A 54,556-nucleotide genomic window follows, 5' to 3' on the forward strand; every position below is an offset into this window, starting at 1 on the left:
TTGGCGCATTATGGGTTAAGTAACCTAGAGCGACCGAAGAAATTCTTGATCATCCGAGATAAAGTCACCCAACGAGTTAGGGAATTAAGTTTAAGACTTGAGCATCTTAATCGGGTACAAAATCCGATTATTAATCGAATGCGCCAAGATTTATCATGGCAATTCCCAGAAATTAGTAGTCAAGTAGTGGGTAGACGTGGTTATACTGTGCCTATCTTTTATCGATGGTTAGCGGGTTTAAGACCTTGGAAACGGTACGATAATCTATACTCCAAGACGATAGGGTTAGGGTTAACTGATACGGTCAGAAAGCACGCTAAACGGTTAATTGACCTTCAATCAGAAGAAATAGAAATAGAGCAAGAGTTAACCGAATTGATGCAAGATGAACGGTTTAAACCTTACTTAAAAGTGTTAATTAAGTTTGGATTTGGAAAAAGACAGCAAGCAATTTTAATTGGTCAAATTTATCCGTTTGAGAATTTCTTAGATGAAGATAACAAGCCGATTGTAGTCTTTAAACCAGCGACCAAACGCAGCAAGAATAAATACACTAAAAGGTATTTATCAAGACGTAGATTTGAGAAAATGTTAGGGGTTGCGCCTACTGAGTCATCAAGCGGCAAGAAGCAAGAAAAAAAGGTTAGGTTTGGTTCTGACTTGTGCCGTAAGACACTCTGGCAATGGGTATTTACAAGAGTCGAAACCACAAAAGGAAGAATGAATAATGATGTCTTAAAAGAGCTTTATTTGTGGATGCACGACCCGGAAAGGAAGGGAACACCGATCCGATTATTAAGACTAAAAACAGCATCGAAAGGAGTTCGGATGCTGTTCGATCATTTAGTCTTGGAGTTATGCACTTAATGTCTTAAATAATAAACCCCTAGACTTAGTGTGTCCAGGGGTTTATTGTTAAGAGGTAAAAGCTTCTACAGGGAAGTTTTAGCACCACTTGATTCTTCGGGATCGACTAACGGTAATGTAATTTTGAGAGTCGATCTTTTAAGCGGTGGTTACGCAGCACTAGATAACTTTCGCATTGTTGCATCTGATATCCCAGGTGATATTGGCGATACTTCCGTTCCAGAACCCACCTCAATCCTCAGTTTTCTCGCCCTCGGAACCCTTGGCGCAGGTGCAAGCCTAAAACGCAAACTAAAACCATCTAAATCTACTGAAAAAGTAGGTTAACTTGCTTTTTAATATAATATATTTATCCCTTAATTTAAGTTATTTGAGGGATTTTTTTTAGAAGAAAATTAATGCTATGATAAAAGTCTATTTTTTATAACTTGCTTTATCGTGGATTTTGAAATTATTGGTGACATCACAAATATTGAAATTATTGCCACGGGAACCGGAATTCGTAACCGCTCAAGATTACATAAAAAATATGGTAAAGGTAAATGGCGAAAACTAAAGGGGGTAGCTCAAGTTCAACTGCCAAATGGTATAATAAGATTAGCTGAAATCCATTTTTACGAAGCTCATGGCATTGGGAAAAAAGAATTTAAGCTCAAATTACCGTTCCTAGATTGATGATGAAAATAAACCCATCTCAAGTCAATCAGTTCGCAGTATGCCTCAATAATGAAGGCTACGAAGCGTCATTAGAAGTCGGCAAAATATACCGCACTATACCTGATGAGACAGCACAAATAAACAGTTTAATTAGGGTAATTGATGAAAGTGGTGAAGACTATGCTTTTACCGCAAATCGTTTTTATCCTATTGAATTACCAAAACCGATAGAAGATGCCTTATTATCAGTAGCAAACTAGACCTATCCAATTCTGCCGAAAAAGAAACTATTTTGCGTCAAATCATTGCATGATAACCGTTAAACCATTAAAATAAAAGAAGTTAACATCCAAATAGTAAATTGATTATTTCTTTTGGAAATCAAGGTACTTCCGACTTATTTAATGGAGTTGAAAGTCGAGAAGCCAGAAAAATTCCCTCCCAAATCAGCAAAACAGCCTTGAAAAAATTAGATATATTGAATGCTGCCGAACAATTAGATGAATTAAAAGTTCCACCAGGCAACCGCTTAGAGGCACTCAAAGGTAATCTGAAAGGATTTTACAGCATTCGGATCAACAGTCAGTGGCGGATTATTTTTCAATGGGATAACGGCAAAGTTACCCAAGTTCAAATTATTGACTATCACAGTTAAGTTACAGGATGATACCAACTAATCGCATACCAACTCATCCAGGAGTGATTCTCTTAGAAGAATTTCTTGAACCGATGAATATCACTCAAATCGCATTAGCTAATCATTTGAATATTCCAGTACAACGGATTAATGAAATTATTAAAGGTAAACAAGAGATTACTCCTGAAACTGCATGGCTACTAGCTCAAGCCTTTAAGACTACTCCTCAATTCTGGATGAATTTACAGACTAATTATGATTTAGCATTGAATAGACCCAAAGAAATTAAACAAGCGATAATTGCCTGATTTGGCGTAGCCTCTAGCTAGTAAATAAAGTCAAGATACTATTACTTTACTAAATCATGACTCAAAATCCACTCTTGTAAAATCGGATTAACTAATTCTGGGGCTTCGTCTTGAGGACAATGGCCCACCCCTTCCAGGGGAATAAATCGGTCAACAGTGGGAAAATTTGCCCATTCCTTGCCTATTTCAATGGGTTCCCAAGGATCATTCATCCCCCATAACAAAATGGCCCGACAAGGTAACATCGGTAATAACGCCTCTGGTAAGGGGCCTCCAGCATAACGAGTAAAGGCTAAAAATACATCCGCGGCCCCCTCATCTCTAGCGGGTTTAAGTAGAATTTCAATCAGTTCATCTGTTACCGCTTCTTGACGATGATAAGCTTTTAGGAGAATATTACGCAGGGTTCGAGGTTTGGCTATTTGTTGAAAAAAGAAAGACCCGATCGCTTTATTATTTAAAATTTTAGTGGCGATAGATGCCCCAAAACGACGATACCAAGGTAAATTAGCCCGTTTTCGTTCATGGAGTAAGCGCAAAGAACAATTAATTGCCGCTACTCCTAACACCCACTCAGGATCAGCGATCGCAGCTTGCATCACCACCACACAACCGATAGAGTTTCCTACCAAAAAAGCTGGACTTCCTATCACTTCTCGACAAAAATCATTGATTTGTTGTCCCCAGGTTTCAAACGTATAATCAATCTCTTGATCTGGGGTAGGTTTAGCAGAACCTCCAAACCCAATTAAATCTATCGCATAACAACGACAGGTTTGACCTAAAACGGGCAAATTTTTGCGCCAGTGTCCCCAAGAAGCCCCAAAACCATGTACTAAGACAACGGCTGGCCCTGTGTCTCCCTGATTTTGATAGGCTATGGGAAACCCGCGCCACATCCAGATTTTATCTGTGGTATCAGTCATTGAGTCTAGGGGCAAAGATTGCATCATGATTGGTACAGCAATTAATTAACATTTTGTAATATTTTAACAAAAGAGAAAATATAGCAGAAGTCGCCAAGTAAAATTAATAATACAGTATACATCTTTTGATCTTATCTCATAAATGATTTAGGATTGTGATATCTCTCAATGCTAGAATTTAATCATCGATGTTGTATCATTTTTATGCAGTAGTTATTATCAATAATAACCACTCCTAATCTAGGCTATTGTATTCTTCCTTAGTATTTATGAAATTTTTACTAAACTCGTCTAATATCTTTGACTATCTTTCTCAATTAGGCTTGTTAAACCTAATTGAACAACCTTTATGTAAGATTGAACTCATTGAAGCTAAGAATTTTAATTTATTGGTCACGCTTCCCAATAGTTCTCAACTGTTAGTTAAACAAGAACGGATGCAAAAGCAAGAAAAGGTAATTGGCGAATTTTACGGAGAATGGCGAATTCAAAACTTAATTAATCAATTTCCTGAATTAGCAGATTTACAAACTTTTCTGCCAGAAATGTTACACTTTGATCGAGATAATTACATTTTAGTGTTTAGCTATCTACAAGATTATCAAGACTTAAGCAAATTTTATCAAAAGGAAAAGATTTTTCCTCCTTTAATCGCTGCTGCAATCGGCAAAGCTTTAGGAACTATTCATAGAGATACGTTTAATCATCAAGTTTATCAGAATTTTTTAGCTGAAAATCAGGAAAACTTAGCAAATTATCACGTCACCCATTTAATTCAAGGTTTAGAAAGGTTAACCCCTGAGATTTTTGCTACAGTCCCCAACGATGGTTTAAAGTTTTTTCTCCTCTATCAAAGATATGATAGTTTAGGACAATCCCTTGCAGAATTGGGTCAAGCTTTTAACCCCGCTTGTCTTACGCATAATGATCTCAAATTAAACAATATTCTGCTAAATAACGATTGGGAGTCATCAACAGATAACCTAGTCAGATTTATTGATTTAGAACGAGCAAGTTGGGGAGATCCCGCTTATGATTTAGGAATGTTATTAGGGAGTTATTTGCAACTTTGGTTAAGCAATTTAATAATTAATAAATCTCTGACGATTGAGGAATCTTTAAGACTGGCTGTAATTCCTTTAGAAAAAATTCAGCCTTCTATTGCTGCATTAACTCAAGCCTATTTAAGAGTTTTTCCTGATATTTTATCAGAACGTCCAGACTTTTTAGAGCGCGTGATTCAATTCATTGGCCTTGCTTTAATTCAACAAATTCAAGCGATGATTCAATATCAAAAAGTTTTTGGTAATATGGGAATTGTCATGCTCCAAGTTGCCAAAAAGTTATTAGGATATCCCCATCAATCTATGGCTACCATTTTTGGGACTACTGAAATTTATTCTACTTCAGCTTAAAGGTTAAAGATCATGTTAGAAGAAACTTTTTTACCTCAAATTATCAATAACAACTTACAGGATGTTTTAGAAGATATTGTAAATCGGATGGAAATTAAATCTGATTTTTCAATTTCTCATCCCGACTATAAACCGTTAGAAATTACCACAGAAGCACGAGAAAATTTTGATAAAATGCCTCCAGAAATTCAACAAAAATATCTGAGTTCTCAATTGCGAGGGTTTCTTTATGGTATTTATTATAATGGCTCCCTCAGAGAAGCATTAGATCCCGATAAAGATCATCAAAATTTACCACAAGATTTAGAAAATAATACGGTTTTAGGGATAGATATAGAGTTCTATGAACAGTTACATCAAAGTAACAAAGGAACAGGATATTTTGATTCGGGTTGGCAGGTTTTACGAGAAGAAAGTGATGGTAGTGTAGCCGTTACTAAGGGAGGGTTAAGACTTCATATTCAACGAGATCAACATCTTTTATCTGAAGATAAATTCGCAAAAATTGGTGAGATTGTCAAGATAAAATTACTTAAAAATCGAATACAAAGTGGCTTTTATATGGCAGTAGGAAATCATGGTTTTAGTCACAGTGAGGAGAGGGGAATCAAAGATACAACGGTTAGAATATACTTTAATTTTACCCCAGAGGGTGCTATCGCAGTCATGGAATGTTTAACCCAACAGTTTAATGAGAAGGAAATTCCTTTTAGTTTCAAAGTTTTATATAATCCTAAAGAATATAAACGCCATGATTCAGGAGTGTTATATTTTGATAAGCAAAATTATACCAAAGTCAAAGATATTGTCATGAATATCTATCAAGAAACGAAAGGGTATTTTAAGAATAGTGTTCCCTTATTTACATTAAAATTAGAGCAAGGTTTAGGATTAGCTGAAGAACCCGATCATCGTTTTAGTGAACAAGAAAGTTTTGGGATGAATCGTTGTCAAATTATTGCTAATGGATTATTAAAAGCGTGGTATGAAGGGGATAATTCACCTCAAGGACGTATGAAGTTCATTTTAGAACAATTTTCTGAGTTAGGAATTGATTTAGATCGTATCTATCTCAATGGGGGATCTGAGGATATTTATTAAGCATTAATTTTTATTAACAATTGCCTAAGCTCAGTTAATTTATCAGTTACGATGGAAGGATCAATAAGTCTAAATAATCTAACTAGGGAGTTCATCTAATGCCTAATATTACTATATCTGATTTGACTCCTGCCGGTTCTGATCTATTTTCTGATTCTGAAAGCTATCTTCATGAGTTAAAAGATGTGGAAATAAATGCCACTCGTGGAGGAATCACCCCTTGGCTTCTTGTAGTAGCTTTTACTCTCATCGCATTTGATGCTAAGTAATTACATTATTGATTGATGAAATAATAATTATTGGTGATCGCTTAACCAATGGCGTTGCTGATTTGGAGTATGAATCATCCTATTTGCAATTCTTAAAATCCAGACTCACACTAATGTTTGGATATGTGAAAAATTGGCATTCATGCCTTGATTAACCAACGCCCCATTTTTTAAATGTTCATAAAAAGCGATCGCATTTTTTTTAGACTTGGTGTATTTTAGATTTCCTTGGCAACGAGAACCCATTATTAACCTTGGGAGTACCATCAAATTCTAAGTATATTGTCTATTATAAAAAACCTCAAGTTTAACTTCTATCGCTGCTTTGCCTAACAAATTAAGCAATTTATCTACACTAAAACGGCTGATTTCCCCATTCATTAAATTACTAATTCTCGGTTGGGTTTCTTCAAAAAAAACGGCAGCTTCTTGTTGAGTCCATCCCTTTTCTTTAATAAAAGATCGTAAAGTTAACATCAAGTCAGCCCTGATTTTTAGGTTAAGGGCTTCTTCCCTAGAAAATCCTAAGTCTTCAAATATATTATCCTTGCCAATAGTGATATCAATTGAGTGAGATAGAGTCATTTTTTTACTCCTGTAATTGTTGTCTAAATTGAATCATTTGCTGATAACGTTGTTGTCCTAATTCAATATCTTTTTTGGAGGTTCTCTGTGTTTTTTTCCTAAAAGCATGAAGGACATAAATTCCTTCTTCAAACCTCGCAACATAAAAGATTCGGTATGTTTCTCCTGTCCAAATTCTAATCTCTTCTGTTCCTTTCCCAATAATGGGAATAGGTTTGAAATCATTAGCTTTATCTCCTTTTTGAATGACTCTAAGTTGAAAACCTGCTTTACGCCTTGCTTCTTCGGAAAAATTACTAATATCATTCCTTGAAGTGCCAATCCAGTATATGGGTTTATGTCCCATGTTGGGGTTAATTATTATAGTTTATACCTAATTTAGTATAACATCATTAACGCAAAAACGCGATCGCCTTTTACTTAAACAAGGAATGCGATCGCTATGGTTAATTGATATTTTAGCTTATCGTACAATGGAAAAAACTATCAGATTGTTTATTATTCAGTAGCGATCGCTTTAATTCTTGAAAAAGGATAGGCATCAGTTAACCTATCCCTTCACTTATATCGTAAAAAAGCGATTGCTCTTTTACCTAAAAATATATGTCTCTAAAACTAAACATATATGCTTCACTGATTGCCTTTTTGCCTAAACTAAAGGTTCTAACTAGCAACTTGGGTTAATTAGAATTGAACAACTATCCGAATAGAAGTACCACTAATATTAATATCAATTCTGACACCTGTTCCACCACTAATATTTAACATTCCAGAGTCATGAGATAACTCAGTTAAATAGCTTTCGGAATCTGAAAATAAATCAGAACCAGCTAGAGAAAGATCGTTAATTTTGATTTGTGCCATTTGTTTTTTTCCCCACTTCTAAATGTTTTTTGATTCAGTTGTAAGTAAATTACCAAACTCGTATCGTAAAGACATAGATGCGAACCCCAGTTCCTCCCTTAGTATTGTCCAATTCGCTATCATGAGATAACTCAGTTAAATAGCTTTCGGAATCTGAGAATAAATCAGAACCAGCTAGAGAAATATCGTTAATTTTAATTTGTGCCATGATGTTCACTCCTTGATATATTATTTATAAAAATTCATAGTCATTCTATCACCTAAGAATGATAATGTCAAGATATTCAATCTTGCCAAAATGCGTATTAAATGGAAAAAACTATCAGATTGTTTATTATTCAGTAGCGATCGCTTTAATTCTTGAAAAAGGATAGGCATCAGTTAACCTATCCCTTCACTTATATCGTAAAAAAGCGATCGCTCTTTTACCTAAAAAAAGATATATGTCCCTGAAATTAGGCAGCCTGAACTATAGGGAGGGTAGGAGCTGGGATAGGGTACGTAGTAAATAGAGTAGTCCGTATTGATGTAGTAAGACGAACGCTTGTTCCACCTTGAATATTTAACATTTCGCTATCATGAGATAACTCAGTTAAATAGCTTTCAGAATCTGAGAATAAATCAGAACCAGCTAGAGAAATATCATTAATTTTAATTTGTGCCATGATGTTCACCCCTCCATATATCATCTAGAAAATGTAATTCTAGTTATATCACTTAAGAATGATAATGTCAAGATATTTCAGATTTCTTTTCTTTTTTTTAAGAGGCAATAGCTGTGAGATCGAGCCTAAAATGCCAATAGAAAGTAAACCCCATAGAGGCGTAGATTCAGGAGTAGAAGGAGCTTCATTAACTGAAACACGAAGGACTTGACCTTGTCCGGGGACATAACCTTGATTGGAAATATAAATATCACCATTAGGGGCAATTTCTAGAGCAGTCGGTGTATTTAGTACATCACTAAGAATAGAAGTGCGATTACCATTAGGGTCGATATAAATTAAATCCCCCAAACTAAATTCAGAGAATAATGATTTAGACGCAAACTCTAGCACGTAAAGACCGCCTTGAGCATCAAAAGCTAAATCTATAATTTGAGTGAAACCTTCTGCATAGATTTCTACTTGATTATTACTATCTATACGAAAGATACGAGCTTGATTTTCAGGATAAGGAAAACCCGTAAATTCAGCGATATAAAAAGCTCCATCAGGCCCTATCGTTACAGAGGTAGGCACTGATTGTAAAGCAATAGTATTGCCTGTAAGTGGATCAATTACCGTTCGTTCAGGAAGAATTGATAACAAATTAAGTTCACTTCCATCGAGTTTAGCAGCAAAGAAATCATTGCCTGCAGCATCAACAATATAAGCCGTATCACCTTGAATTAAAAAAGCGTAGGGATTACTATCAATACCGTTGTTATAGGGATTAAAAAAGCCTGAACCAATGTCATCTGGATTAAACAAAGCTTCATATTCAGCTAAGTCTGCTAAGGGAGTCAAAGAAACTTGTGAATTGAGATTATCAAGAGCAACTAATTGACCAAATTCAGAAATATTCAAAACCTGATCTCTTTGTTCGGGAGACGAACCTAAACCAAAAATAGCATAAGCTTTTCCTGATGAATCAAATTGTAGATCATGGATTCCTGTAGCATCAATCGTGATATTTAGTGGTTCAAAAGGTAAAGCAATTGATGGTAATCCTGTTGTTATACGTTGTACTGTATTATTTTGAATGCGTGTTATTGCACCCGTTGCACCGTAACAGACGACATCGGTTCCCCCACCCGGTGCTGGAATACAAGGTCCTGTGCCGCCTCGTCCGGCTTCCGTTACATATAATGCACCGTCGGGTCCAAAAGTCAAACCTCGTGGACTATCAAGATTGTCAGCGATAACCTGAAAAGTGACAGCTAATGAGGTTTCTGCTATAGCCAATAGCATTAAAGCAGATCCAGCAGCAATTGTTAATGATTTTTTAAGCATAGTATCAAAAATAGATCGCTTGTAATAGGTAAATTGGTTTTTGTTAATCTTAACAAGTAAATGTTATTTTTATCGATGAGTTAAAACTCAATGATATGAACTAAACACCAATTAAAACCCGCAGAAGTAGTAAAAAAAAATGATATTCCACTTAATTTACCTTCTGAAAAATCATTTTGCATTTATTCTCTGTTAATGATTCCTGCTTCTTCCTCAATTCTATCTAAAGCCTTTTTAACTTTAAATAAAGCCCGTAAATAAGCAATATTACTATTCCAGGCAGAACGGGGTAAAATAGGCTGTTTCAAATCTTTATTTTCTGAAGTTTCTTCTAACTTATTAGACTCAATTAAACTTTTTTCCATGATTAATTTACCTCAAAATTAATGACTAGAACCTACCAAAGATAATGGTATTTGTTCCTCCTTTTCCCAACTAGCGGGCCATTGAATTTTATTGGCTGTAAACTGCAGATTATCGTCTTCGGGTAAGGGACTATTAAAAGGTTCTTCAATTAACTCAAATACCCCATTATCAAAAGGAGTACCTGCTGCTTGATGTTTTAAGACAACTCGCTCCCGAATTTCTCGTTTTTCTTGAGTCAAAGCACGATGATGACAATAAGGATTATTACCTCTTTTATCAAAGAAAACATGAGCAGTCCAACTGCAACCACCGCGACATAATTCAGCAAATTCACAAGTTTTACAGAAGCCCCAAAGATGGTCAGTTCCTTGAGGAGTTCCTGCTCCTAAATTGAAGCGTAATTCTTCAGTTTCTTCAATAATTGTTCGCAGAGAATAATCCCGAATATTACCTCCGGTATAGGCCGTAGTCGGCAAAGAAGGACATCCTTTAATTGCTCCATCTGCTTCAATTCCTAAAGTAGAAAGTCCAGCATTACATCCCTGCCAAAATGACCAAGCATCACCCCCACGAAGTAATCTTTCATAGGGGCCATAATAGCCAATATTATTACCTGCTTGAACCCTCACCCCTTCTTGTTTTGCTCGTTGTGCTACCTTGGCTATCATTGGATAGACATCTAACAATTCATAGGGTTGTAAAAGGATATGATTATTATCAGCCGCCCTTCCCATAGGAACTGTTAATTGAATTTGCCAAGCAAAGATTCCTGCATCTCGCAGACGCTCATAAATTAGGGGAAATTCTGGGGCGGAAAGACGATTAATTTGGGTATTACAACCAAAAGCAATTCCTGCTTCTTTTAGGTGACTCATGGTTTTAAAAGCCCATTGCCAAGAGCCTTGTTTTCCCCTTTGATAGTCATGGGTTTCTTCTAACCCATCAACAGAAACAGAAACCACCTTAATTCCCGCCTCTTTCATGCGATGAGCAGTCTCTAAAGTGATACCATAACCTCCAGTGGTCATACCACAAACCATCCCCGCTTTATTAATAGCTTGGGCAATTTCTAACCAATCAGGACGCAGAAAAGCCTCTCCTCCAATAATAGTAACTTCTGTAATGCCTACTTCGGCCATTTGTTTGACCAAATCAAGAGCTTCTTCGGTTGAAAGTTCTTCAGTTCTATTATGTCCAGCACGAGAGCCACAATGTTGACAAGCGAGGTTACATTTTAGGGTAATTTCCCAAACTGCATAACTAATTCGGCGATATTCTGTCATAATTTTTTTGCTTAAACGGTTTAACTAAATCTTTGATTTTGATTCAAGTAGATTGACATAAATAAGATAGTTTGTTGTTGTGCTTCAGCGCATTGGTGTAAGGGCTAAAGTCCAACAACAAATAGTTACCTTGTTTATTTCATTAAACTCCCTACTTAGGAAGATTGCCAGAAAATGGTTCTATTATTTTGGAGAAATAATCACACCATAAAGAGGCTGAGGGGGACACTCTTTAGGAGGCCAAACAATAACTCCATATAGTGGTTGAATTTCTGGCCGTCCAGTGAGTCCTCCAAACACGGCTGCTAATTCTTTTTCACCTAAATCCTGAATTTCACCTTCACCAGCAGCAGATTCTAATAACTGATAGGTATATTCTTCATACTCTTCTAAAGTGAAATCATAGCCAGCAGCTTTAACTATTTGGCTACATTGTTCTTTACTTTCAACATTTTGAATTTGACTACGAAAAGCTTCATCCTTGGCAAGCTGTTCGTAAAAAGATTTGACCTGTGCTAAAGACATGATTTACTCCTTTTTTGTTTATTATTAGTCAATGTAATTGAGATTCAAATGTTTTGTTATTCTCATGGAATAATAACACCATAAAGGGGAACAATTTGAGGCTGAAAAGGTTTAGGAGGCCAAGGAACATTTGATGGTAAAAGATCTTGGAGAAATGAGGGAAATGGGTACAATGGCTTATTGCCACTACCTCCGCCAAAAACCGCTTCTAATTCTCTTTCATTCAGGTCTTGTAATTCCCCTTCCTCCAGACTTGATTCTAACAGTTCATAGGTGTAACTTCCTAACTCTTCTTCGGTAAAGTTATACCCAGATTTTTGAACAAAATCACTACATTCTTCTTTTGTTTTTACCCCTTGGAGATGAGTGCGAAATGCTTCATCTTGGGCTAATCTTTTGTAAAACTGTTTAACATCAACTAAAGACATACTTTTATTCTCCAATGGTAGTGGGCATTGATACTTGACGAATTAATTCGGAAGCATTATAGTTATCAGTAATAATTTGAGGACACCTCATACAAGCTGCTTTTCCCTCTTGTTGAAACCAGCGACAATCTTTTCGGATAGCACAAGAGGGTAATTTTTCTTCAACGATAGGAAATTGCTCAACTACTCGCTGTGCTAAACGACAATTACTACCATCAAAATGGAGACATTTATTAGTAGCACAAGTAGTGGCAGTCCGAAAGACTTCGGCTGGTGTTACAGGTGCAGCCAGTGCCATCAATTCATCAGTGACAGGTTGAGGTTTTTTGAGATAAGTAACGCGGGGGTTTTCTACAGTTCCACCAATAATACCAAAGACGATACTATTGGGTAATTCTGGTCGATTAGAACTCGGACAAAGGGTGACTTGATTAGCATCATGACTTTTCATTGATGACCTCATTTCTCTGATGATTGCTCTATTATATTTAGAGGCTTTAGATGAGATTTGTAAGCTTAGAAGCATTTAACCTTCTTTTTTCCACACCTCAAACCTTTGCTTTGGCTAACTCAATGATACAAACTAAATGCGTCTAAGCTTATTACGGAATTTCTCTGATTATCTTCCCATTACATTTAGAACTTTGGTATGATAGGATCTTTAAGGATTATCCCAATGGGGAATGGGTCGGGGTAGAAAATTCCCAAGACAATAGGAGGAAGAAAAGCTAATCCTCCTTCAATATTTTTGCTTTCTTCGTCAGAAATATCTATCAAAGAATCTTCTAGAACTTGCTGTCTTCTGAGGGCTGCATTCGCAACTGATGCTTCGATAAGATCAGCAATTTCAACTTGACCAAGATGATTTCTTAAATTCTCGTTCATTTTTTCCTCTCTTTAAAAAGGAGTTGTTCGGATTCACTAGAGCAAATTGCCTCTTAATCTTATTCTGAAAATTTTTTAATAAAATGTCAAGGATAGGTCAAAAATTTTTTGGTTATAAAGTGAATCAATTATTTCTTTTTTGTCTTAAGGATAACAAGGACAGATTTGTCCTAAAACAGGCAAATTTGTGCGCTAGTGTCCCCAAGAAGCACCAAAGCCATGTACTAAGACAACGGCTGGGCCAGTGTCTCCCTGATTTTGATACGCTATGGGAAATCCCTGCCAAATCCAGATTTTATCTGAGGTATCAGCCATTGACTCTACGGGCAAAGATTGCATTATCATTGGTACGGCACTTAATTAACATTTTGTAATATTTTAAGGAAGTATAGCGTAATATTTTGTAGGGACAAGTCATTAGAAAATTTTCTAGTTAAACCATCTCCTTGCTATCGCCTTGTCCCTACAGACTATAATATCTATATCTTTAATTTTTTTCTAACAAATTTATAAAATTTTACTCCCCATTCTTCTAACCAATGAATGAGGCGATCTAACCATTCTAAAATATAGACTAAGGGATGTTTAACATAGCCTGTTGACTTAGCTTTAGTTTCAATCCAATCTGAAGAAACATCTTCTAAATTATAAGAAGAATCAGACTTTGTTAGGGAAGAAGACGGAAGATTTGTATTTTTAACCTTAGCAACTGCTTTGGGAGTGGATTGACCTTTCCTTAAGGTTTTGGGATTTTGGCGGCGTAAAGAGGGTTTTTTCAAGTATTTTTCAGGAATAGGGGCTAATTCGATTCCTTGGGGTAAGAACGCATCAGGAGAAGGGTTAGGAAGATTATCAGAGGTTGGGGGGGTTTCTAAGGCGAAATCATCCCAAGATAACCAAGGATCATCAAGAGAGGGTTGAGAGGTAGACTGAGATAAGCTTCGATAAGGTTGATCGGGTTTCCCTTTGATTTGAGTGGGTGAAGTATTTTCTTCTAATTGAGATTTTGAAGTATTTTGACCAAAAAAGTAGTCAATAGCGGCATAAATCAGCACTTGAATAGTAAAAGGATCGTTATTTTCTGGATCAAGGGAATAATTAGCTTTTTTCTCTAATTTCTCTCCCCATTTTTGCACAGGTTCAACTAAAGCTTGAATGGGTGGTTTTTGGCTAATTTGAATAATTTTTTCTCTAACAGATGGGGGTAGTTGGGGAATATTAAAGGAGTCAAAAGTAGGGATTACTTTTTGACAATTTTTAGATAATGTTTTGTCAGGAGATGATCCAAAAAAGTAATCTATTGCTTTTTGAATTAAGGTATTTAATTCTTCCCATTGTATTATTTTAATCTGGGTTTGGGAGTTGTCCCATAAAGCTAAATTATCATCAATTTGATTGAATTGAGTTAGGGAATTATTATTCGGATTAGAGAAGGAAACCAGAGAAGATTCTCCAAAGAAGTTAAGGGTGATCGCTACTTCACCGGTTTGTACCCACCGCATGATCTGCCAAAACCAACGTACAGGGGGTAATACATGGTCAGGTTTGACGGAAAATTGAGAGATTAGACCGGGTTTTTTGGGTGTTTTTGCTTGAATTAATCGCCATTCATACCAATAATTAGCAGTTTCTAAACGAATACGAGATAGAAGTTGTTTTTGTTGCTGGGGAGAGAGAATATCAAGGGTTTGGTTATTGAGGGTAACTAAGACAATATGACGGTTATCTAAAAGGGTAGCCATTCCTTGGATATCTACAGAGGAAATGGGCAGAGAATCGCCTGATAAGGGGGTTAATACCTCATTCGGTTGAGACAGCGATCGCCGAATGTTGTCTCGGACTTGTTTAAGAAAAATTGCCCACTCAGGAGAGTTGTGGTGGGTAATTTTGGCAGGATAATTAGGCTTTTGGGGGGATAATTGAGGTTTAGGGGTATCAGAGTCAGCAAACCAAGGATCAATAGCCTCTAAAACTCGCTTTAGGGGGCGATCAACAGTCACAAATGACTCTATTCCCTCTTTGGGGGCCGTTTCGGGGGGTAAGGCGTTTTTTTGGATGGTTTGGTCAAGTTTTTGTCGGGTACTGCGTCCCGCTTGAACCAGGAGATAAATGGGATAAATAAGTACTTGTGTTCCCCATTGTGCCGCTAATTTGAGATGTTGCGCTGTTTGAATAATGCGATCGCGCCATCGCCAAGATTGGCGGTTGATAAAATTAAAGAGTCTGCTTTGGTAAGGGCCACGTTCAGGAGAGGACATTAGTAATTTTTAGGGGCGACTCAATTGTTTTTTATTATGCCTGAAATATGCTCAATTATCTAGGACGAATCCAATTTTTTTGGCATTTAATGGTGATTCTCTCTTTACCCTGTCTTTTAAAGATTATCTATTCCCTTGTTTTAATACTTAGTAATTATACCATTTTTAAGTGATTTATCTGTTAATTATTTATTAATTTTAATTTGACAAATTGTCTGTGGAAAAATTTTATTCTATCTTCTAGTATTATAACTAACTTAGATCAGTAGAACTTGGGTTAAATTCAGATCTTGCACCATCACTAAACTAAAAAGTGCGAAAAATCTGAACTTTTAACTTTTAACTGATAACTGATAACTGTTAAAGAGGACTGAGATTATGAGTAAATATTGTACAGCATTCTTTAAATTGTGCTTAATTGTTTGTTTGTTGCTTTTTTCAGGAGAACAACCGACAGAAGCACTCTCAGAAATTCTATCTAGTAGTCAAGCTTCGGATTTATTTTATCAGGGAATAGAACAAACAGAAAAAAGCAATTATAGTCAAGCTATTTTAGATTTTACACAAGTTATTAATTCTGAGAGTAAATGGGTAACTGCTGCTTATACTAATCGCTGTTTAGTTCATCTTAATTTAAACCAAAATCAAGCAGCTAAATCAGATTGTACGGAGGCTATTAAACGTAATTCTAACCAGACAGATGTTTATTTAAACTTAGGGTTAGCTGAGTATCGCTTAGGTAATTATTATCAGGCATTGTCTCAGTATCAAGAAGTTATTAAAAGGGATAAAGAGAATTATCAGGCTTATTATAATCAAGGATTAGTTTATGTTGCGCTACAAGATTATTCTCAAGCTTTAAAAAATTATGAACAAGCCCTTCTTTCCGAAAAATTAGAGACAGATGAGCAAAAATCTTTGATTTATAATGAGAAAGGATTAGCTTATTTTAATTCTGGAGATATGGCAAATTCTCTAACTGAGTTAACTCAATCAATTAGTCTAAACCCTGTCAATGATCAAGCTTATTATAATCGAGGTTGTATTCACTATAAAACTCAACATTATTTAGCGGCAATTGATGATTTTAACCAAGTTATTAAACTAAATTCTGATTCTGCACAAGCTTATGTTAATCGAGGGATTAGTTATTATGCGATGGGATTAGAACAAGCTGCATTGAGAGATTTAAACAGGGCTTTACATCAATTTGATAAGCAAGAACAACTCATTGCTTATCAGCAAACTTTAAACTTAATTAATCAGTTGAAAGAAAAGCGAGAAATCTCTGGTCAAAGTATCTTAGCTTAAGTTGTTTAGTAGGGGTCAACGGCCGTTGAACCCTACAATCTTCTTTGTTCATTAAACTTCTTTTAATTAATACATAATTCAGCCCGCGAAGGCGAGCTTTGTTTTGGTAGCTACACCTTTCAAGGTGTCAGCATCTCCTTGATATCATAACAAATTGTAAAATTCCATTTAATTATGAATACTTAACTAGTATAATTATCAGTAATTTACAGGGGTAAAAGAGGGTCTATGGTTGACGGGTTGATAGTCTGGGGGGTCACTCAAGCAGCAGGTAAATCTAGTTTATTGCAATATTTAGCTTTAAATTGGGCTGAGAAAGAACCGAGGAATCGCGCTTTTTCTCCCTTACCTCTTTTGATAGAATTGCGGATTTATGCGAGAGATAAAGCAGAAAATAAATGTAAGAATTTTCTTGAATTTTTTCATCAAGGTAATCTCTTTTGTCACCTTAATCAACATTCCCTAGACGACAAATTAAAAAAAGGTCAAGTGATTGCTCTTTTTGATGGATTAGATGAAGTATTTGATCCACAATTACGAAAGGTGCTTAAGTTGACACCGATTGCCATCTAACCCACCCTTGTTTGCTGCTAATTTGATGTATTAGGACTGGCGGTTTGTTGGGTTTCGTGCCTCAACCTAACCTACAATCTATGCCTCATTTTAGCAGCAAAGAATCCACTAAACTATAAATAAGCTCTTAATTGATAAATTATGACTTTTACTTCATCCCAAACGATTCAATCTTCCTTAGTAGACTCAAATGAGATAACATTTCCTCATGGTGAATTTTGGAGTAATGAGCCACCCTTGGAAAGTAATTTACACTTACGACAAATTATACTGTTAATTCAGTGTTTGGAATGGTTATGGCAAGACCGTAATGATTTTTTTGCTGCGGGAAATCTGACCATTTATTATAGTCCCAATCAAAAGAAATCAGAATATTTTCGCGGCCCTGACTTTTTTGTGGTATTAGGGACAGAAAGAAAATTAGAGCGAAAAAGTTGGGTTGTTTGGCAAGAAGGCGGAAAATATCCTAATCTGATTATTGAAATTCTTTCTGATAGTACCGCTCATATAGACAAAGAGGAAAAAAAACAAATTTATCAGGATATTTTTCGTACTCCTAATTATTTTTGGTTTGATCCTGATAGTTTAGAATTAGCAGGTTTTCGGTTAATGGAAGGACAATATCAACCCATTGAACCCACAGAACAAGGGTGGTTATGGAGTCAAGAATTAGGGTTATATTTAGGAATATATGACAAACAATTGCGGTATTTTACCTCTGAAGGTCAATTAGTTTTAACCCCCGAAGAAACCGCAAAATTATCTCAGCAACAGCTAGAAACAGAACGTCAACAATTAGCATTAGTACAACAAGAATTAGCCCAAATGAAAGCGCAAATGAAAGCATTAGAAGTTGAACCTAAATAAACTCTGTAAGGGCATAAGTAGGTAGAGAAAATTAATTATACAAAATTGCGTAGGGGCGGGTTTTTTACATAAATCCATGATTCTCACCAAAAAACTAGATAAACCCGCCGGAGGCTGTGCAATTAATTTTGCTTGACTACTTAATATATTATGCCCCTACAAATTGTTGTTATCTTCGTTTAAATTAGAGGAAGAAGCTTTGACAAAAAGACTAATTCCCTTCTCATAATTAGACGCGATCGCTAAAAAAGCACCCGCTAAAACATAAATAGGCAAAGGAAGAATAAACCCCTTAACCCACTGAAACATTTGAACGAAAACAAAAAGAACAATAACCGTTGTTGCCCAAACTTTCATAAACTCACACCTATAATAAATACAATTACATTTTAACTAAATAGCTGGTCATAATTAAAGTCACCATAGAAAAGTTCGTAGTGATGGCTTTAGGCATTATTATATAGCAGTAACTCTAATTTACTTTGATTATAACAGTTTTTATAGAAATTAATGCACTTAATAATTTGTTTAAAAGTTGGCGACGACTATCAAAACTTAAATAACGGTCAAATTTAGGACGAGTAATCGTTTTCTGCATTTCTTGAAAGATGGTATCAGACAAGAGAATTAACCCTTGTTTCTTGACTAAATTAACGGTCTTGGCAGGGGCTGAGTTGTTGAATAAAATTGCACTAATAATTACGTTTGTATCAATAACAATCCTATTCATTAGCTTTCTTGCAAAAGAGATTCTAAAATCTCAGGAGTCAACCCATTTGCTTGTGCTTCTTGGCTACATTTTTCCATGATGTCTTCTAAAGAGGTTTGATTAGTGATGGCTTCTTTTAACCACATTCCCAATAATAAATGAATCTTTTTTTGTTGGCTTGAATCCATTGTTTTATAGAGGTGGGCGATTGAGGATTCAACTTCGACTTGAAGATTAATTTTTTCCATCTTGTACTCCTAATAGATATGAAAGATTACCTTGATTATAACATTTTACTTATTTATTTTAATCATAAAAAAAAACGTGAGAGAAAAATAAAATCTCCCACGATTAAAACTGAAATTGAAACTTAAAATTACACTTCGACAGGAACTTTTTCCACTACCATTAATTTTTCGTAAGTTTCTCTCATTTTGAGTCCAACTAACACTTGGAATAACCCGGTTCCATTTTCCGAACCTGGATAATCTTTATGATGAAGAAGTAATTCAGTCATTTCACCGTAATATTTAGTTCCGGTTTTACTTAAATGACTTTCAATGTAGATCATTTCTTCGAGATTATCAAATTGACCATCTACCTCTAATATAGAGACTTCATTACCCATAAAATTATCAGGGCCATAGTACATTTTTAGTCCAGGATAAGTACAAGTCAATTTACGTCCACAAGGCCGCCAATCAATAGTAGACCCTTCATCAAATAGATAAGCAGGTTCAAAATTAGCAATGCCTTCTTTTTGAACTAAACGAACCCGTAATAACTTGCTTTCACGATCTTCTAATAATTGAGTGGGTAACACCTGAATAACCACATCAGCGTGTTGTTTTTGAGGTTCAATATAAGCAGTAAAATCAGGCTTTCTAGAATTAATAGAGGCTAACACATCGTCGTAACTGTGACCTCTTTCGGCCATGTCGCGCTGAATTTTCCAATTAATTTTGACTTCATCGCTAATATCAAGATAGACACTGAAATCAACTAAAGAACGAACTCTTTCATCATATAAGGGGTGTAAACCTTCAATCACAACCACCTTATTAGGTTCTATCCGTTCAGGGGGATCAATCATCCCTGTTTCGTGATTGTAAATAGGTTTATCAATAGCGTGACCTGATTTAAGAGCATTAATTTGCTCATACATTAAATCAAAATTATTAGCTTTAGGATCTAAAGCAGTTACCCCTGCTTTTTTTCGGCCTTGACGATCAAGACTATGATAATCATCTAAACAGATAACCGTCATAAATTCTTCGCCAAATAAATCAATTAAGCGACGTAAAAATGTAGATTTACCGCAACCGGAGTCTCCAGCGACACCAATAAGAACCACGCGGTCTAATTGAGTGGTCATAGCTTCCCTCTAAACTGCAAAATTAAATTGTTAACCCGATTTCGTTACCATTTAGTTAAAGTCTCCAACAAGTGGAATATTACTCTATTAGCCTATGGGTAACTTTGTTTATAGTCGAAATATCTTTCCCTATGGAGAAGATATTATACACCCTACCATCTTTCCTACGCTTTGTTGCCTAAACTTTGGCCTTTTCCTAAAAAATTCTAAAACTGACGCAAGCTTGACAGTTTTTTATATTGGAATTCGTTAGGCTCTACTCACGGCCTGGTCTGAGTTTTGGTTTACCTTCCTCATGAAGCAGTATGTATTTAAGATTACCTCCCGATGGTAGGCTAAAGAATGCAGTGCTTATAATTAATTTGAGTTAGGAGCTAGATAAACCATGTACAATCCAGGTTTAGCGGCAGCTTTGGCCAACACCACCGAATATGGCAATCGTTTGTTTGTGTATGAAGTGGTGGGGTTAAGTCAGAATACAAAAAATGATAATCTTGACTATCCCATTCGTAACAGTGGCAGTGTGTTTATCACCGTGCCTTATCAACGAATGAATCAGGAAATGCGCCGCATTAATGCTATGGGCGGCCGTATTGTGAGTATCAAACCCTTGAATGCTGACACCCCGTTAAAAGTTACTCCAACACGCCAAAGTCAAGCCGAGGTTAGTCAACCACCAGTAAGCAAAACTCAAGAAGTAAAAACTAAGTCTATGACTGAAACGAAGGTACAAGTACCCGTCAATATTTATCGTCCTAACAACCCTTATATTGGGAAGTGTGTGGAAAATTATCCTCTGGTGGCTGAAGGAGGTTCAGGGATTGTTCAACACCTAACCTTTGATATCTCTGGCGGTGATCTACAATATGTAGAAGGGCAAAGTATAGGTATTATCCCCCCAGGAACGGATGAAAATGGTAAACCCTATAAAGTAAGACTTTATTCGATCGCTTCGACTCGTCATGGCGATATGAAGGATAATAAAACTGTCTCTTTATGTGTTCGTCAACTCGAATATGAACATCCCGAAACCAAGCAAACCGTTTACGGGGTTTGTTCTACTCACTTATGTTTCCTCAAACCAGGGGACGATGTGGCTATTAGTGGCCCTGTGGGTAAAGAAATGTTACTGCCCGATGACGAAGATGCCACTATTATTATGTTGGCTACAGGAACGGGTATTGCTCCTTTCCGTGCTTTCTTATGGCGGATGTTTAAGGAACAACACGAAGATTATAAATTCAAAGGGTTAGCTTGGCTAATTTTTGGAGTTCCTTTTACCGCGAATATTCTCTATAAAGATCATTTAGAGCAGATGGTCGCCGATTATCCGGAAAACTTCCGTCTTACCAATGCTATCAGTCGGGAAGAGAAAAATAAAGACGGTGGACGGATGTATATTCAACATCGGGTCGCTGAACACGCTGAAGAGTTATGGGGAATGCTACAAAATCCTAAAACCCACCTCTATATGTGTGGACTCAAAGGGATGGAAAGTGGTATCGAAGAAGGATTAAGTCCTTTTGCTAAAGAGCAAGGTGTAGAATGGTCTGATTTTGTTAAGACCCTCAAAAAAGAACATCGTTGGCACGTTGAAGTTTACTAAATTGCCAAATTTTTATCAAGGTTTAGGGTGGGTTATGCTCACCCTATTATTTTTAAATTTTTAACTAAATTAATATCCTATTAGAAGATGGAGAAACAGTTCATAATGCTTTCTTTGATAGAAATTTTAAGGAGGAAACACCATGAAAATTCAATATTTATAAGTCCGATTTATTTGGAAAAAATCGATATCAAAAAATCAGTAATTTCTCGCCAAGCTAAATCAGTAGCAACCGGATCAAATCGATAACCATCATCTCTCATAAATGTATGATTAGCTTCATAGGTAACAATTTTATGAGTAATATTAGTCTTTTTAAGTATGTCTATAATTAACGTTCTTCCCTCATCAGGAACATGAGGATCTAAAGTTCCAAAAATCATTAACACTTGACCGTTTATCTCTTGCATTCTGGCTAAACTATCGGCTTTTTCTCGTCCTAATTTACCATTATGAATACCTGTAGGATAAACACAAACTGAACCCATAATTTCAGGGTTAAAGGCAGCACGAAAAGCCAGATGTCCCCCAATACAAAAACCCATAGTTCCTATTTTTCCAGAAGCAACACTGTCATTTTTTGCTAAAAAATCAATAATTGCTTTAGCATCTATATCAAACTCAGATAAAGCTGTTTTTCTAGCAGCTTCGTTACCTTGAATACGTCCTAAATCATCAGGTTCAATTATGGTTCCTATGGGTAGTAACCGATGATAAATTTCAGGGGCTGCAACCACAAATCCATATCCGGCTAAATGATCAACCAGTCTAGTAATAGGACTACCTAACTGATAGATATCAGAGTAAAATAAAATACCTGGACATTGACCATCTTGTTCGGGACTAGCAACATAAACTCTCATGGCATTATCATCCACAAGAATACTGGTATTTTGTCGTTTTATTTGCATAGAATTTAATTATAACTCAAATAATTACACTATTTTCCAGGAAAAAAATATAAAGGTTAAATTTGATTTTAAGTCGATTTTTTTGAGAGAATGCGAGCAGGAATACCGACGACAGTTTGACCTTCGGCAATATCTGATAAAACTACGGCATTAGCTCCAATATTCACATCATCTCCAATTATAACCTTCCCTAAGATTTTAGCACCTGCTCCTATATTAACTCGTTTACCTAGTTTGGGAGCATCCAAAGGACAGTTTAAATATCGATTTCCTAATGTTACTCCCTGACGAATAATACAATCATCACCAATAACAGCATGGCCGTGAATAACAATGCAGCTTTGATGTTCAATAATAACTCGCCGACCTAACTCGACAGTATAGGGTAACTCAATGCCATAAATATTACGAACATAGCGATACAAAAAACGATAAATAATACTAAAGGGAGCGCGCAAAAACTTGGGTTCAATTTTCATTCTCCAAACCCCAAATCGATTAACAGCAACTGCCCGAAATCCTGGTCTTGTCCAGTCTTTTTCATGAGCTATCCAATCTTCCTTCACTTGTTCCCATAAACTTTGGGGGATAATATCAACGGGTTGATTAGTTTTGATTAAGTCGGTTTGTGCTTCCATCTTTTTATCATTGAGTTGACAAAATATCCTGTAAAAGAATTATAAAACAAATACTAGGTTGACTGAGAATTACGTTTTATCCAAACACTATTTTTACAAAAATCACTGAAAAATTCAGGAGGCAAGTTACGAGACTTTCCCTGAAGATTAGCGCGAATTTTCGAGAGAAAAAATCCAATAATTGCGCCTCCATCCGTTAAAGCAGTATAAAGCAAACCATAGTTTTTGAGAAAAAAACGTTGACGAGAATCAAACCAATATTGAGGACGACGTTTTGGTGGAACTTTGGTGTTAGTTACCCCTGAACTTTGTCCGACTAAATGAATCACTCGACTTTCAGGAACATACCAACAATTCCATCCTGCTTGATGCGCTCGTAAACAAAAATCTACCTCTTCAAAATACATAAAATAACCTTCGTCAAGTAGTCCAATAGCTTCAAAAACTTCACGACGAATAATCATACTTGCACCTGCAACCCAGTCTGTTTGACAATCAACAACAGAAACTGGAGGGGCGATTATCCAAGGTTTTAATAACGTTGAGACAATGCCTAAACATAGGGAATTATCAAACTCACTGAAAATAGAATGGAACCGGAAGGCTGAGCATTGAGGTGTTCCATCAGGTTCTTCCAAGCGACTCCCCGCAATGCCAACCTGGGGATTTTTATTCATAAAATCTACTAAGATTTTTATCCCATCTGGATGTACAATCGTATCTGGATTTAGTAATAAGAAATAGGGGGGAGGAGAAGAGGATTCTAAGACAGGACGAATGGCTAGATTATTGCCAAAAGCAAACCCCCCATTCTTGTCTGAAGCAATTAGTGAAACCCAAGAAGACCAAGCTTCATTGTTAATGGCTTCTTGAATTTTTTTCACTGAACCATCTGCTGAATCGTTATCAACAACTACCACTTTCATACTAGGAAGTGATTGGATTTCATTCGTCAGAGATTTTAAGCAATCAATAGTCAAATCTGGTGTTTTGTAGTTGACAATAACTACTAATATTTCAGAAGAATCTGGGACTTTAGTTTGTTCTGGCATCAGTAATCTACCTAAGTTTTTTTACTTAATTAGTGATACTTGCTTACTATGATTATTTAGCAATTTATACTGAAAAAATGTAGTTTAAGTTGCTCATTTTTGGATTGTAACATAGATTAGTAAGAATTGCTTCTATAATTATGGTTTTACAAGACTTATTATGTTAAAATTTTAGTAAAAAATTGATAAATTGCTAAAATGGATAATATCCCTCAACTTGGGCTACTGTGGGCATATTATCCATTAAATGATTTTCCTTAATTATGATTTTATTTTTTCCTTATAAATGCTTTTAGTAAAACTATTTTCTGCTCTCGTATAAACATAGGTTTCTGGCTTTGTAATTCGTTCCGTTTTAAATTTATCTTCAATTCTGTTCCATAAATCCGTATCTTCTCCATAGGGAAGATCTTGAAATCCTTTAATTTGAAAGAAAACATAACGTTTACCAAAAATCGTTGGACACATAACACAATCTCGCAAACTAATTGTTTTATCCTGCTGATAATAGTCAACAATAAAAATTTCTTCTTCTAGTTCAAATCCTCCCGTAATTGCTTCTAATTCTGGATGAGATTCCATATACTCTAATCTTGATTCTAAGTGATTGGATTTATAACTATCGTCACTATCTAAAAATGTGATATAATTTCCAAAACAAGCTTGAATTCCTGCATTTCTGGCATGAGCAAGTCCTCTATTAGTATGACGAAAATAACGAATTCTTTCATTATTTTCTACAAAAGGATTGACTATTTCAAAAGTATTATCCTTACTGCCATCATCAATCACTAATAATTCCCAATTTTTGAAAGTTTGATTGATGACACTTTCAATAGCTTTTTTGAGATAGTTAGCTCGATTATAAGTAATTAAAATAATAGAAATTTCTGGTTTGACATTAAAGTTGATCGGACTCATATTAGATTAACTCTCAAAGTTTTCGATAGAATGTGCTATAATATCATTATATAACGTTTTAGCCCATGTTTAATATCCGTTAGTAGTTTAATATGACCTCAATTAATTCATCTGCTGTCACTCCGAAAACGGTTGAACTCGCCCCCAAATATAATATTCCCTTAGTACTGATTGGCATAGCGATCGCCTTACTTTTTATTCAACCTTGGCTAAGTTTACCCCTAGCATTATTCGGGTTATTTCTGTTAATACAAACAGTAACTATCCGTTTACAGTTTACCCCAACTGCGTTAGATGTTTACCGTTCTAATAAATTACTTCGTCACTTTCCTTATTCAGAGTGGCAAAATTGGGAGATTTTCTGGTATCCGGTACCGATTCTCTTTTATTTTAAAGAAGTTAATAGTATTCATTTTTTACCCATTATCTTTGATGCCAAGACATTAAAAATTTGTTTAGAAGAACACTATCCCTTGGTAAAATAAAAGGGCTATTTTATTCTTTTGAAATGCTCGCAGTTGCAAATATTAATAATTACTCGAATAGACCGCGCAGGCGGGCTTTGTTCCTATAGCCCAACCCTTTAGGGTTAGGCCTTATACCCACCAAAACGATGAGATATGTTAACAATTATTGGTTGTGGTAATTTGAATCGTTGTGATGATGCAGTCGGAGTAATTATTGCTCAAAAATTACAACAATTTTTCAGAGAAAATACCTTATCTAACATTCGTATTTATGACTGTGGAACTGCCGGAATGGAAGTAATGTTTCAAGCGAGGGGTAGTCAAAAATTAATCATTATTGATGCTTGTTCTACGGGATCAGAACCCGGCACTATTTATAAAGTTCCTGGGGAAGAATTAGAAGCTTTACCAGAACCTAGTTATAGTTTACATGATTTTCGTTGGGATCACGCTTTAGCAGCAGGAAAAAAGATATTTCAAGAAGATTTTCCCAAGGATGTAATTGTCTATCTTATTGAAGCAGAAAACTTGGGATTAGGATTAGAAATAAGTCCTAGTTTACAACCAGCAATCACTCAAGTTATTGACTGGATACAGCAAGAAATTAGAGACTTTATCGACATAAAGGAAAACTAACTGTAAAGGTACTGCCTTTTCCTAATTGAGAGGTAACTCCGATGCTTCCTCCCATTCCTTCTACTAAGGTTTTAACAATAGAAAGTCCTAGTCCTGTTCCGCCTGTAGTGCGACTTCTAGCTTCATCAACTCGATAAAATCGCTCAAAAATTCGGACTTGATCAGACAGAGGAATTCCGATTCCATGATCACATATTTCTAAAATTGCTTTCTCTTGAATTTGAACAAGTTTAACCATAATAGGAGACTGTTCACTCGAATATTTAACCCCATTATCAATTAAATTTAATAAGACTTGTTTAAGACGATTACTATCAACTTTAATTATCACTTTATCAGAAGGTAACACAAATTCAATTAAGCGATCGTTATATTGACTTACCATTCCTTTAACTTCATCGAATAATTCATTTAAAATCAAGGGTTCTAGATGAAAGTGCATTCGTCCACTATCAGCCCTAGCTAAGTCTAATAAATCCTGTAATAATTGAATTGTACGGTTAGCTTCTGAAGCGGCAATTTCTAATGCGTCTCGCTGCATATCCGTTAGATTAGTACCTCGTCTCAAAATGCTTTGCAAATAACCTGATACTAGAGTTAAAGGTGTTCTTAATTCATGGGAAACATTACTGACTAATTGACGTTGATGTTCATAATTATCTGCTAAACGAAGTAAAGTTGTTTCTAAAGTTTGTGCTAATTCTTTGACCTCACTGGGAGCATTTTTTAATTCAATTTGTACTTCTCCTAATTTTTCAGGAGAAATATTAGCGGTAAGATGACTAATACGGGCTAAAGGTTGAAGAGAACGCCATATATACCAAGCAATTGCTACTGTCATGCAAATAATAGCAATTAAACTAGCAAAGCTAAGACTACCGATTAAACTGAGAAACATTGTTTGATCATTAGTGATATCTTGGGCAATATAAAATTGTCCTAAATTAACTCCTTTAACCTTTAATTTCGTCGAACATAATAACCAATAACGTCCATTTACTAATTGTAGATTAGGTTGAGAGGAGAGATCTTTAAAAGAGACTAAGATATTTTTTTGAGGGGACATTTTAAGAGATACAGATTGAGCAGAAATTTTACCTTGAGGAGTTTTAACCCACAATAAAGTATAAGTGTTAGTTAAATTATCGATGGCTTTTTGCATTCCTTCTTCTAAAGTCACCATATCACTATAAATTTCTACATCGTGAGGAAAACGGCCTACAATATATTGAGTATTATTTTTATGAGTAATGATTAAAATTTGCTGCATTCGCCAACTAATCCAACTGACTACCCCTGTTAGTCCTAAAATAGAAACAACAGCGATTCCTAGGGTTAATCTCATCTGTAATGAGGTAGGATTTAATATTTTTCCCCAATAATGGATTAGTTTCATGGATTACAGCTAACAGAGAGGATCTACCTTTTCTACTTTCTCAGACTAAAATAAATGTATTGTGATTAACGTCTGAGTTTTTGCTGAAAGAGTTAATAAATTAAATAGACACTTAATAATTTTTTCGGGTTTTTCTAGGAATAAATCGCTAAAATCTTAGTGAGATTTGCTAATTAGTTGGAGATTCGGACAATGACAGAACCATTCAGATTTAGCAGTGGTCAACTAGCTTACAGTGTACAAGAGTTAGTAGGAGTCTGCCAACAGTTCCCCCAAGAAGGAATTACTTACTTAAAACGAGGGGATTTTGAAAAATGGCTGGCTTATATTGGAGAAGGGGAATTATCCCTCAAAACTCAAAAATTGAGACAAAATTCAGTGAATGATACCGCAAAGTTAACTCAGTTTTTAGAGATTTGTCAGGGTAAGCAAGCTGATAAATTATCTTCTACTCAACCCTCTGATATAACCTCTACACCTCCTAACCCTTTAGTCAATGCACTTCAATCTATTTTGAGTTTCTTTACAGGCAAAAAATCTGTCTCCAGCGATTCTAATTAACTCAATTGATTAAATTGAATTATATCATATTTTCGGGAATTAGATTTGTTTTTTTCCCGATTTTTAATATTATTCATTATCAAAGTTTTGTGCCTCTACCCAACCTACAAAAATTGCTTATTCTACTTGAATTCCACTACTTGATAATTGAGTTACCCAAAATTCTAAGTCTGGATCATTAATCATTTCTTTTGCCTGCTTTTTAATGGTTTCTGCTTCTATTTTAGATTCACATAATGTAAACACGGTTGGACCTGATCCTGACATCATGGTTCCCAGTCCCCCTAGTTGTTGTAAAATATCTCTTAACTGAGCAACTTTTGGATATTCTGGTAACACAATCTTTTCTAAATCATTGTGTATTAATTCTCCAATCTTAACCCCATTTTTTTGTGTAATTGCTTGTACAAATGGGCCAGAATGTACCTCCGATGAACGAGATAAAACTTCCCCATGATCCCTAATATAAGTTTCAACAAATTGTTTTTTATAGGTTTGATAGGCCCAAGGAGTAGAAACCGCAATACTGTTATATTTTGCCAAAACTACCCATAAATTATCTAAATCTTGAATAGGGTCTAATTTTTCTCCTCTCCCTGTTGCGATCGCGGTTCCTCCTCCTATACAAAAGGGGACATCTGACCCTAATTTTTCGCCTAAACGTCGTAATGCTGGTAAGGTTAACCCTAGTTCCCACATTAAGTCTAGCCCGACTAAAATAGCTGCCGCATTAGTTGAACCTCCTGCTAACCCTGCTGCAACTGGAATACGTTTATCTAAAGTAATGTCTATTCCCCCATAATTTGCAAAAGCGGTAGGAAATTCTTGTATCATTAATTGGGCGGCCCGATAAGCTAAATTAGTGGCATCTAAGGGAACTTGAGGATGGTCACAATGTAAGCGAATGTGTTGAGTTCCATTAGGTCGAATTTCTAGACGATCAGCTAACTCAATACTTTGAAGAATCATTACTAATTCATGATAACCATCAAGGCGATCGCCAATAATTTCTAAATATAAATTAATTTTAGCAGGGGCAATTAAGGTATAAGGTTTCATAAAGAAAGGAAAAATAATTCTGATTTATTTATACCATTATTTGAGTCAGTTGACCTAATTTTAATCTTTTTTAATCATTTTTTTCAGATTCTAAAACTTTCGTTACTGTTAAAGATAATTCAGGAAAAGTTAAAGAAATAATTGTATCTTGATTAGTGAATTTTTTTTCTTCGTAAAATCCATCTTCTAATTGAAGAATAGAAATAGTATTTTCTAAGGGATCAATAATCCAATATTCAGGAATTCCTAATGCTGCATATTCTGATCTTTTATAACGATAATCTCGTTTAATTGAATCAGGACTAATTACTTCTACAACTAATAAAGGAGGGGTTTCACTAATAGCTGATTTATCCAGATATTCCCTGATTTCTTCTAAGGGAATAATATAAAGATCAGGCAGTCTAGATTTACGCCATCCGGTTCTAATTCCTGCATCTTTAAGACATACCCAAGGCAAGTTAAGCTGTTTAATTTGTTTGTCAAATTCTTGTTCTAAGAACTTAGCAATCAGTAAATGTCTAAAGGTAGGAGGATTCATAATTTCTAGTTTTCCGTTGACCAATTCATAACGATTATCTGGATCATCATTATAGTTACAATATTCTTCAAAAGTGTATAAGCTTTCTTGAGTTTTTAACATTATATTTTACCAATTATTTAACCAAATTTAATCATTTCTCGCCCTTGCATAAGGGGTTTTTCTCCTCTTAAAAGTGTCTCCAGTGTCTGCCGAATTCTAGGAGCATCTGGAGGACATCCCGGAACAAATAAATCTACTGAAATTACTTCATGTACTGGACGAACTTTATCTAATAATTCGGGAACAATTCCAGGTTCATCTGGTAATTGTGGGGTAATATCTCCTAATTCTAAATAAGCTCGTTTTAACACTAAATCTGGTCCTCCCATCATATTTCTCATGGCAGGAACATTAGCAGTTACGGCACAATCTCCAAAGGAAATAACAAATTTTGTATTTTTCCTTACTTGCTGAATTAATTCTAGATTATCTTCATTAGCGATCGCTCCTTCTACTAAACAAATATCTACATCTTTTGGATATTTTTTGATATCTGAACCAACGGGACTATAAACAACTTCAACTTTTTGCGCTAATTCTAATAGCCACTCGTCTAAATCTAAAAAAGACATATGACAACCCGAACAACCCGCTAACCAAACTGTAGCTAATTTAATTTTACGCATAATTTACTCTCTAATTTCTAACTAAAATTATCTTGTCCATTCATGTTTTTCTCTAGCATTAACAATGAATTCTAATTTAGAGCGATCGCGTTCTTTTTCTGCTACTGTAGATCCCTTACGGAAAATAGCTCCTGTGGGACAAGCATCAACACATTTACCGCAAGATGTACAAGCTTCTACTGTCCCCCAAGGTTGATTTAATCCTGATATAATTTTACACTCAGATCCTCGATTTGCCACATCCCAAACATGGGCCCCTTCAATTTCATCACAGACTCTTACACAACGAGTACACAGAATACAACGGTTATGATCAATACCAAACATTGGGTGAGAAACATCAATTTCTCGCTTAGGAAACTGATAAGGAAAACGAGAATGATCCATACCTACAGCAATGGCCATATCTTGTAATTCACAGTTATTATTAGCCACACAAACAGCACAAAAATGGTTTCCTTCTGCAAAGAAAAGTTCAATTGTCATGCGACGATATTCTTGCAGTTTTAGTGTGTTAGTCTGCACCACCATTTCTTCTGCAACTTGGGTAACACAAGCAGGAAATAATTTATTTGATCCTTCTATTTCTACTAAACAAAGACGACAAGCTGCTGCTTCAGAAACCCCATCTAAATGACATAAGGTAGGAATAAAAATTCCGGCTTCTTTCGTAGCATCAAGAATGGTACTTCCTTCTTCAATGGCTATGTTTTGATTATCAATGATTAGGGTTCTAACAGTCATATTTTTAATCCCTCAATAAAGCTCATATTTGCTTAAGATTAAATCTGTTTCTAAATGAATTATAGTCTAACGTTTACTCAATTAACTGAACTTCATCACAAATTGTAAAATAGGGATTAATCTTTCTTAAATAAAGATTAATTGTTCATAATTTATGATAGGGAAATATCAAAATTGCAGAAAACTTTAATTAAACAGATTTTTTCAACCTAGAATAAACTGTAGTTAACCCTTGAACATTACCCACATTTCCAGGAAATAAAATTACAGGTAAATTAGGAAATAAAGGATGATCTTTTTCGGTGCTTATCATTGAACATCCGGCTAAAACTTGACCTAATAAACGTGCCGATCGCAAATTTAAACCCGTACTTAAAACATCATTAGAAGTGATTCCACCCTTACTAATTAAAAATCCCATATCAGAGGGTAAACCTTGCACAATGTCCATTAATAAAGCAGAAACCGCAATACCAAAATCCAACCTTTGTTGTACGGTATCAAAGGTTAATTCTTCTCGACTGGTATAAACTACAGGAGTTTTATCTGTTTGATAAACTGTGTTAACTCGGTTTAATATATCTTCTAATAACTTATCCTTCTGATTAGGATTATCTCGTAATTTTTTAACATCAACTTCTATTCCAACTACCTCAGATTGTTGTAATAAATCTTCTAATTGTTGAGTAGTTTTCTTAACATGAGATCCTACAATAACCACACCAGGATTAGCAGTAGGCTTATATTTTGCCATTTCTTCTGCCCCAATAGGTTGGAGGCCAAGTTGTGCTAAAGATGTTAAAATACTAGCAGCACTGCGAAATAAAAATCGTTTTCCTGATGCAGCAGCTTTTAATAAATCTTCAGCAAATTTATCTAAATCTTCTTGAACTTCTCCGTCAACAACTGCACATTGATTATCCTTTAATTGCAGCAATCTTTCTAAACTTCCTTGACGGATATCAGTTAATAAAAATCTCTCTACTTCAGTCGCTTTTATACGTCCGTTTGTCTTTTCTTCGACATAATCAGGCAGATAACTATAGTGATAACCAAAAACCGAATCTTGAGCAAATTCTGTTTGATGAACCGGGGTTAACTTACCCTCTATTTTTAAATAATGAACACTCTCAAGAGTTTGTCTTCCCCCTTCAAAAAAAGCAGGAATCAAAAAATGAGCATCAAAACCTCCTAACTCCTCAGCAATGACATCTGTTTCGATGGGATAATGACCTCTAAGAGTCGAATCAGAACGACTAACAATAACAAAATCTGTGATATTTTCTGCCGCGATCGCTAATTTAAGATTATGACAAACTTCTCTAGTGATTTGGCTGGCATTTTCAGGGGTTAATGCTCTAGTATTAGTGAGAATAAAGACAATAGGAACCTCATCCCTTAAACCTAATCTGAGGGTGTCTACATCCCATTGCATCAATAATAAACAACTGTGAACGGTTTGGGAACCCGTCGGATCATCATCTAAGACAATAATTTTCGGTTGCTGATTCATCTTTTTGCTTCCAATACCATCGTTATCATTGTCCCATGATTTGTCCCTAAGTTGCTACCCTTTTAACCTGTGTTCGGTGTTAGGAGTTCGGAGGTCGTCGTGGATGATTTTTTCAACGAGAGAATAAGGCTTATATACTCCTTTTTTTGTCAGTTGTCCACCTGATTTATTATGTAATATTATTTAGATATCTAGATTGAGTTTATGGCTCTACCGGACTTACTATGCTAAACTAATTATTAATAACAGACCTTATGTCTGATCCTATAAAAACTAAGTCCGACGAGCGCGGACTAAACGATAGGTTGCGTAGGCAACCTTGGTTTGTATAGCTTAACTCTTTAGAGTTAAAGTCTATATTTGTAATAATTTAGCATAACTTGTCCGGTAGAGCCGAGTTTATTTTACCCTTAAATTAACTAGATTTCATCAGGATTAATTCCTAATTCCCTTAACTTGTCCCTTAATTTGGACGACTTTTCCCTTTCTTTGAACACTGCTTCTTCAGGAGTGGGAACTAGTTGACCATCGGCAGTAAAATACCGTAATTGTTGATTATAAATCCCTAAATATAACCCCAATTGCTGACTCCATAACCATCCTTGTTCATTGGGTTCAATGGGTTGATAGGTTCCTGCTATTAAACTAAACCCTTGAAACTCCAAAGTAACAGGATCAAACCAAAAATAATTAGGTGTGCGGAAGATATCTTGATAGGTTTCTTTTTTCTCTTCTCGGTCTATTTTTGCGGTACTTTCTGAGAGAATTTCCACAATAACATTGGGATATTTTCCTCCTTCTTGCCAAACTACCCAACTTTTACGAGTTTGATCTCTAGTTGTTCCTAAAACCACAAAAAAATCAGGTACTCGAAAAAATTCTGATTTCTTCTGGTTGGGACTATAGTAAATGGTTAAATTACCTGTGGCAAAATAGTCATCTCTATCTTGCCATACCCATTCTAAACATTGAATTAACAGTAAAATTTGCCTGAGATGTAAGTTACTTTCCAAGGGAGGTTCATCACTCCAAAATTCACCTTGAGGAAAGATTACCTCATTTTGGGGTATTTGGGTAGTCTCAATCGTTGAAGAAGAAGTCATAAGACTATTTTTAAGTTAATTTATTTTTCTATTATAGCCCAAACCAGATAAAAGGCAAAAATTATCATAAACTAGACAATGTTTTACAAGCTAAAATTGCCCAAGAATAACTAATAAGTCCGTTAATTAACTCTACTTGGTGATTATGTAAAATACCAGATTCTACTATTTTATGATAGTCTTTAACTGAAAATTTGGCGGTTGTTACTGTCACCATATTTTTAACCTATATTCAGGGTTTAAGATATTATTAATATTATTAATATTTCTCTTCTACCGGAAACCAATCCGATTGGATTTGTTCAGAGGAATAGGGACAGTGATCAGAAAATTGCCAGTCAGAAATTCCGGTTTCATTAGCAGCATCTGCCCTAGCATCCTGATAAACTTTTGATAAGTCCTCCCAATATCGTTTTAAACTGGGGGTATCCCTCAGATATCGCTTAAGATGATTTCGTTCTCTTTTGATGGTTATTTCCCAAGACTTAGAGCGTTTTTCGGGTTGATATTCCCATTTTAATAAATGTTGAATAATTAAGCGAATAGACGATAAAAATCTATCCCGTTCTCGTTTACTCAAGTCTTCAATCTCTTCTAATACATTGACCCAATCTACTTCTGTATAGCGTTGTTCTTTAATTAGTGATATTTGTTGTTCAACCCATTTTATAATGTCAGTTTCATAGAGCATTTTTTGTCAACTAAACTATTATTATATTATTTCTATGGGATTGTCATTAAGGACAATAATTTTAGGTTTTTGATTCATATTTTTGCTTCAAATACTACCCTGATCATTGTCCCCTGACTTGTCAACAAGCGTTTCTTTTATGATTAGAATCGCTTGTTTTTCCCTAGATTAATCATTTAGCTGAAATGGCAACTTCAATGACTTTGGCAAATGTTTCAGGTTCAAGTATTGCTAACTGAGCTAACATTTTGCGGTTAAGCTCAATATTGGCTTCCTTTAGTTTACAAATGAGTTTACTATAACTCAAGCCGTGCATTCTGGCCGCCGCATTAATACGGGTAATCCAAAGACGACGAAAATCTCCTTTACGTTTACGGCGATCGCGGTAAGCATTGCGTAATGCTTTCATCACCTGTTGATTAGCAGTACGGAAAAGTCTAGAGTGGGAACCTCTAAAACCTTTGGCTAATTTCAGAATTTTTTTGCGACGTTTACGAGCAACGTTACCCCGTTTTACCCTGGTCATAGTGACTCTCTAAATGATAGTGTTTAGTGGATTGTGTGCTTGTCTATAGATAAGGAAGCATCAGACGAACATTTTCTTCATCTCGTTCGTGAACTAAGGCTAAATGAGACAAACGACGATGTTTACGTTCAGCACTTTTATGGTTTAATAAGTGGTTTTTGTAGGCTTTTCGTCGTAAAATCTTTCCGCTTCCTGTGGCGCGAAAACGCTTTGCTGCTGCCTTTCGAGTCTTCAGTTTGGGCATGAACTTTTATGAAATTAGACACAATTTCTTATTATAGCACTAAATCTTAATATTAGAAAAGTACAAAAATATGCCTGCCCCAATTATCTATGACTGTATCGTCGTCGGTGCTGGACTGGCTGGACTCATCGCAGCCCGTAATTTATCTCGGTCGGGTCACAATGTTCTGGTCGTCGAAGCACAAGAACGTTTCGGAGGTAGGATGTACGGTCAGTACTTACCATCAGGACAGTGGATCGACTCTGCCGTCCTCTGTGATTTAGCAATTTATTTCGGTGATCAAGCTTTGTCTCCTTCTACTTATGAGGAGGCTGACTGGCCGGGCGAACCTTGGGTTGGAGGGGGATACGCTGCCTTTATGCCGCCAGGTGTATGGACAAGCTTCGGTGAGACACTCACAGCCCCAGTAGGAAGGATTTACTGGGCAGGTACAGAGATGGCTGATCGTTAGCCTGGATTTTTTGAGGGTGCAGTGCGCACAGGGGAGGCTACGGCTGAGGCGATCGCCGAACAATTGATAATTGACAATGGATAATAGACAATGGACAATTCATAATTCATAATTCATAATTCATAATTCATAATTCATAATTCATAATTCATAATTCATAATTCATAATTCATAATTCATAATTCATAATTCATAATTCATAATTCATAATTCATAATTCATAATTCATAATGAAAATAATCTCTTATACTATCGCAGCATTATTAACTACGTTACCAGTTAATGTGGCAACTCAAGCAATAGCGAAAGATCCTCCTGCTGCAACATATCAACCTGGATTTTGGCAACCTATTGCACGATTTAATACTAAAAAACCCGTAGAAATTAAACTGATTAATAACACAACAATTCCCTTAGAGTATGATCTAACAGGGGTAGAAATAATTACTCCTGAAACTCTTGCTCCAGGGAATACATCAACTTTAAAAAACTTCGGTGATAGTGCTTATATTGTTGTTTATTACCAAACACCTGTTGATGTTGATAATCCCTTTACTCTTAAATTTAATGTTAATGTTAGTGATAATAATGTCGTAACTGTCACCATTGAAAAAGCTGAACCGAGTTTCTTTGGACATCGTGCGATTAATTTACAACAAAATGGGGCAATTTATTTCTATTAAGAGTTAATTTGTTGATTCTACCGAACTTGTTATGTTAAATCAACGCCTACATACAGACCTTATGTCTGATACTATAGGAACGAAGCCTCCTTTCGGGAGGCTAAATTAAACCCGCGTAGGCGGGTTTTGTCTTTATAGCTTAACCCTTCAGGTTTTAAGAGCTTATAACTTTTGTTTTTGAAATATTACTGATAAATTATTAGCAGGCATAGACACAATTTCCTGTAACTTTAATCCTTCTTGTTCTGCAACTTTGATGACATCTTCTAGGTTACGAACCCCCCATTGAGGATTTTGACTTTGTAAGGATTCATCAAAAGAAAGATTGCTAGGGGCGGTATGTTTTCCCCCTTGTTTGTAGGGGCCATATAAATATAAAATGCCCCCAGTTGATAAGATACGTTTTGCTCCTGCCATCAGTCCTAAACAAGCTGACCAAGGGGCAATATGAATCATATTAATATTAACAATAGCATCAATTTTGATAGCTTGTTTTTCTACTTCCCAGATAGAATCTTCTGCATTAATATTGAGGGGAGAATGTAAATTATCTGAGGGGCTATCATTGCGCCAAGCTTCGATACTTTCCCCTGCTATGGGATTAGGATCAGAAGGTATCCAATGACGAAGACTTAACGCAGGAGCAAAAAAGATAGCGTGTTCTCCTGTTCCGCTAGACACTTCTAAAATGTTACCTTGGGGTGGCAAAATACGCAATAAAACCTCTAAAATTGGTTCGCGGTTGCGTTGAGTAGCAGGAGAATATTGTCGGTTATCATTAATCATAGTTTTTCTTACACTTATTTTATTTTACTGAATCAAAAACCTGTCCAATAGTTAAAGTTAATTCTTTAAATTGTGGAGATATAATTTTATCATTACCTGAAAAATTACCTACCTCAGTATAACTATTTTTTGTCAATTCTAACACTAATAAACGTTGAATTTCAGGATCAATAATCCAATATTCAGGAATTTGACAATCTTGATATTGTATCCGCTTAGCAACATAATCTCGATCCCGTTGTAATTCTCCAGGACTAACAATTTCAATAACTAATAAAGGAGGAGGCATAAACAGACGAATTGTATTACGTTTTTCTAACATTTTAATATGTTCTTCCCTAATAATTGTCAGGTCAGGATAACGATTTCTTGGTTCGCCTCGCACTTCTAATTCTAACCCATGACTCCTCACCCGATCACTTCCTATGAGTAAAGCAAAAATCAAGAAAATTCGATTAGCAATTTGAACATTAATTCCTGATTCTGGAGGCATTTCTATCAATTCTCCATTAAATAATTCATAGATCTTATCTGTGCCATCATCATAAGAAATATAATCTTCAAATGTTTGAAATTGATGTTTAAGTTCTAACATAATTAGCCATATTAATTAAACAAAAAACTTTGTAGGGTGGGCATTGCCCACCTTACATTTAATATACTCCTCTACTCTTTCGTTTTACTTGTAGTTTTAGCTTTTGTTGTCCGTTTAGTTGTCTTAGTAGTTGTCTTAGTAGTTGTCGTAGACTTACGAGTAGTTTTCTTTTTCGTAGTCGCTTTTTCGGCTAATAAAGGTAACGCCTTTTCTAACGTCATAGTCTCTATGGTTTCCCCTTCCGATAGTCCAGCATTAACCTTTCCATGCTTAATATAAATACCATAAGGCCCCTCATAAATATTCACAGGTTCTTGATCATCAGGATGAACCCCTAACTCTTTTAATGGTTTCTTAGTTCCTCTAGAACCCCCTCCCCGTTTCGGTTGGGCTAATAATTCTAAGGCCCTTTCTAACGTAATACTCAAAACATCATCCTCTGCTTTCAAAGAACGATAGTCTTTACCATCCTTTCCTTGATCATGCACCACATAAGGGCCAAACCGTCCCAAACTGGCCTTAACCTTAGCCCCCGTTTCAGGATGATTTCCTAATAAACGAGGTAACGCTAATAAACCTACAGCCATCTCTAAGGTAACATCTTCAGGTTTAACCCCTTTGGGTAAAGAGGCCCGTTTTGGCTTTTGATTTTCTTCGGTTGCTTCCCCTAACTGTACATAAGGGCCATAACTCCCAATTAAAATAAAAATCGTCTCTCCACTTTCAGGATGTACCGCCAACTTCTGCGGCCCTTCCGTTTTCTGACGTAATAAGGTCGCCACCTGTTCAGGAGTAAGATCACAAGGAGTCAAGTCGGTGGGAATAGAAGCAGTAATGACTTCTTCCCCTTGTTTAACCTCTAAATAGGGACCAAACTTGCCAATTTTAACCAGGGCATCCAAATTCTCTAAATTAACCGCTTTAGCTACCCCAGGATCAATTTGATCAACTCTGACTTTTACCTGAGTATCTAAACCGTTTTCCCCTAAATAAAACTTTTCTAAATAGGGTATCCATTTGGCCTCCCCTGTGGCTATTTCATCAAGGGTTTGTTCCATTTTTGAGGTAAATTTCATATCTACCAAGTCAGGAAAATGTTGTTCTAATAAACTCACCACCGCAAAGGCCGTAAACGTCGGAACTAACGCCTTACTACGCATTTGGGCATAACCGCGATCGATAATTGTCCCAATAATACTAGCATAGGTACTAGGACGACCCACCCCTTCACTTTCAAGGGTTTTGACTAAAGAAGCTTCCGTAAAACGTGCTGGGGGTTGGGTTTCATGACCTAACGCATCAATTTGTTTACAATCAGGATGATCCCCTTTTTTTAATGGGGGTAAAATCACTTGTTGGTTATCAATAGCCGCATCAGGATCATCTGAACCCTCCACATAAGCCCGGAAAAACCCCGGAAAATCAATCCGTTTGCCATAAGAACGAAATCCTGCGTCTTCTACCTGTAAATTAACCACTAATTCGGTTAATTGGGCATTAGCCATCTGAGAAGCCACTGTACGCTTCCAAATGAGGTCATAGAGGGCTAATTCTTGGGCTGATAGTCCCGTCTCTTGAGGGGTACGGAATTGACTACCAGCAGGACGAATAGCTTCATGGGCCTCTTGGGCCCCTTTACTTTTGGTCGTATATTGACGAGGTTGAGGACTCAAATACTCTTTACCGTACTTTTGTTCGACACAATTTCTCGCTGCTGTGATCGCTTCATCGGATAAATGTACGGAATCTGTCCGCATATAGGTAATATACCCTTCTTCGTAGAGTTTCTGGGCAATTCGCATTGTATCCCTTGCCGAGATGCCTAATTTACGGTTAGATTCTTGTTGTAACGTAGACGTAGTAAAGGGAGGAGAAGGCTTACGGGTAGTAGGTTTTTCTTCCGTATTCGTCACCGTCCAAGGTTTCCCAGTTAACCGTTTTTTGAGGGCGTTGGCTTCTGTTTCATTAAGCAGCACTACATCCCGTCCTTTGGCAATTTTACCCGTTTTAGGGTCAAAATCGCTACCTGTAGCAATTTTTTTCTCTTTTAGGCTGACTAACTTAGCGTCAAAGGGACTTTTGTCTTTTTCTAATAAGGCTTTTAAATCCCAATATCCCCCCGATAAGAAGGCCCGACGTTCCCGTTCTCGTTGTACTAATAAGCGAACGGCCACAGATTGAACTCGTCCGGCAGAGAGACCCCAAGCAATTTTTTTCCAGAGTAAGGGAGAGAGAGTATAACCGTACAAACGGTCTAAAATACGGCGAGTTTCCTGCGCATGGACTAAATTGACATCAATATCCCGACAATTTTTTAACGCCTTTTGGATGGCCTCTCTTGTAATTTCATGAAATACCATCCGTTTGATAGGCACTTTGGGCTGTAAGACTTCCAGCAAATGCCAACTGATGCTTTCTCCTTCCCTATCTTCGTCTGTGGCTAAGATCAGTTCATCTACACCCTTTAAGGCAGATTTTAGGACTTGAACTACCTTTTTTTTGCCTTTAGGAACCACATAAATCGGTTCAAAGTCGTTTTTGACGTTGACTCCTAAATTGGCCCAGTCTTTATCTTTGTAAAATGGGGGAATTTCTTCCGCAGAAGCAGGAAGATCTCGCACATGACCCATTGATGCCTCAACATGGTATCCTTGGGGCAAATAGTTCCTAATGGTGCGGGCTTTTGTGGGTGATTCAACGATAACGAGGGTTGACATAGGAGTTTAGACGAATCAAGCGAATATATAGCACAAATCAGCAGTTTGAAGTTCCTTCGGCGCGATCGCATCGGAAGTCAGTAGGGGGGGTTTTTGACAACAATTTATGATTCAACACAAATATCTTGGATAAACTGGCCCTTTTACAGGGCAGGTGGCTGTCAACAATAGAAATATCTGTCCTTTTCTTGACTTTAACCAATAAGCAGTTTAAATGCACAACACCTTAACAACAAATCCAGAAAACCTGGGTAGTTAAATACTTCTTTTAAGTAACTTAACATAAGGACTTTAACTCAGATGGTTAATTTAAGGGGAATTTAGGCAATTCCCTGGAGCAACTCATTTTGTAACACATTGTTACAATTAATTTAATTGTAAAGAAATATTGCAAAGTCAGCAAAGTTTAGTTACAATTGATATCAAGTCATTGACTTAAACGCAATTATCTAATACGGAGACACGACTCATGGATAACCAAAATGCTAAATTCGGCTTTACTTCCTTTGCGGAAAACTGGAATGGTCGTTTAGCCATGTTAGGCTTTGTAGTGGGAATTGCTACCGAGTTACTCACCGGAAAAGGCATCCTATCTCAATTAGGCTTAATGTAATAAAAAAAGGGTGAATAACAAAGTTACTCCCCTCAGTTCGATGTTCATCGTAATTTTAATATACTCAGAGCAAATTATAGCTGTTCTCAGCTAAATTGAGGTGGGCGATCGCTCACCTTTTTTTTGGGGACAATCCTTATGTTAAATCTTTGTAACAAGATATTTCACAAAATGTCAGTTATAGAGGAAAGTAAGTAATTAAATCTGTCAACTTTTAAGGAGTTAATGACTCATGGCTATATCTGATACTCAAGTTCTCGTTGCCTTAGTAATTGCGTTAGTTCCTGGAATTCTCGCTTTTCGTCTATCAACGGAACTTTATAAATAGAGTTTTCGTTTAATAAAACAGATTGCTACTCATCAGGGGCGGTAAGAACTGAATATAGGCGTTGCCTTTTTATCTATTATTACTAACCCGATGAGTAGTTCTCTTCGCCAAAAGTCAAAAAAACTTGATAAACAAGATTTTATTTGACTTATCCCTAATTAGTTTGGGGTAAACTTGGCCATAGTTATCTAACCAGATTAAGCTTATGTCTAAGACTCCTCGTACTCGTCCACGTCGTCAACTCCAGCATCGAGAACATCAATGGATAGCCACAGAAATCACCATTAAATTAGCGGTTAATGGCCTATTATCAATGATAGCCATTGTCACCTTAATCAAACTTTTACCCTATCAGTTTTCTCAACAACAAAAATTACGAGAAGTTGCGGTAGAAGTGCAAGAAACTGAGAAGCGAGTTAACGAATTAAGAGATAATTTTAGCCGTAATTTTGATCCTCATCAAATTAAAAAGGTGATGGAAGAACAGAGTCCCCGTGTTGAACCGAATCAAAGGCGTATTTTTTGGTTAAATTAAAGCTTTTTCTAAGATTGTCTAATTTTATTCAGATAGACTGTCCATTTAGCTGCTAGAGGAATTTCTGTAAAAGGAATTTTAATAGGGGAAGAATCTGTGAGCAAGCTAAATTCTAATACGGGTAATCCTTTATTGGGTAAAGCGTTTAAATCCACTGGATTATCATTAACCAAGAGACGAATATTAGCGACATCGGCTAAGGAAAATGAAGGTAAATCAGTAGGAATTAAACGGCTTGGTTTACCCCAAGTAATTTGCTTTTCGTTTATCCCAATAATGGCATAAATATCATATTTAGCTTGCTCAAATTGTTCGGCCCATTGACGATAAGCTTCTAATTTTTGATATTCGTTCCAACCACTCCAGGTTAACCAGCAGAAGAAAAATAGTAAAGGTAGCCATAAAAGACCGCGTTCCATGAGATTCTAATTATTATTTATTTAACCTAGTTCTATCTATATCATTCTACATCAAATTAAAGATAAGATTTTATTAGATTGCGTAGGTCTTCTTTGTTTATTTTGTAGGGGTCAACGGCCGTTGACCCCTGCCCTTTAGAGTGAAAGTCTACTATTGATGATTATCACTTATTACTTAATACTTATTACTTGTGAATGCCCCTCAAATTATGGTAAATAGGACATAGTAGCCTCATTGTCGTTTAACCCAAACTTAAGGATTTATGAAACTCATAAAAGAATTTTGGTCCCCTATCCTCAAAGGGTTAGGACGTTTATGGAAAACCAGCATTGTCACTTTGCTCATGGTAGCCCTTTCTCTGAGTCTATGTGGCAGGCCGGCGAATGCTTTTCCGGTTCAACCAATGTTAATTAGCGTTTTAGCGCAAGGAAATGCCATTACTGATCCTTATGCTATTTTACGCTATGCTTTACCCATTGATAACGAACCAATTCGCAAAATTCAAAGTGCGATCGAAGATATTTCTAATTATCTGAGGGGTAAACGTTGGCCTCCCATTGTCAAAGATGTCAAAACGGCCTCATTTCTCTTAACATTACGCAGTGATAAAATTCTTGAGGATGTACCTGAAACTAATAAACCTCAAGCGCAAACTATTCTCGAAAAGCTTAAAACAGAAGTAGTCCAACTGCAAGAAGCTGCTGATAAAAAAGACAAGGAACAAGTTCAGCAAATACGAGAAAGTTTACTTAGCAAAATTACTGATCTTGAAGAATTAATGGTAGTAGGATTTCCTTTTGAGGTTCCTGCTGAATATGCTAATTTACCTCAACTGAAAGGTCGGGCAATAGTCGAGGTTGAAACAACCAAAGGAACCCTAACTTTAGTGGTAGATGGTTATAGTGCGCCTGTGAATGCGGGAAACTTTGTTGACCTAGTAAAACGGGGTTTTTATGATAATTTACCCTTCAGTCGTTCTGGGGATGATTTTGTTGTACAAACGGGAGATCCAATAGGGCCAGAAGAAGGATTTATTGATCCTGAAACTAAGGAATATCGGGCTATTCCTTTAGAAATTTTAGTCAAGGGAGAAGATGCTCCTATTTATGGTGCTACTTTAGAAGATATGGGTATTTATTTACCTGATTTGGCTTTACCTTTTAATGCTTATGGGGCAGTCGCTTTAGCCCGTCCTAGTCTTGATCCGAATGGGGGATCTTCTCAATTTTTCTTCTTTAAGTTTGATAATGAATTAACACCTCCTGGATTTAATTTGATGGATGGTCGTTATGCTGTTTTTGGCTATGTCATTGATGGCAAAGAAGTATTAGGAGAAATCAACGAGAAGGACAAAATTATCTCAGCTAAGGTGATTGATGGTTTGGATAATTTGGTAGAACCTTCAGCTAGTTAAATTATTCAGCAAATTAGAGTTTAGAGGCACGATTATTAGTCGTGTCTCTTTATATGGTTCTACTTAATCTTTTTAATCTTTTTTTTATTTAGAACAAAAATAAATATCGTGATCTTTTCGTAACCCATATTTATGAACCATTTTACTATCTAAATCCTTGACAAAAGTATCCACTTTAACCTTAAATCCAGCTTGCTCTAATCTGTCTTTATAATCTCGTCCATAAAGTCTTACATGATCCCTTTGTCCAAAGACACGTTCTCGTTCTTCAGGAGAAGTAATAGTTGGATCTTCTAAGGTCTTTTCTATGTTAGGATTTAGGGGAACTTGTAAGATAGCCCAACCATCAGATTTAAGAACTCTCTGCAATTCTTTCATGGCTTTTTGATCATCAGGAATATGTTCTAAAACATGACTACATACAATTACATCAAAAGTATTATCACTATATTGAATATTTGTGATATCTATTTTTTCCATGGCCCATTTAGCTTCAAGATCCGCACTTAAATAAATTAAATTATCCAAAGCTTTTAATTTATTTTGTAACCATTTTTCGGGAGCAAGTAGTAATTCTATTTTCAAATAAATCAAATATAATTCTACCTCCTTCCTCTACTTGTGTCAACTATGGTGATGATTTTTATCTCGCGCAAAGAATCGACGCAAAGAATAGTTGTTTGAGCCTCTGATTCAGCAACGCCCAATAAAGAAAAAATTTGCCAAAAAAAATATACATTTGTGGATGTTACTATTTGATATTTAAGTTTACTTTTGTCTTTTGAGTTAACTTCTGCAAGAAAATGTTGTATACTATGGGACAATGGGAAAGATTGACCTTGCAACCGATCGCATAGAAAATTTAATAGAGAACGATCCTAATAACCCAGATGACTGCAACCTTACAAGCACCTCCTAAAACCCGTCGCGTTGTTTTCCCTTTTACTGCTATAGTTGGCCAAGAAGAAATGAAATTGGCCCTACTCCTCAACGTCATTGACCCTAAAATTGGGGGTGTCATGATTATGGGCGATCGCGGAACCGGAAAATCTACCACCATCCGCGCTTTAGCTGACTTACTTCCCGAAATTGAAGTCATAGCTAACGATCCCTTCAATTCTCACCCCACTGACCCCGACATGATGAGCGATACCGCACGTCAACAATTAGAAGACGGTATTCCCTTCCAAATCGGTCATAAAAAGGTCATTATGGTAGATCTTCCCCTCGGCGCAACAGAAGATCGAGTTTGTGGTACCATTGATATAGAAAAAGCTCTCTCAGAAGGAGTAAAAGCCTTTGAACCGGGTTTGTTAGCTAAAGCGAATCGCGGTATTCTCTATGTAGACGAGGTTAACCTACTCGATGACCACTTGGTCGATGTGCTGCTCGACTCGGCTGCTAGTGGTTGGAATACCGTCGAAAGAGAAGGTATTTCTATTCGTCACCCGGCCCGGTTTGTCTTAGTCGGTTCAGGAAACCCCGAAGAAGGAGAATTACGCCCCCAACTGCTCGATCGCTTTGGTATGCACGCCGAAATTCATACGGTTAAAGAACCAGCCCTAAGAGTCCAAATTGTGGAACAACGCTCAGAATTTGACAGTTATCCGCAAAAATTCTGTGAAAATTATCAATCTCAACAAGATGAACTACAAGATAGCTTAGTCAGAGCGCAAAATCTACTCCCATCAGTTAACATTGACTATGACCTACGGGTAAAAATCTCAGAAGTTTGCTCAGAATTAGATGTAGACGGGTTACGAGGTGATATTGTTACCAACCGTGCAGCTAAAGCTTTAGCCGCGTTTGAAGGACGTACAGAGGTAACTGTAGACGATATTCGGCGGACAATGGTGTTATGTTTGCGTCACCGACTCCGCAAAGATCCCCTAGAAACCATTGATTCTGGGTATAAAGTTGCAAAAGCCTTTAATCGGGTATTTGGACTAGAAACCCCCGAAAATTAAGCACAAAATCGGGTAATCGGGACTTAGTAGGGGCTTAATACATTCATTGGTGTCAACTTAGTCCAAAACGCCGACAGGCTAAAGCCTGTGGCTATACCAACAAAGTCCGCCTTCGCGGACTGGCTCTCCCGACATCTTGGTATAAAATGTATAATCAGCTACAATACTTAAGATGGTGGGTTACGACGCGCCTTAAAAGTTATGAGTTTTTCATCAAAATCATAGCCGCGTCTAACCCACCCTACAAATTATAAGTTTTACTTATCACCACAGGTAGGGGAGAGTCGTTATAAAGACAAAACTCGCCTACGTGGGTTTAATTTAGCCTCCCTTGGGGAGGCTTCGTTCCTATAGTATCAGACATAAGGTCTGTGATGTAGACGATAACAAGTTCGGTGGAATCACTTTTTCAAGTAAAACTGACTATCATAAAAGAGGAAATTTAGCTGATTTTTCATCCCGAACAACCAACCAATGGTAAAAGAACCATTAATCGAACTCAGAGGCGTTTCTAAAGCGTTTGGTGGTCATGTTATCCTCGATGGTATTGACCTGACTATTTATCGAGGGGAGGCCTTAGTTGTTATTGGCCCATCAGGCACGGGTAAATCAACGATTTTACGCCTAATGGCCGGATTACTGCCTCTCGATGCCGGAGAAATTTATATTAAAGGAAAACGTCGCAAAGGCATTATTGAAGATGGGAATCAACCCATGCGTATCGCTCTGGTTTTCCAACAAGCAGCCCTGTTTGATTCTCTCACAGTCGATGAAAATGTGGGTTTTTTCCTCTACGAACATTCTAAACTTCCTCGCGCTAAAATTCGGGAGTTAGTAAACGCTAAATTAGGCATGGTGGGGTTACAAGGAATGAGCGATCGCTATCCTTCTCAACTGTCCGGGGGAATGCGAAAACGAGTCAGTTTTGCCCGCGCTTTAATTGCAGACCCCGAAAAACCCGAAGATGACCCGGAAATCGTTCTCTATGACGAACCTACTGCCGGATTAGACCCCATTTCTTCTACGGTTATTGAAGACTTAGTACGTCGTCTGCAAAGGGCCTCTGGTGGTTGTGATACTTATGTGATGGTATCTCATCAAGATAGTACCATTCGTCGCACGGCTGATCGGGTGATTTTTTTGTATGGGGGTAAAATTCAATGGGAAGGAACGGTTCACGATATTGATACTACTCCTAACCCTATCGTTCGTCAGTTTTTTACTGCTAGTGTTGAGGGGCCCATTCGAGTTATCGATTAAGCTATAGAGGAAGGAATTAAGGCTGAAACTTATCCTATCAGTTACCCTTCATATTTTTTTGAATCAGTGTGAGGAAAGATTATGCTACGAATGCGAAGTTTTCAAGAGGGTACAGTGGGGTTATTTGCCCTATTTGGCCTAATTTTATTTGGAGGACTGGTAATCTGGTTACGAGGAGGATTAATCGGTCAAAATACTTATCAAATTAGGGCAGAATTTGAAGCTGTTGAGGGCTTACAAATTGGGGCCTCTGTCCGTTTTCGGGGAGTTGCTGTGGGAAAAATTATCGCCCTTGCACCTAGTAGTAACGGGGTTAATGCTATTTTAGAACTTTCTTCGACTAATCTCAGAATTCCTCGTGATTCTAAGATTCAAATTAATCGTTCTGGACTTATTGGGGAAGCTTCTGTTGATATTACTCCTTCACGAACTCTCAATGAACAAGCATTATCTATTAATCCTACCAGTAAAGAATGTCCTGACAAAAATGAGATTATTTGTCATGATGATGAGGTGGTAGGAAAAGTTGGTCCTCAATTATTTGATGCTTTAAATCGTCTGAGTGATACTTATACTGATCCTGAATTTGTCGGTAACTTGAATAATGCCGCTAAAAATGTCTCAAAAGCTGGGGATAGAATTGCTAAACTTAGTGATGAGGTAACGCTTTTTTCTCGGTCGGCCCGAGGACAAATTAAAGGAGTTTCTCGTACAATTAATAGTATTGATGGTGCGGCTAGAAATGCTTCTCAATTAATGGGAAATGTTAATACTGTCGTGACGGAAAATCGCGCTGATATTAATAAAACTATTAGTAGTGCAGCTAATTTGATTAATAATATTGATAGTTTAGTATCAGAAAATCGGGGTAATATTACTAATACTTTGAATAGTCTCGAACGGACCAGCGATGAGGCGCGTCAGGTGGCTATTGAAATAGGAAAAACCGTTAATCGGGTAAATATTGGACTGGATAAACTTAATATAGAAAAAGTTGCTAAAGATTTGGAATCTTTGATGAATGATGCTTCCCAAACTGCAGCTAATTTACGCAATTTTTCTCAATCTATTAATGATCCACAAGTGATTCTTTCTCTACAAAAAACTTTAGATTCCGCTAGGGTTACGTTTGAAAATGCTCAAAAAATTACTTCTGATGTGGAAATTTTAACGGGAGATCCTGTCTTCCGTGATAATATTCGTAAATTAGTTAATGGCCTCGGTAATTTAGTTTCTTATACTGATAGACTAGAACAACAAGTTTATACGTCTCAATTACTCGAATCAGTTACAGATCATTTAGAATATCAAATCCAGACTCAACAACAATTAGCCACTCGTCAATCTTCTAATCCTACTCCGGTTTCTCCTGCTTCTATTCCTCCTATTTCACCGATTCAACCACCAACTTTAAAAACTTTTTCTAATAAGAATTAAACTATTATTATTAATAATTTGCCATCATATTAATTGTTGTAGGGGCATGGCGTTAATCAGTTTTTTCTCTCATTTATAAATTATAACCGGAGTTATGCTTTATTATCACAAATAACAGACTTGAACTCGTTCATAGTTAAGCTATAAAAACAAAGGTTGCCTACGCAACCTATAATGGCTGTCCGCGCTCGTCGGACTTCGTTTTTATAGTATAAGGCTTTAGCCTTTTATTAATTATTAATTTCCCTACCTCAAATTCAAAGAGGTACAAAGAATTATAAAACCGTATATTGGTTTTTAAAAACTGTATGCAAGTTTCAAATAGTTATTCTTGGTAGGAGAGTAAAGCTACTTTCGGATAAAACAATATGAAGCTTTTGTTGTTTAGCTTGTTGTCTTAAATTATAAATAAAACAGAATAATTTAAGAAAATAGTGCTGTTTTTTTTTTATTTAGCTATTTTTGTGACAGTTTACTAGATAAAAGGTTATTTATACTAATGATAGACGATAAATTACGGCTTCATAGTAACTATGCTCACACAAATTGTTCGTCCTTTAGTTCAAACACAAGTACGACTACTGGCTAATTCTCAAGCAACACAAACCACCTTAATAGACACCATTTCTCGTTGGTTAGGGTATCTTGGAGTGGATGCTAAAGTGACTAAATTGGCCTCTGATTCTGAGGGTATTCATGTGTCGATAACAGTTGGGAAACCCGACTCTTGTGAGACAAAAGATTGGCAAAAAATTCTTGATAATTTGCGATCTTCTTCTGACAAAGATAATAACTGTGAACCCATGAATGGTTCACAAGAATTACAATTAGCTAGATTACTGGCTTATTTGATACAAGCAGGAAACCCTAATAATAATATTAACTGGAATGAAGTAGAAAATCAACTACAAAGTTTGCAGTTAGATCATTCTATTCTATCAGGAATTCAATCGGCACTCAAAGTTCCTCAACCTCAAAATTTATTAGATAAACTTGATCCTGATGTGGCGGCCAGTGCTTTTCCTTTTGCGGTTAAAATTGCTTGGTTTGATCAACAGATTAACCCTCAAGAAAATCACGCTTTATCTGCTTTATTATGTGCTATGAAATAGATTTTTTAACAGTGTTTAATTCTAGATAAAACTAGAATAATTCTATCAATTATTTGTCGTAATTCGGAAGGAGGTAATTCTGATTGATTAACAATAATACTAAATACTAATGGGGGATAATTAGGAGGACTTAAATAACCAGATAAAGCAGACACACCAGATAGTGTGCCAGTTTTTGCTTGTAAATTTTCTTTAATTTCTGTTTCTTTAAATCGTTCCTGTAAAGTTCCCCTAACTCCTGCTACCGCTAATGAATTACGGTAATTATCTGCTTCTGACGTTTTCGACATTAATCTCAGAGTTCTTACTAATGCTTCAGGAGTCACTAAGTTATGACGTGATAATCCTGAACCGTCTTTTAAATGATAAAAATTAGCCGGAATTCCTAATTGACTTAAGCTGTCTTTTAAACCATCTAAACTGGTTTGATTTTTAGTTTCATTTCCTAAAAGATTGAGTAAACTTTCTGCAAATAAATTATTACTATCTTCGTTTGCTTTAGTAATTAAAAAAGATACGGGTTGAGATTCAATGATGGTTAATTCTCTCTCATTATTAATTATTTCAGGATTATTTATTACCTTAGTTTCTCCAACAATAATATTTTCTTGTGCTAAAATTTGTTGTAAACTCTCTAAAAAATAAGTAGTTGGGTTGACAACTGCTAACCCAAAGGTATCCGGTTCAGTATTACTTGCTAATTCTCCTTTTAGGGTTAAAATAGGTTGAGCAAAATCTCGCTCAATTGTGATAGAATAAGCTGTATCTTTGGGAGCAGTTAAAGTTTGATTATTAATTTGCCATTGTTGACCGGCTAAACTGTCTGACCATTCTAATTTTAAAGGTTCTCCTACATTTTGAGGAATTAATTTTAAAGTAACTGCATTTTCATTAAGTATTAAATGGTTAATAGCTGTGGCATAATAAAATTGTATATCTTCCCATTCCCAAGTTAAATTAATTGGTGATTCCTTAAAATCTCCATCCGTGACTATTAATTGATCAATTTGCTTTATCCCTCTTATTTTTAACCATTTAGCTAAGGTTTGCAATTGTTGAGTAGTTAAACTGGGATCACCTTTTCCTACTATTCTTAATGTCTGTAAATGAGGGTAATTTCCCGTAATATAAATGGGAGTATTAATCCGAAATTGTGAACCATATTTTAACAAAACTGCTGCAGTTGTTAAGAGTTTAACATTAGAAGCAGGAATAAAATATTTTTGCTCATCTAAAGCATATAAAGTTGACCCAGAATCTAAGGTTTGTATTAAAATGCCCCACCGTGATCGCCGATATTTTTCTTCTTTAATAATTCTCTCAATCTCCTGAGATAAATCAGCAGGGCAAATGCTTGACTTTTCTTCTGATTGACTTATAAGATAAGAGTGCTTTAGTGCTTCAATAGCTAATAAATTTGGTGTAAATTGCTCTAAAAAAGTAAGTAAAAACAATCCTAAAGTTACCGTTAGTTTGGGAGAATAAAAGCAGTTATTCATCAAGCAAAAGCTTCCTAAAATTAAGTTAAATAAATTTAACTTCTTCTCCTTGAGATCCACAAGAAACACCAGCTTGATCAAGGGTATTTAAGTTAAACTCAACCAAAAGAGTAATACTATTCCCTGGTTGAAATGTGCGACAAATAATAGTAACATACTTTAAGTCAGAATAGTGTAGACCTCCCACATAATTTCTAATTTTTGACTAAAAGCAGATTTAGCCACCGCTTTAATTCTAACTGGATTATAGTGATTAGCTAAATCCAGTTAGAACATCATAGTATCGACTTAATCGCTATAATAAAAACAGTCAATAAGTTAATTAATTTCGCCAGACAACGAGGAGAATTCAATCATTATGAGTTATGACTTTGATCTATTTGTTATTGGTGGAGGTTCAGGAGGAATCGCTACCGCTAGACGGGCCGCAGAATACGGGGCAAAAGTTGGGTTAGCAGAAATGGGTCGCTTAGGGGGAACTTGTGTAAATAAAGGTTGTATTCCTAAAAAATTAATGGTTTATACATCCCATTTTCCCCATCTATTTGAAGAATCTCAAGGATACGGTTGGAGTCCAGTTAAAAGCACTTTAGACTGGACAAAAATGATCACTTCTGTACAAAATGAAGTGACCCGACTCAATGGGATTTATCAAAAAATGTTAGATAATTCTAAGGTAGAAATTTATCGTAATTATGGTAAATTAATTGATTCCCATACTATTGAAGTTGGTGATAAAAAAGTCACTGCCGATAAAATTTTAATTGCGGTAGGAGGTCATCCGGTTAAACCCGATATACCAGGAATTGAACATACAATTATCTCCGATAATATGTTTGAATTGCCTGCCCAACCCAAACGATTAGTAGTCTGGGGAGGGGGTTATATTGGAGTTGAGTTTGCTTGCATTATGCAATCTTTAGGATCAGAAGTCATCCAAATTATTCGCCAAGATAAAATTTTAAAAGGATTTGATGAAGATCTAAGATCCACCATTCAAGAAGCCATGGAAAAGCATGGTATTCGCATTCTGAGTCAATGTACAATCACTGCAATTGAAAAGACATCAGAAGGTTTAAAATTGTCCTTACAAGGGCAAGAAACAACGGATATGGTATTAGCAGATACCATCGGTTTAGCCGCAACAGGACGGAAACCTAATTTAGATAATTTAGGACTAGAAAATGCGGGAGTAGATGTGAAAAATGGGGCGATCGCCGTTGATAAATATAGTTGCACCAGTCAACCCAATATTTATGCTGTTGGCGACTGTACTGATCGCATTAATTTGACCCCTGTAGCGATTAATGAGGGACGGGCCATTGCCGATAGCGAATATGGGGGCAAACCCCGTATAATGAGTCATGAAAACGTCCCCTCAGCCGTTTTTAGTACCCCAGAAGCGGCTACTGTTGGCTTAACTGAAGCCGAAGCGATCGCCCAATATGGAGAAAATGCCATTAAAGTGTATCGTAGTAAATTTCGCCCAATGTACTATATTCTGCCAGCAAAAGACGAAAAAACCTTGATGAAGTTAGTAGTACATCAAGAAACTGATCGGATATTAGGGGCCCACATGGTGGGAGACCACGCAGCCGAAATTATTCAAGGTGTGGCGATCGCGGTGAAAATGGGAGCTAAAAAAGCCGATTTTGATGCGACAGTGGGAATACATCCCAGTTCAGCCGAAGAATTCGTGACCATGCGCTAAAGTAAACTAGGGGCAACATCTAACGTTGCCTCAAACCAAAAGCCTCTATACGGTACGATAGTTATTCACAATGGTTATGAGTATGATATATTTGTAATAGAAAGTAACTCTAAAAACCGTCCCTAGACTAACAGATTTGAGGAGACTAAATTATGACGACAGAAGGATATTTGCGCGTAGGACAACCCGCACCTGATTTTACCGCAACAGCAGTTATTGATCAGGAATTTCAAACCAAAAAACTCTCTAGTTATCGTGGCAAATATGTTGTCTTATTCTTCTATCCTTTAGATTTTACTTTTGTTTGCCCCACTGAAATCATTGCCTTTAGCGATCGCTACGAAGAATTTACCAGAATTAATACGGAAGTTTTAGGAGTATCAGTAGACAGTGAATTTGCCCACTTAGCTTGGATTCAAACTGAGCGAAAAAATGGAGGTGTTGGAGATGTTGCTTATCCTCTAATTTCTGATATTAAAAAAGAACTTAGTACCGCTTACAATGTATTAGATCCCGAAGCTGGTGTTGCCTTGCGTGGACTTTTTATTATTGATAAAGAGGGAATTATTCAACACGTAACTATTAATAATCTTTCCTTTGGTCGTAGTGTAGATGAGACTTTGCGCACTCTTAAAGCGGTTCAATATGTACAGAGTCATCCTGATGAAGTTTGCCCCGCAGGTTGGCAAGAAGGTGACAAAACTATGGTTCCTGATCCTGTTAAATCTAAAATCTACTTTTCCACTGTTTAGTTATGAAATAGTCCGCCTCAACTTATTTAAAATAGTTGGGGCTAATTAATTTGGTTTTATCGGACAAACTATGCTAAATTACTAATTAATGACAGACTCAAGTCTGATCCTATAAAGACTAAGTCCGCCTGCGCGGACAGCCATTCTAGGTGGCGTAGGCAACCTTTACTTAAAATATTGCACTAACAACACTCAAATAAACTGTGTTATCTGAATCAGCAATCACATCCTACTATATTAATTCCGTACACTTAAAAAGTTTTATTATGGGGTATCTCTTTAATTAAAGAAATGATCCAAGCTGCCCCTAAACTGAGCCAAATAATCGTCTCTAACCATTTTATCCAAGAAGAAGATTGCCACCACTTACGAATCAAACTGAAACGAAAGTTTTGCCAATATTCTATCACTTGTAATTTCCATTTTGAGGGACTATCTTGAATTTTATATGACCAATTAATTATAGATAATAAAAAAGGTAAGCCGCCAACTTTAGCACTCATTAATAAATGAACGGCTAAACTAATAATTAAAATAAGCCATGAGATTAAATGTCCATAATACCAAGCATGATTAAGTTCTCCATTCGGAAGCCATGTTTCATCCATCATTTTTCCGGTAAAAACCGCAAAGGTTAAAGAAAACAGAATCAGAGTATTAACCAAGCGATGAAGATGATACCACCAACCTTTTTGACTAATTTTCGTGAGTTTTTCCAAGGTATTAGTTTGAATTAATCGCTTTTGTCCTTGATGAAAAGCATAAAAAACTAAGCAAGGAAAAATTAATAATGCCC

69 protein-coding genes and 3 pseudogenes (1 of these 72 cut by a window edge) are annotated in these 54,556 nt (G+C 36.3%); 29 read left to right on the plus strand and 43 right to left on the minus strand.

Going from position 1 to position 54,556, the window contains the following annotated elements; genetic code table 11:
* The 6 genes from AsFPU1_RS10470 to AsFPU1_RS10495 all read left to right on the plus strand — a co-directional run.
* A partial coding sequence (locus AsFPU1_RS10470; protein WP_125061103.1) for an IS110 family transposase occupies positions 1-867 on the plus strand: 867 nt, incomplete at its 5' end.
* Positions 868-990: 123 nt separating this feature from the next.
* Complete coding sequence (locus AsFPU1_RS23540) at positions 991-1,194, plus strand: PEP-CTERM sorting domain-containing protein (RefSeq protein WP_438357546.1); 204 nt, start codon at positions 991-993, stop codon at positions 1,192-1,194.
* 111 nt (positions 1,195-1,305) lie between these two features.
* Positions 1,306-1,542 (plus strand): hypothetical protein, encoded by a 237-nt coding sequence (locus tag AsFPU1_RS10480; protein ID WP_124978542.1) that lies wholly within the window; start codon positions 1,306-1,308, stop codon positions 1,540-1,542.
* 2 nt (positions 1,543-1,544) lie between these two features.
* Positions 1,545-1,784 (plus strand): hypothetical protein, encoded by a 240-nt coding sequence (locus AsFPU1_RS10485; RefSeq protein WP_124978548.1) that lies wholly within the window; start codon positions 1,545-1,547, stop codon positions 1,782-1,784.
* A gap of 101 nt (positions 1,785-1,885) precedes the next feature.
* A complete protein-coding gene (locus AsFPU1_RS10490) occupies positions 1,886-2,179 on the plus strand; it encodes a type II toxin-antitoxin system RelE/ParE family toxin (RefSeq protein WP_124978544.1) in 294 nt (97 codons plus the stop codon).
* Between the two features lie 8 nt (positions 2,180-2,187).
* Positions 2,188-2,469 carry a HigA family addiction module antitoxin gene (locus tag AsFPU1_RS10495; protein ID WP_125061104.1) on the plus strand — a complete coding sequence of 94 codons (282 nt, stop codon included), beginning with the start codon at positions 2,188-2,190 and terminating at the stop codon, positions 2,467-2,469.
* 41 nt (positions 2,470-2,510) lie between these two features.
* On the opposite strand, the gene AsFPU1_RS10500 is transcribed toward AsFPU1_RS10495, so the two are convergent.
* On the minus strand, positions 2,511-3,419 hold the full coding sequence (locus AsFPU1_RS10500; RefSeq protein WP_438357494.1) for an alpha/beta fold hydrolase: 909 nt from the start codon (positions 3,417-3,419) through the stop codon (positions 2,511-2,513).
* Between the two features lie 245 nt (positions 3,420-3,664).
* Between AsFPU1_RS10500 and AsFPU1_RS10505 the strand changes: the two genes are divergently transcribed.
* From AsFPU1_RS10505 to AsFPU1_RS22610, 3 genes are all read left to right on the plus strand, one after another.
* Positions 3,665-4,810 (plus strand): phosphotransferase, encoded by a 1,146-nt coding sequence (locus tag AsFPU1_RS10505; RefSeq protein ID WP_124970173.1) that lies wholly within the window; start codon positions 3,665-3,667, stop codon positions 4,808-4,810.
* 12 nt (positions 4,811-4,822) lie between these two features.
* Positions 4,823-5,911 (plus strand): T3SS effector HopA1 family protein, encoded by a 1,089-nt coding sequence (locus AsFPU1_RS10510; RefSeq protein ID WP_124970176.1) that lies wholly within the window; start codon positions 4,823-4,825, stop codon positions 5,909-5,911.
* Between the two features lie 98 nt (positions 5,912-6,009).
* The gene (locus AsFPU1_RS22610) at positions 6,010-6,180 is read left to right on the plus strand and encodes a hypothetical protein (protein WP_172957398.1); all 171 of its coding nucleotides are present in this window, start codon (positions 6,010-6,012) and stop codon (positions 6,178-6,180) included.
* Positions 6,181-6,285: 105 nt separating this feature from the next.
* Here the strand turns inward: AsFPU1_RS22610 and AsFPU1_RS22615 are convergent, their stop codons facing one another.
* The 15 genes and pseudogenes from AsFPU1_RS22615 to AsFPU1_RS10575 all read right to left on the minus strand — a co-directional run bounded on the left by AsFPU1_RS22615 (position 6,286) and on the right by AsFPU1_RS10575 (position 15,368).
* Positions 6,286-6,426, minus strand: coding sequence for a hypothetical protein (locus AsFPU1_RS22615; protein ID WP_174715382.1), 141 nt, complete (start codon positions 6,424-6,426; stop codon positions 6,286-6,288).
* 27 nt (positions 6,427-6,453) lie between these two features.
* A complete protein-coding gene (locus tag AsFPU1_RS10515) occupies positions 6,454-6,765 on the minus strand; it encodes a helix-turn-helix domain-containing protein (RefSeq protein WP_124970179.1) in 312 nt (103 codons plus the stop codon).
* 4 nt (positions 6,766-6,769) lie between these two features.
* Positions 6,770-7,111, minus strand: a complete 342-nt coding sequence (locus tag AsFPU1_RS10520; protein ID WP_124970182.1) for a type II toxin-antitoxin system RelE/ParE family toxin — start codon at positions 7,109-7,111, stop codon at positions 6,770-6,772.
* Between the two features lie 338 nt (positions 7,112-7,449).
* Positions 7,450-7,629: a hypothetical protein gene (locus AsFPU1_RS10525; RefSeq protein WP_124970185.1), complete on the minus strand. Its 180-nt coding sequence runs from the start codon at positions 7,627-7,629 to the stop codon at positions 7,450-7,452.
* 49 nt (positions 7,630-7,678) lie between these two features.
* Positions 7,679-7,837 (minus strand): hypothetical protein, encoded by a 159-nt coding sequence (locus AsFPU1_RS22620; protein ID WP_172957399.1) that lies wholly within the window; start codon positions 7,835-7,837, stop codon positions 7,679-7,681.
* 247 nt (positions 7,838-8,084) lie between these two features.
* A complete protein-coding gene (locus AsFPU1_RS10530) occupies positions 8,085-8,294 on the minus strand; it encodes a hypothetical protein (protein ID WP_124970188.1) in 210 nt (69 codons plus the stop codon).
* Positions 8,295-8,342: 48 nt separating this feature from the next.
* The gene (locus tag AsFPU1_RS10535) at positions 8,343-9,623 is read right to left on the minus strand and encodes a ScyD/ScyE family protein (protein ID WP_124970191.1); all 1,281 of its coding nucleotides are present in this window, start codon (positions 9,621-9,623) and stop codon (positions 8,343-8,345) included.
* 182 nt (positions 9,624-9,805) lie between these two features.
* Positions 9,806-9,988, minus strand: a complete 183-nt coding sequence (locus tag AsFPU1_RS10540) for a hypothetical protein (protein WP_124970194.1) — start codon at positions 9,986-9,988, stop codon at positions 9,806-9,808.
* A gap of 18 nt (positions 9,989-10,006) precedes the next feature.
* On the minus strand, positions 10,007-11,272 hold the full coding sequence (locus tag AsFPU1_RS10545) for a nif11-class peptide radical SAM maturase 3 (RefSeq protein ID WP_124970197.1): 1,266 nt from the start codon (positions 11,270-11,272) through the stop codon (positions 10,007-10,009).
* Between the two features lie 183 nt (positions 11,273-11,455).
* Complete coding sequence (locus AsFPU1_RS10550; RefSeq protein ID WP_124970200.1) at positions 11,456-11,797, minus strand: Nif11-like leader peptide family natural product precursor; 342 nt, start codon at positions 11,795-11,797, stop codon at positions 11,456-11,458.
* Between the two features lie 62 nt (positions 11,798-11,859).
* Entirely contained in the window at positions 11,860-12,225 is a 366-nt protein-coding gene (locus tag AsFPU1_RS10555; protein ID WP_124970204.1) for a Nif11-like leader peptide family natural product precursor, read from the minus strand.
* 4 nt (positions 12,226-12,229) lie between these two features.
* Entirely contained in the window at positions 12,230-12,676 is a 447-nt protein-coding gene (locus AsFPU1_RS10560) for a nitrogen fixation protein (RefSeq protein ID WP_124970207.1), read from the minus strand.
* A 185-nt stretch (positions 12,677-12,861) separates the two neighbouring features.
* On the minus strand, positions 12,862-13,110 hold the full coding sequence (locus tag AsFPU1_RS10565) for a hypothetical protein (RefSeq protein ID WP_124970210.1): 249 nt from the start codon (positions 13,108-13,110) through the stop codon (positions 12,862-12,864).
* 195 nt (positions 13,111-13,305) lie between these two features.
* Positions 13,306-13,425 (minus strand): annotated as a pseudogene (locus tag AsFPU1_RS10570) (alpha/beta fold hydrolase); the annotation flags it as partial.
* Positions 13,426-13,589: 164 nt separating this feature from the next.
* The gene (locus AsFPU1_RS10575; RefSeq protein ID WP_124970213.1) at positions 13,590-15,368 is read right to left on the minus strand and encodes a hypothetical protein; all 1,779 of its coding nucleotides are present in this window, start codon (positions 15,366-15,368) and stop codon (positions 13,590-13,592) included.
* A gap of 378 nt (positions 15,369-15,746) precedes the next feature.
* Between AsFPU1_RS10575 and AsFPU1_RS10580 the strand changes: the two genes are divergently transcribed.
* The 3 genes from AsFPU1_RS10580 (at position 15,747) to AsFPU1_RS10590 (ending at position 18,119) form a co-directional block, all read left to right on the plus strand.
* Positions 15,747-16,679: a tetratricopeptide repeat protein gene (locus AsFPU1_RS10580; protein WP_124970216.1), complete on the plus strand. Its 933-nt coding sequence runs from the start codon at positions 15,747-15,749 to the stop codon at positions 16,677-16,679.
* Positions 16,680-16,907: 228 nt separating this feature from the next.
* The gene (locus AsFPU1_RS10585) at positions 16,908-17,252 is read left to right on the plus strand and encodes a hypothetical protein (protein ID WP_227873333.1); all 345 of its coding nucleotides are present in this window, start codon (positions 16,908-16,910) and stop codon (positions 17,250-17,252) included.
* A 141-nt stretch (positions 17,253-17,393) separates the two neighbouring features.
* The gene (locus tag AsFPU1_RS10590; protein WP_124970219.1) at positions 17,394-18,119 is read left to right on the plus strand and encodes a Uma2 family endonuclease; all 726 of its coding nucleotides are present in this window, start codon (positions 17,394-17,396) and stop codon (positions 18,117-18,119) included.
* A gap of 156 nt (positions 18,120-18,275) precedes the next feature.
* On the opposite strand, the gene AsFPU1_RS10595 is transcribed toward AsFPU1_RS10590, so the two are convergent.
* From AsFPU1_RS10595 to AsFPU1_RS10610, 4 genes are all read right to left on the minus strand, one after another.
* On the minus strand, positions 18,276-18,476 hold the full coding sequence (locus AsFPU1_RS10595; protein WP_124970222.1) for a hypothetical protein: 201 nt from the start codon (positions 18,474-18,476) through the stop codon (positions 18,276-18,278).
* Between the two features lie 115 nt (positions 18,477-18,591).
* Complete coding sequence (locus AsFPU1_RS10600) at positions 18,592-18,849, minus strand: putative toxin-antitoxin system toxin component, PIN family (protein WP_124970225.1); 258 nt, start codon at positions 18,847-18,849, stop codon at positions 18,592-18,594.
* Positions 18,849-19,076, minus strand: coding sequence for a hypothetical protein (locus tag AsFPU1_RS10605; RefSeq protein WP_124970228.1), 228 nt, complete (start codon positions 19,074-19,076; stop codon positions 18,849-18,851). Before AsFPU1_RS10605 ends, AsFPU1_RS10600 begins: the two co-directional genes overlap by 1 nt.
* Positions 19,077-19,204: 128 nt before the next feature.
* Positions 19,205-20,203 carry a phosphoribulokinase gene (locus tag AsFPU1_RS10610; protein WP_124970231.1) on the minus strand — a complete coding sequence of 333 codons (999 nt, stop codon included), beginning with the start codon at positions 20,201-20,203 and terminating at the stop codon, positions 19,205-19,207.
* Positions 20,204-20,588: 385 nt separating this feature from the next.
* Here AsFPU1_RS10610 and cpcD/petH point away from each other — a divergent pair, with 385 nt between their 5' ends.
* Positions 20,589-21,809, plus strand: coding sequence for a bifunctional rod-capping linker CpcD/ferredoxin--NADP reductase PetH (gene cpcD/petH, locus AsFPU1_RS10615; protein ID WP_124970234.1), 1,221 nt, complete (start codon positions 20,589-20,591; stop codon positions 21,807-21,809).
* A gap of 170 nt (positions 21,810-21,979) precedes the next feature.
* Here the strand turns inward: cpcD/petH and AsFPU1_RS10620 are convergent, their stop codons facing one another.
* The 4 genes from AsFPU1_RS10620 to AsFPU1_RS10635 all read right to left on the minus strand — a co-directional run bounded on the left by AsFPU1_RS10620 (position 21,980) and on the right by AsFPU1_RS10635 (position 25,331).
* Positions 21,980-22,720, minus strand: coding sequence for a dienelactone hydrolase family protein (locus AsFPU1_RS10620; RefSeq protein WP_124970237.1), 741 nt, complete (start codon positions 22,718-22,720; stop codon positions 21,980-21,982).
* Between the two features lie 68 nt (positions 22,721-22,788).
* Positions 22,789-23,358 (minus strand): serine O-acetyltransferase, encoded by a 570-nt coding sequence (locus AsFPU1_RS10625; protein ID WP_124970240.1) that lies wholly within the window; start codon positions 23,356-23,358, stop codon positions 22,789-22,791.
* 53 nt (positions 23,359-23,411) lie between these two features.
* The gene (locus AsFPU1_RS10630) at positions 23,412-24,410 is read right to left on the minus strand and encodes a glycosyltransferase family 2 protein (protein ID WP_124970243.1); all 999 of its coding nucleotides are present in this window, start codon (positions 24,408-24,410) and stop codon (positions 23,412-23,414) included.
* Between the two features lie 261 nt (positions 24,411-24,671).
* Positions 24,672-25,331 (minus strand): glycosyltransferase family 2 protein, encoded by a 660-nt coding sequence (locus AsFPU1_RS10635; RefSeq protein ID WP_124970246.1) that lies wholly within the window; start codon positions 25,329-25,331, stop codon positions 24,672-24,674.
* Positions 25,332-25,423: 92 nt separating this feature from the next.
* Here AsFPU1_RS10635 and AsFPU1_RS10640 point away from each other — a divergent pair, with 92 nt between their 5' ends.
* On the plus strand, positions 25,424-25,816 hold the full coding sequence (locus AsFPU1_RS10640; protein ID WP_124970249.1) for a DUF3119 family protein: 393 nt from the start codon (positions 25,424-25,426) through the stop codon (positions 25,814-25,816).
* A gap of 135 nt (positions 25,817-25,951) precedes the next feature.
* The gene (locus AsFPU1_RS10645) at positions 25,952-26,434 is read left to right on the plus strand and encodes a hydrogenase maturation protease (RefSeq protein ID WP_124970252.1); all 483 of its coding nucleotides are present in this window, start codon (positions 25,952-25,954) and stop codon (positions 26,432-26,434) included.
* Here the strand turns inward: AsFPU1_RS10645 and AsFPU1_RS10650 are convergent.
* On the minus strand, positions 26,412-27,830 hold the full coding sequence (locus AsFPU1_RS10650; protein ID WP_124970255.1) for a sensor histidine kinase: 1,419 nt from the start codon (positions 27,828-27,830) through the stop codon (positions 26,412-26,414). The genes AsFPU1_RS10645 and AsFPU1_RS10650 overlap by 23 nt on opposite strands.
* Positions 27,831-28,022: 192 nt before the next feature.
* On the opposite strand from AsFPU1_RS10650, the gene AsFPU1_RS10655 reads away from it, so the two are divergent.
* The gene (locus tag AsFPU1_RS10655) at positions 28,023-28,391 is read left to right on the plus strand and encodes a hypothetical protein (protein ID WP_124970258.1); all 369 of its coding nucleotides are present in this window, start codon (positions 28,023-28,025) and stop codon (positions 28,389-28,391) included.
* 117 nt (positions 28,392-28,508) lie between these two features.
* Here AsFPU1_RS10655 and ispE read toward each other — a convergent pair whose 3' ends face one another.
* The 10 genes from ispE to rpmI form a co-directional block, all read right to left on the minus strand.
* Positions 28,509-29,450 carry a 4-(cytidine 5'-diphospho)-2-C-methyl-D-erythritol kinase gene (gene ispE / locus AsFPU1_RS10660; RefSeq protein ID WP_124970261.1) on the minus strand — a complete coding sequence of 314 codons (942 nt, stop codon included), beginning with the start codon at positions 29,448-29,450 and terminating at the stop codon, positions 28,509-28,511.
* 70 nt (positions 29,451-29,520) lie between these two features.
* On the minus strand, positions 29,521-30,093 hold the full coding sequence (locus AsFPU1_RS10665) for a Uma2 family endonuclease (protein ID WP_124970264.1): 573 nt from the start codon (positions 30,091-30,093) through the stop codon (positions 29,521-29,523).
* A gap of 17 nt (positions 30,094-30,110) precedes the next feature.
* Complete coding sequence (locus AsFPU1_RS10670; protein ID WP_124970267.1) at positions 30,111-30,659, minus strand: NADH-quinone oxidoreductase subunit B family protein; 549 nt, start codon at positions 30,657-30,659, stop codon at positions 30,111-30,113.
* Positions 30,660-30,686: 27 nt separating this feature from the next.
* Positions 30,687-31,403, minus strand: a complete 717-nt coding sequence (gene hoxU / locus AsFPU1_RS10675; RefSeq protein ID WP_124970270.1) for a bidirectional hydrogenase complex protein HoxU — start codon at positions 31,401-31,403, stop codon at positions 30,687-30,689.
* A 190-nt stretch (positions 31,404-31,593) separates the two neighbouring features.
* Positions 31,594-32,916: a four-carbon acid sugar kinase family protein gene (locus AsFPU1_RS10680; protein WP_124970273.1), complete on the minus strand. Its 1,323-nt coding sequence runs from the start codon at positions 32,914-32,916 to the stop codon at positions 31,594-31,596.
* Positions 32,917-33,335: 419 nt separating this feature from the next.
* Positions 33,336-34,019 (minus strand): Uma2 family endonuclease, encoded by a 684-nt coding sequence (locus AsFPU1_RS10685; protein WP_124970276.1) that lies wholly within the window; start codon positions 34,017-34,019, stop codon positions 33,336-33,338.
* Positions 34,020-34,083: 64 nt separating this feature from the next.
* The gene (locus AsFPU1_RS22625; RefSeq protein WP_172957400.1) at positions 34,084-34,236 is read right to left on the minus strand and encodes a hypothetical protein; all 153 of its coding nucleotides are present in this window, start codon (positions 34,234-34,236) and stop codon (positions 34,084-34,086) included.
* A gap of 42 nt (positions 34,237-34,278) precedes the next feature.
* Positions 34,279-34,710 carry a DUF29 domain-containing protein gene (locus tag AsFPU1_RS10690; RefSeq protein ID WP_124970279.1) on the minus strand — a complete coding sequence of 144 codons (432 nt, stop codon included), beginning with the start codon at positions 34,708-34,710 and terminating at the stop codon, positions 34,279-34,281.
* A gap of 172 nt (positions 34,711-34,882) precedes the next feature.
* Positions 34,883-35,236: a 50S ribosomal protein L20 gene (gene rplT, locus AsFPU1_RS10695; protein ID WP_124970282.1), complete on the minus strand. Its 354-nt coding sequence runs from the start codon at positions 35,234-35,236 to the stop codon at positions 34,883-34,885.
* 43 nt (positions 35,237-35,279) lie between these two features.
* Positions 35,280-35,480 carry a 50S ribosomal protein L35 gene (rpmI, locus tag AsFPU1_RS10700; protein WP_124970285.1) on the minus strand — a complete coding sequence of 67 codons (201 nt, stop codon included), beginning with the start codon at positions 35,478-35,480 and terminating at the stop codon, positions 35,280-35,282.
* Positions 35,481-35,550: 70 nt separating this feature from the next.
* Between rpmI and AsFPU1_RS23430 the strand changes: the two are divergent.
* The 3 genes and pseudogenes from AsFPU1_RS23430 to AsFPU1_RS10710 all read left to right on the plus strand — a co-directional run.
* Positions 35,551-35,709 (plus strand): annotated as a pseudogene (locus AsFPU1_RS23430) (FAD-dependent oxidoreductase); the annotation flags it as partial.
* Positions 35,710-35,721: 12 nt separating this feature from the next.
* Positions 35,722-35,928: pseudogene (locus tag AsFPU1_RS23435) on the plus strand (FAD-dependent oxidoreductase); the annotation flags it as partial.
* Between the two features lie 233 nt (positions 35,929-36,161).
* Entirely contained in the window at positions 36,162-36,614 is a 453-nt protein-coding gene (locus AsFPU1_RS10710) for a hypothetical protein (RefSeq protein WP_124970291.1), read from the plus strand.
* Between the two features lie 162 nt (positions 36,615-36,776).
* On the opposite strand, the gene AsFPU1_RS10715 is transcribed toward AsFPU1_RS10710, so the two are convergent.
* The 3 genes from AsFPU1_RS10715 to topA form a co-directional block, all read right to left on the minus strand.
* On the minus strand, positions 36,777-37,397 hold the full coding sequence (locus tag AsFPU1_RS10715; RefSeq protein ID WP_124970690.1) for a DUF938 domain-containing protein: 621 nt from the start codon (positions 37,395-37,397) through the stop codon (positions 36,777-36,779).
* Between the two features lie 22 nt (positions 37,398-37,419).
* Positions 37,420-37,995: a Uma2 family endonuclease gene (locus AsFPU1_RS10720; protein ID WP_124970294.1), complete on the minus strand. Its 576-nt coding sequence runs from the start codon at positions 37,993-37,995 to the stop codon at positions 37,420-37,422.
* 71 nt (positions 37,996-38,066) lie between these two features.
* The gene (gene topA / locus AsFPU1_RS10725) at positions 38,067-40,712 is read right to left on the minus strand and encodes a type I DNA topoisomerase (protein WP_124970297.1); all 2,646 of its coding nucleotides are present in this window, start codon (positions 40,710-40,712) and stop codon (positions 38,067-38,069) included.
* A gap of 469 nt (positions 40,713-41,181) precedes the next feature.
* Between topA and AsFPU1_RS10730 the strand changes: the two genes are divergently transcribed.
* From AsFPU1_RS10730 to AsFPU1_RS10740, 3 genes are all read left to right on the plus strand, one after another.
* Positions 41,182-41,325 (plus strand): CAB/ELIP/HLIP family chlorophyll-binding protein, encoded by a 144-nt coding sequence (locus AsFPU1_RS10730; RefSeq protein ID WP_125061105.1) that lies wholly within the window; start codon positions 41,182-41,184, stop codon positions 41,323-41,325.
* A 232-nt stretch (positions 41,326-41,557) separates the two neighbouring features.
* Positions 41,558-41,653: a photosystem I reaction center subunit XII gene (gene psaM / locus AsFPU1_RS10735; RefSeq protein WP_124970303.1), complete on the plus strand. Its 96-nt coding sequence runs from the start codon at positions 41,558-41,560 to the stop codon at positions 41,651-41,653.
* 205 nt (positions 41,654-41,858) lie between these two features.
* Positions 41,859-42,188: a slr1601 family putative cell division protein gene (locus tag AsFPU1_RS10740; RefSeq protein WP_124970306.1), complete on the plus strand. Its 330-nt coding sequence runs from the start codon at positions 41,859-41,861 to the stop codon at positions 42,186-42,188.
* A gap of 8 nt (positions 42,189-42,196) precedes the next feature.
* Here the strand turns inward: AsFPU1_RS10740 and AsFPU1_RS10745 are convergent, their stop codons facing one another.
* Entirely contained in the window at positions 42,197-42,607 is a 411-nt protein-coding gene (locus AsFPU1_RS10745) for a hypothetical protein (RefSeq protein WP_124970309.1), read from the minus strand.
* A gap of 344 nt (positions 42,608-42,951) precedes the next feature.
* Between AsFPU1_RS10745 and AsFPU1_RS10750 the strand changes: the two genes are divergently transcribed.
* Complete coding sequence (locus AsFPU1_RS10750; protein ID WP_438357495.1) at positions 42,952-44,022, plus strand: peptidylprolyl isomerase; 1,071 nt, start codon at positions 42,952-42,954, stop codon at positions 44,020-44,022.
* A gap of 84 nt (positions 44,023-44,106) precedes the next feature.
* On the opposite strand, the gene AsFPU1_RS10755 is transcribed toward AsFPU1_RS10750, so the two are convergent.
* Positions 44,107-44,616 carry a class I SAM-dependent methyltransferase gene (locus tag AsFPU1_RS10755; protein WP_124970315.1) on the minus strand — a complete coding sequence of 170 codons (510 nt, stop codon included), beginning with the start codon at positions 44,614-44,616 and terminating at the stop codon, positions 44,107-44,109.
* Between the two features lie 296 nt (positions 44,617-44,912).
* Between AsFPU1_RS10755 and bchI the strand changes: the two genes are divergently transcribed.
* The 4 genes from bchI to AsFPU1_RS10775 all read left to right on the plus strand — a co-directional run bounded on the left by bchI (position 44,913) and on the right by AsFPU1_RS10775 (position 49,798).
* The gene (gene bchI, locus AsFPU1_RS10760) at positions 44,913-45,989 is read left to right on the plus strand and encodes a magnesium chelatase ATPase subunit I (protein ID WP_124970318.1); all 1,077 of its coding nucleotides are present in this window, start codon (positions 44,913-44,915) and stop codon (positions 45,987-45,989) included.
* A gap of 474 nt (positions 45,990-46,463) precedes the next feature.
* On the plus strand, positions 46,464-47,249 hold the full coding sequence (locus AsFPU1_RS10765; RefSeq protein WP_124970321.1) for an ABC transporter ATP-binding protein: 786 nt from the start codon (positions 46,464-46,466) through the stop codon (positions 47,247-47,249).
* Positions 47,250-47,330: 81 nt separating this feature from the next.
* Entirely contained in the window at positions 47,331-48,686 is a 1,356-nt protein-coding gene (locus AsFPU1_RS10770) for an MlaD family protein (protein WP_124970324.1), read from the plus strand.
* Positions 48,687-49,219: 533 nt separating this feature from the next.
* Positions 49,220-49,798 (plus strand): hypothetical protein, encoded by a 579-nt coding sequence (locus tag AsFPU1_RS10775; protein WP_124970327.1) that lies wholly within the window; start codon positions 49,220-49,222, stop codon positions 49,796-49,798.
* A 5-nt stretch (positions 49,799-49,803) separates the two neighbouring features.
* Here the strand turns inward: AsFPU1_RS10775 and dacB are convergent, their stop codons facing one another.
* Both dacB and AsFPU1_RS22630 read right to left on the minus strand, forming a co-directional pair.
* Positions 49,804-51,297: a D-alanyl-D-alanine carboxypeptidase/D-alanyl-D-alanine endopeptidase gene (gene dacB / locus AsFPU1_RS10780; protein WP_124970330.1), complete on the minus strand. Its 1,494-nt coding sequence runs from the start codon at positions 51,295-51,297 to the stop codon at positions 49,804-49,806.
* Between the two features lie 25 nt (positions 51,298-51,322).
* The gene (locus tag AsFPU1_RS22630) at positions 51,323-51,484 is read right to left on the minus strand and encodes a hypothetical protein (RefSeq protein WP_172957402.1); all 162 of its coding nucleotides are present in this window, start codon (positions 51,482-51,484) and stop codon (positions 51,323-51,325) included.
* 171 nt (positions 51,485-51,655) lie between these two features.
* On the opposite strand from AsFPU1_RS22630, the gene gor reads away from it, so the two are divergent.
* Both gor and AsFPU1_RS10790 read left to right on the plus strand, forming a co-directional pair.
* Entirely contained in the window at positions 51,656-53,008 is a 1,353-nt protein-coding gene (gene gor, locus AsFPU1_RS10785; RefSeq protein ID WP_124970332.1) for a glutathione-disulfide reductase, read from the plus strand.
* Between the two features lie 152 nt (positions 53,009-53,160).
* Positions 53,161-53,760, plus strand: a complete 600-nt coding sequence (locus AsFPU1_RS10790) for a peroxiredoxin (RefSeq protein ID WP_124970335.1) — start codon at positions 53,161-53,163, stop codon at positions 53,758-53,760.
* 251 nt (positions 53,761-54,011) lie between these two features.
* On the opposite strand, the gene AsFPU1_RS10795 is transcribed toward AsFPU1_RS10790, so the two are convergent.
* Positions 54,012-54,556: the 3' portion of a cytochrome b/b6 domain-containing protein gene (locus AsFPU1_RS10795; protein WP_124970338.1), read on the minus strand. Its footprint extends 178 nt past the window's final position; the window shows 545 of its 723 coding nt (coding positions 179-723); its start codon lies beyond the right edge, outside the window; the stop codon is at positions 54,012-54,014.

This window comes from Aphanothece sacrum FPU1 (genome assembly GCF_003864295.1).
GTDB lineage: Bacteria > Cyanobacteriota > Cyanobacteriia > Cyanobacteriales > Microcystaceae > Aphanothece_B > Aphanothece_B sacrum.

Excerpts from the sequence above, each read along its gene's own strand:
- AsFPU1_RS10555 (WP_124970204.1), bottom strand. The coding sequence starts at position 12,225 with ATGTCTTTAGTTGATGTTAAACAGTTTTACAAAAGATTAGCCCAAGAT.
- AsFPU1_RS10750 (WP_438357495.1), top strand. The coding sequence starts at position 42,952 with ATGGTAGCCCTTTCTCTGAGTCTATGTGGCAGGCCGGCGAATGCTTTT.
- AsFPU1_RS10525 (WP_124970185.1), bottom strand. The coding sequence starts at position 7,629 with ATGGCACAAATCAAAATTAACGATCTTTCTCTAGCTGGTTCTGATTTA.
- AsFPU1_RS22625 (WP_172957400.1), bottom strand. The coding sequence starts at position 34,236 with ATGGTGACAGTAACAACCGCCAAATTTTCAGTTAAAGACTATCATAAA.
- AsFPU1_RS10520 (WP_124970182.1), bottom strand. The coding sequence starts at position 7,111 with ATGGGACATAAACCCATATACTGGATTGGCACTTCAAGGAATGATATT.
- AsFPU1_RS22620 (WP_172957399.1), bottom strand. The coding sequence starts at position 7,837 with ATGGCACAAATTAAAATTAACGATATTTCTCTAGCTGGTTCTGATTTA.
- AsFPU1_RS10790 (WP_124970335.1), top strand. The coding sequence starts at position 53,161 with ATGACGACAGAAGGATATTTGCGCGTAGGACAACCCGCACCTGATTTT.
- AsFPU1_RS10600 (WP_124970225.1), bottom strand. The coding sequence starts at position 18,849 with ATGAATAGGATTGTTATTGATACAAACGTAATTATTAGTGCAATTTTA.
- AsFPU1_RS10560 (WP_124970207.1), bottom strand. The coding sequence starts at position 12,676 with ATGAAAAGTCATGATGCTAATCAAGTCACCCTTTGTCCGAGTTCTAAT.
- AsFPU1_RS10690 (WP_124970279.1), bottom strand. The coding sequence starts at position 34,710 with ATGCTCTATGAAACTGACATTATAAAATGGGTTGAACAACAAATATCA.
- AsFPU1_RS10540 (WP_124970194.1), bottom strand. The coding sequence starts at position 9,988 with ATGGAAAAAAGTTTAATTGAGTCTAATAAGTTAGAAGAAACTTCAGAA.
- AsFPU1_RS10495 (WP_125061104.1), top strand. The coding sequence starts at position 2,188 with ATGATACCAACTAATCGCATACCAACTCATCCAGGAGTGATTCTCTTA.
- AsFPU1_RS10620 (WP_124970237.1), bottom strand. The coding sequence starts at position 22,720 with ATGCAAATAAAACGACAAAATACCAGTATTCTTGTGGATGATAATGCC.
- AsFPU1_RS10720 (WP_124970294.1), bottom strand. The coding sequence starts at position 37,995 with ATGTTAGAACTTAAACATCAATTTCAAACATTTGAAGATTATATTTCT.
- AsFPU1_RS10640 (WP_124970249.1), top strand. The coding sequence starts at position 25,424 with ATGACCTCAATTAATTCATCTGCTGTCACTCCGAAAACGGTTGAACTC.
- AsFPU1_RS10595 (WP_124970222.1), bottom strand. The coding sequence starts at position 18,476 with ATGAAAGTTTGGGCAACAACGGTTATTGTTCTTTTTGTTTTCGTTCAA.
- AsFPU1_RS10575 (WP_124970213.1), bottom strand. The coding sequence starts at position 15,368 with ATGTCCTCTCCTGAACGTGGCCCTTACCAAAGCAGACTCTTTAATTTT.
- bchI (WP_124970318.1), top strand. The coding sequence starts at position 44,913 with ATGACTGCAACCTTACAAGCACCTCCTAAAACCCGTCGCGTTGTTTTC.
- AsFPU1_RS10765 (WP_124970321.1), top strand. The coding sequence starts at position 46,464 with ATGGTAAAAGAACCATTAATCGAACTCAGAGGCGTTTCTAAAGCGTTT.
- AsFPU1_RS10515 (WP_124970179.1), bottom strand. The coding sequence starts at position 6,765 with ATGACTCTATCTCACTCAATTGATATCACTATTGGCAAGGATAATATA.
- AsFPU1_RS10680 (WP_124970273.1), bottom strand. The coding sequence starts at position 32,916 with ATGAATCAGCAACCGAAAATTATTGTCTTAGATGATGATCCGACGGGT.
- AsFPU1_RS10650 (WP_124970255.1), bottom strand. The coding sequence starts at position 27,830 with ATGAAACTAATCCATTATTGGGGAAAAATATTAAATCCTACCTCATTA.
- AsFPU1_RS10535 (WP_124970191.1), bottom strand. The coding sequence starts at position 9,623 with ATGCTTAAAAAATCATTAACAATTGCTGCTGGATCTGCTTTAATGCTA.
- psaM (WP_124970303.1), top strand. The coding sequence starts at position 41,558 with ATGGCTATATCTGATACTCAAGTTCTCGTTGCCTTAGTAATTGCGTTA.
- AsFPU1_RS10505 (WP_124970173.1), top strand. The coding sequence starts at position 3,665 with ATGAAATTTTTACTAAACTCGTCTAATATCTTTGACTATCTTTCTCAA.
- AsFPU1_RS10770 (WP_124970324.1), top strand. The coding sequence starts at position 47,331 with ATGCTACGAATGCGAAGTTTTCAAGAGGGTACAGTGGGGTTATTTGCC.
- AsFPU1_RS10545 (WP_124970197.1), bottom strand. The coding sequence starts at position 11,272 with ATGACAGAATATCGCCGAATTAGTTATGCAGTTTGGGAAATTACCCTA.
- AsFPU1_RS10775 (WP_124970327.1), top strand. The coding sequence starts at position 49,220 with ATGCTCACACAAATTGTTCGTCCTTTAGTTCAAACACAAGTACGACTA.
- AsFPU1_RS10630 (WP_124970243.1), bottom strand. The coding sequence starts at position 24,410 with ATGCCAGAACAAACTAAAGTCCCAGATTCTTCTGAAATATTAGTAGTT.
- hoxU (WP_124970270.1), bottom strand. The coding sequence starts at position 31,403 with ATGACTGTTAGAACCCTAATCATTGATAATCAAAACATAGCCATTGAA.
- AsFPU1_RS10625 (WP_124970240.1), bottom strand. The coding sequence starts at position 23,358 with ATGGAAGCACAAACCGACTTAATCAAAACTAATCAACCCGTTGATATT.
- dacB (WP_124970330.1), bottom strand. The coding sequence starts at position 51,297 with ATGAATAACTGCTTTTATTCTCCCAAACTAACGGTAACTTTAGGATTG.
- AsFPU1_RS10565 (WP_124970210.1), bottom strand. The coding sequence starts at position 13,110 with ATGAACGAGAATTTAAGAAATCATCTTGGTCAAGTTGAAATTGCTGAT.
- AsFPU1_RS10485 (WP_124978548.1), top strand. The coding sequence starts at position 1,545 with ATGAAAATAAACCCATCTCAAGTCAATCAGTTCGCAGTATGCCTCAAT.
- AsFPU1_RS10550 (WP_124970200.1), bottom strand. The coding sequence starts at position 11,797 with ATGTCTTTAGCACAGGTCAAATCTTTTTACGAACAGCTTGCCAAGGAT.
- AsFPU1_RS10605 (WP_124970228.1), bottom strand. The coding sequence starts at position 19,076 with ATGGAAAAAATTAATCTTCAAGTCGAAGTTGAATCCTCAATCGCCCAC.
- AsFPU1_RS22615 (WP_174715382.1), bottom strand. The coding sequence starts at position 6,426 with ATGGGTTCTCGTTGCCAAGGAAATCTAAAATACACCAAGTCTAAAAAA.
- AsFPU1_RS22610 (WP_172957398.1), top strand. The coding sequence starts at position 6,010 with ATGCCTAATATTACTATATCTGATTTGACTCCTGCCGGTTCTGATCTA.
- AsFPU1_RS10745 (WP_124970309.1), bottom strand. The coding sequence starts at position 42,607 with ATGGAACGCGGTCTTTTATGGCTACCTTTACTATTTTTCTTCTGCTGG.
- AsFPU1_RS10655 (WP_124970258.1), top strand. The coding sequence starts at position 28,023 with ATGACAGAACCATTCAGATTTAGCAGTGGTCAACTAGCTTACAGTGTA.
- cpcD/petH (WP_124970234.1), top strand. The coding sequence starts at position 20,589 with ATGTACAATCCAGGTTTAGCGGCAGCTTTGGCCAACACCACCGAATAT.
- rplT (WP_124970282.1), bottom strand. The coding sequence starts at position 35,236 with ATGACCAGGGTAAAACGGGGTAACGTTGCTCGTAAACGTCGCAAAAAA.
- AsFPU1_RS10610 (WP_124970231.1), bottom strand. The coding sequence starts at position 20,203 with ATGACCACTCAATTAGACCGCGTGGTTCTTATTGGTGTCGCTGGAGAC.
- AsFPU1_RS10710 (WP_124970291.1), top strand. The coding sequence starts at position 36,162 with ATGAAAATAATCTCTTATACTATCGCAGCATTATTAACTACGTTACCA.
- AsFPU1_RS10670 (WP_124970267.1), bottom strand. The coding sequence starts at position 30,659 with ATGCGTAAAATTAAATTAGCTACAGTTTGGTTAGCGGGTTGTTCGGGT.
- AsFPU1_RS10510 (WP_124970176.1), top strand. The coding sequence starts at position 4,823 with ATGTTAGAAGAAACTTTTTTACCTCAAATTATCAATAACAACTTACAG.
- AsFPU1_RS10685 (WP_124970276.1), bottom strand. The coding sequence starts at position 34,019 with ATGACTTCTTCTTCAACGATTGAGACTACCCAAATACCCCAAAATGAG.
- AsFPU1_RS10635 (WP_124970246.1), bottom strand. The coding sequence starts at position 25,331 with ATGAGTCCGATCAACTTTAATGTCAAACCAGAAATTTCTATTATTTTA.
- AsFPU1_RS10585 (WP_227873333.1), top strand. The coding sequence starts at position 16,908 with ATGGTTGACGGGTTGATAGTCTGGGGGGTCACTCAAGCAGCAGGTAAA.
- AsFPU1_RS10730 (WP_125061105.1), top strand. The coding sequence starts at position 41,182 with ATGGATAACCAAAATGCTAAATTCGGCTTTACTTCCTTTGCGGAAAAC.
- AsFPU1_RS10645 (WP_124970252.1), top strand. The coding sequence starts at position 25,952 with ATGTTAACAATTATTGGTTGTGGTAATTTGAATCGTTGTGATGATGCA.
- topA (WP_124970297.1), bottom strand. The coding sequence starts at position 40,712 with ATGTCAACCCTCGTTATCGTTGAATCACCCACAAAAGCCCGCACCATT.
- AsFPU1_RS10590 (WP_124970219.1), top strand. The coding sequence starts at position 17,394 with ATGACTTTTACTTCATCCCAAACGATTCAATCTTCCTTAGTAGACTCA.
- AsFPU1_RS10500 (WP_438357494.1), bottom strand. The coding sequence starts at position 3,419 with ATGCAATCTTTGCCCCTAGACTCAATGACTGATACCACAGATAAAATC.
- gor (WP_124970332.1), top strand. The coding sequence starts at position 51,656 with ATGAGTTATGACTTTGATCTATTTGTTATTGGTGGAGGTTCAGGAGGA.
- rpmI (WP_124970285.1), bottom strand. The coding sequence starts at position 35,480 with ATGCCCAAACTGAAGACTCGAAAGGCAGCAGCAAAGCGTTTTCGCGCC.
- AsFPU1_RS10530 (WP_124970188.1), bottom strand. The coding sequence starts at position 8,294 with ATGGCACAAATTAAAATTAATGATATTTCTCTAGCTGGTTCTGATTTA.
- AsFPU1_RS10740 (WP_124970306.1), top strand. The coding sequence starts at position 41,859 with ATGTCTAAGACTCCTCGTACTCGTCCACGTCGTCAACTCCAGCATCGA.
- AsFPU1_RS10665 (WP_124970264.1), bottom strand. The coding sequence starts at position 30,093 with ATGTTAAAAACTCAAGAAAGCTTATACACTTTTGAAGAATATTGTAAC.
- ispE (WP_124970261.1), bottom strand. The coding sequence starts at position 29,450 with ATGAAACCTTATACCTTAATTGCCCCTGCTAAAATTAATTTATATTTA.
- AsFPU1_RS10580 (WP_124970216.1), top strand. The coding sequence starts at position 15,747 with ATGAGTAAATATTGTACAGCATTCTTTAAATTGTGCTTAATTGTTTGT.